The organism is Mycobacterium sp. NGS48 (assembly GCF_059812585.1).
The window spans coordinates 1-54,598 of sequence record NZ_JCALCY010000012.1 but is presented as its reverse complement, the minus strand read 5'-3'; the positions used below and the strand labels follow the sequence as shown (position 1 = coordinate 54,598).

Genomic DNA, 54,598 nt, shown 5'->3' with positions numbered 1-54,598 from the left:
AAACGTCTCGATGACGTGGATCGGGCCCATCAGGTTGATCGCGACCATCTTGCTCCACTGCTCGTGGCTGAGCTGGTCGACGGTCCCCCACGCGGAGACTCCGGCGATGTTCATCAAGATGTCCATGCTCGAGTGGTTGGCGTGGATGTCTGCGGCAAAAGCGGCCACGTCGTCGTAGCTGGCGATATCCAGCACCCGGTGCTCAGGGACCTGCGCACCTAATGCGCGAGCGTCGGCAACCGTCTCCGCCAGTCCCTCGGCGTTGCGGTCGGTCAGGTAAAGCTCGGCACCCTGGGCGGCGAGCCGCAACGCGGTCGCGCGGCCGATGCCGCTGGCCGCACCGGTGAGAAAGCACCTCTTACCCGCGTAGGTCGTCTGAGCCATGGCGGTAGACAATACCGGCGCGCTAGCTCCGGCCACCCCACAACGCGGCCAGCCACAACTGCTCGAGCACCCGGATCCCACGCTGGACGTCGCGGTCGGCGCCCAGGTAGGTGGTGTCTCCGGAGAGCATCTGCGCGGTGGTGACCGCGAGCGTGCGAACGAGCGCCGGGATGTCGTCGCTGATCGGATGCGCGGTGCCGGCCGTCAACTCGTCCTCGACGATCCCGATGATCTGAGTGATCACGCCGTCGACCTGCTGGTCAAGGATCTCGCGGATCTCGGCGTCGGTGTTGCGGGCGACATTGCAGGCCGACATCACTGGATCGTTGTGCGCGTAGACAATCGCGGCGCTGCCGACCATCCGCTTGGCGAACGCCGCCGGCGTCTCGTCGGGCCCGCGCGGCGCGAAGTACTGGGTGAGCTCCTCGAGCTCCTGGGTCGCCTCGGCCAGGATCTGGGCCAGCACCGAGTATTTCGAGTCGAAGTAGAAGTAGAAACCCGACCGGGCCACGCCTGCACGGTCGCTGATCGTGCTGACCGACAGCTCGGCGAACGGCTTCTCCTCCAGCAGCTCACGCACCGCCTGCACAATCGCCTGCCGCTGCCTGTCGCCCCGCCTTGTCGGGGCCGACGCAGCTGCAGACTGATCGGCGGTCCGCCGGGCTTCCTGCTGAGTGCTCACACTTCGACCTTGCACTACACCAGGAAAAAACGAAACTTGACAGTCGTCAAGTCGGTCCAGAGGATGGATTTAAGTGACGGCGGCCACAATCGGTGAGGAGCGTCAATGGCGACCATCAGCACCCCGCACTACCTGCTCGACCAGGCCAAACGCCGGTTCACCCCGTCGTTCAACAATTTTCCCGGGATGGGCGCCGTCGAGCGGAAACTGCTGAACACCGAGTTCCCGCCGAAAAAGCTCGCCGATCCGCCGCCGGGCAGTGGCCTCAAGCCGGTCATGGGCGACGCCGGGCTGCCGATCCTTGGCCACATCATTGAGATGTTGCGGGGCGGACCCGACTATCTGATGTTCATCTACCACACCAGAGGCCCGGTCATGTTCGGCGATTCGCCGGTGCTCCCGGGGGTCGCGGCGCTGGGCCCCGACGCCGCCCAAGTCATCTACTCCAACCGCAACAAGGATTACTCGCAGCAGGGTTGGGTTCCGGTGATCGGGCCGTTCTTCCATCGCGGTCTGATGTTGCTCGACTTCGAGGAGCACATGTTCCACCGGCGGATCATGCAGGAAGCCTTCGTCCGTTCCCGCCTGGTCGGCTATGTCGAGCAGATGGACAAGGTCGTGTCCCAAGTGGTCGCCAACGATTGGGTGGTCAACGACGCGCGGTTCCTGCTCTACCCGGCGATGAAGGAGCTCACGCTCGACATCGCCTCGATGGTGTTCATGGGCCACGAACCGGGCACCGACCATGAGCTGGTCACCAAGGTGAACAAAGCCTTCACGATCACCACCCGCGCCGGCAACGCGATCATCCGCTCCAGCGTCCCCCCGTTCACGTGGTGGCGTGGCCTCAAAGCACGGCAGCTGCTGGAGAACTACTTCGCCGCCCGGGTCAAGGAGCGGCGCGGCAAGGAAGGGAACGACCTGCTGACGGTGCTGTGTGAGACCGAGGACGAGGACGGCAACAGCTTCTCCGACGAGGACATCGTCAACCACATGATCTTTTTGATGATGGCCGCCCACGACACCTCCACGTCGACGGCCACCACAATGGCCTACCACCTGGCCGCCCATCCCGAATGGCAGGACCGTTGCCGCGACGAGTCGGACCGGCTGGGCGACGGCCCGCTGGACATCGATGCGCTGGAGAAGCTCGAGACACTGGACCTGGTGATGAACGAGTCGATTCGGCTGGTGACACCGGTGCAGTGGGCGATGCGCCAGACCGTGCGCGACACCGACCTGCTGGGCTATTACCTACCGAAGGGCACCAACGTCATCGCCTATCCCGGCATGAACCACCGGCTGCCCGAGCTCTGGACGGATCCGCTCACGTTCGACCCGGACCGGTTCACCGAACCACGCAATGAGCACAAGCGGCACCACTATGCATTCACGCCATTCGGCGGCGGCGCGCACAAGTGCATCGGGATGGCGTTCGGCCGACTGGAGATCAAGACGATCCTGCACCGGCTGCTGCGGCGGTACCGGCTGGAGCTGGCTCACCCGGGATATCAGGGCAGGTGGGACTACGCCGGGATGCCCGTGCCGGTGGACGGCATGCCGATCGTGCTGCGTCCGCTGTAGCTTTCGAGCGCCGAGTGTGCGGTTTCGTACGCGACGCGCCGACGCGGGCGGATGAATTCGCACAGTCGGCCTGAACCCAGACAAACTTGACAGGTGTCAAGTTTGCCCGTCAAGATGGGGTTCAGTGACGGCTGCCACAACCGGTAAGGAGCCTCGATGGCGACCATCAGCACCCCGCGCTACCTGCTCGACCAGGCCAAGCGCCGGCTGGTTCCGACGGTGAACACCATCCCGGGGATGGGGGTGATCGAGAAGCGGCTGCTGACCGTCGACTGGAAGCAGCACAAGTTGGCCGAGCCGCCGCCCGTCAGTGGGCTGAAGCCGGTGATGGGAGATTCCGGTCTGCCGCTGCTGGGCCACATCATCGAGATGTTCCGGGAAGGCCCCGACTTCCCGCTGCACCTGTATCAGACGCGCGGCCCGGTCTTCTTCGCCGATTCACCGATCTTGCCGTCGATCGTCGCCGTCGGCCCCGACGCCACCCAGGCCATCTTCTCCAACCGCAACAAGGACTTCTCCCAAGAGGGTTGGCATCCCGTCATCGGCCCGTTCTTCAACCGGGGTCTGATGATGCTCGACTTCGACGAACACATGTACCACCGGCGCATCATGCAGGAGGCGTTCACCCGCACCCGGCTGACCGGCTACGTCGAGCACATCGACCGGGTCGCGACGGCGATCGTGCACGACTGGCCGACCAACGACGCACGCTTCCTGTTCCATCCGGCGATGAAGGAACTCACCCTCGACATCGCCTCGGTGGTCTTCATGGGCCACGAGCCGGGTACCGACCATGACCTCGTCACCAAGGTGAATCAGGCCTTCACCACCACCACCCGCGCCGGCGGGGCCATCGTCCGCACGCCCGTCCCACCCTTCAAGTGGTGGCAGGGGCTGCGCGCGCGCAAGGTGCTCGAGGACTACTTCACCGAGCGGGTCGCCGAGCGCCGCAACGCCGAGGGCACCGACATGCTGACCGTGTTGTGTCACACCGCTGACGACGACGGCAACAGCTTCAGCGACGAGGACATCGTCAACCACATGATCTTTTTGATGATGGCCGCCCACGACACCTCCACCTCGACGACCACGACGATGGCCTACAACCTGGCGGCCAACCCGGAGTGGCAGGAACGCTGCCGCGACGAGTCGGCTCGGCTGGGCGACGGCCCGCTGGACATCGAGTCGCTGGAGAAGCTGGAGACACTGGACCTGGTGATGGACGAGTCGCTGCGGCTGGTGACCCCGCTGCCGTTCAACATGCGCCGCACCGTGCGCGACACCGACCTGCTGGGCTACTACGTGCCGGCGGGCACCAATGTGGTCACCTGGCCGGGGATGAACCACTGGCTGCCCGAGCTGTGGACCGAACCGAGGAAGTTCGACCCCGAGCGGTTCGCCGAGCCGCGGGTCGAGCACAAGAAGCACCGTTACGCGTTCGCGCCGTTCGGCGGCGGGGCGCACAAGTGCATCGGGATGGTGTTCGGCCGGTTGGAGGTCAAAACCGTCATCCACCGGCTGTTGCGCCGCTACCGCCTCGAGTTGGCCCGGCCAGGCTACCAGCCGCGCTGGGACTACGGCGGCATGCCGATCCCGATGGACGGCATGCCGATCGTGCTGCGCCCGCTGTAGTCCTCGTCAGGCGGCCAGCAGTCGGTTCGCGCAGGCGATGACCGCACGTAACGCGGAGTCCGTCGCGTCGTCCGACCAGCCCATCGCCCACTCCGCATGGGCGCCGTCGCTACCCTGGATAAACGTCGCGATGGCATCGTCTGAGCGCAGTTGGTGAAAGTGCAGCGTCTCGACCGCGATGCCGCACGTGTAGAGCATCTCGGTCAGTGCGGCGACCGGGCCCGTCGCGGTGGCGGTCAGGGTCTCAATGCGGTCACCGATGCCGAGGGTGGCTTGAAAGGTGCGGGCCTGGGGCCCCAGCCGGGTCGCGGGGCGGCCGGTGTCGGCGCATTCCCAGTTGCCCAGCCGCAGCGGCCCAACGCTGGGCGCATATTCGGCGGTGAATGTGCTCCACGACATGGTGTCGGCGTCCTCCCGGAGCTCACGCGGCAGCGGAACGCCACCGAAGCGGGCCCGTGGCGGTGCGGGTGGGGCGGGCGCGGTATCTGCGCTGAGATGGATTGTCATGAGCCGGTCTTCTCTGATCTGCAGGAATGACCGACGGGTAGTAGCTTCCGACCCACAGCGGGGGTCGGTCTGGATCAGACCCCGCTGCGGGTGCTGGCTACTACGGCAAGATGTTGCACGATCGCCGAGGCTAGTCCCCCGCGGCGGGCCGGTGCAAGTTTGTTAGGCCGGGCCAGCGGCGAGGTCTTCGAGCGCCTCTTGCAGCAGACCCGTCACCGCATTGGCGATGTCGTCCAGTCCGGACTCCTTGGTCACCTCGACCATCAGCCGCGGGTCCATCGCATCGACGATCACGCTGTCGGGCGCGTCCGGGTCTCGGCGCACCACGACATTGCAGGGCAGCAGGACCCCGATCTGCCGGTAGACGTTGACCGCCTGGTGGGCGAACTGCGGGTTGCACGCGCCCAGGATCAGGTACTCCTCCATGTCCTCGCCAAGTTTGGCTTTCAGCGTCGCCTTCATGTCGATCTCGGTCAGCACGCCAAAGCCCTTCGCGGCGAGCGCTTCCCGAGTCCGGGCAACCGCGTCGTCGAATGAGGCCTGCAGGGTGGTCGATAACGAAATGGCCATAGTCGGCTCCTCTCTCGTCTTCCATTGTGCGTCGGCCGGCGATAGCCAGAACGACGGGTTGCGTCCACTCGGCCACCTTGACGGGCTGCGAGGTGTAAAACGGTGCCCATGGGCCTCCCGTGCCGTCAGCTCGCCGCGGCGGTGGCCGCCCATGCATGAGCTGTCGCTGTGCCAGGCGATCGCCGGCGCGGTCAAGCCGTATGCCGATGGCCGCCACGTCGACGTCGTCCGTGTCCGGATCGGCGCGCTTCGCCAGGTGGTTCCCGAATCGCTGTCGTTCTGCTGGACGCTTGTCCGAGATTACGAGGACATGCCCGACGCCGAATTGGAGCTCGAGTTGGTCAGCGCGGAGGTGCGTTGCCGTTCCTGCGGCCAACCCTCGACGATCACCTCGCAGTGGTGCCTGCTGTGCCCCCAGTGTGAGAGCGCTGACGTCGAGGTGCTGCGTGGCGAAGAGTTTCTGGTGACCTCGCTGGACGTTTCGTAAGGGGCTGACGATGGGCAGGTTTCATCGACACGACGACGGCACCGTGCACACGCACGACCACGACCACGACCACGACCACGACCACGGAGATCACAGCGGTTACGACACCGGCTCGCAGCGGATCGACGTCTTGGAGGCGATTTTCGCGGAGAACGACGTCCGTGCCGATTACAACCGAAACGCGTTCGGAGCCAACGGTGTTCGCGCATTGAATCTGATGAGCTCACCCGGTTCGGGGAAGACGACGGTGCTGGCCGCCACCCTCGACGAACTCGCCGGCGAGTTCGCTGTCGGAGTCATCGAAGGCGACATCGCCACCGACCTCGACGCCGCCAAGCTCGGCGGCCGAGGCGCGCAGATCTCTCTGCTCAACACCGGCAACGGGTTCGGCGGCGAATGCCACCTCGACGCCCCGATGGTCAACCGCGCCCTGCAGGGTCTCGAGCTCAGCGCGCTGGATCTGGTCATCATCGAAAACGTCGGAAACCTGGTCTGTCCGGCCGAGTTCGACGTGGGCGAGCACGCCAAAGCGATGGTCTATTCGGTCACCGAAGGCGACGACAAGCCGCAGAAGTATCCGGTGATGTTCCGCGCCGTGGACGTTGTTCTGCTCAACAAGATCGACCTGGTGCCCTATTTGGACGTCGACGTCGACTCCTATATCGCCCATGTCCGCGAGGTCAATCCGACCGCGACGGTTTTGCCGGTCAGCGCCCGCACCGGCGACGGTATGTCGGCCTGGTTCGGCTGGCTGCGACGGTTCGCGGCAGACGGCCCGACCTGACAACTCCGGGCAACTCCCGCTACATCGCGATGCGAATCGCTTGCATGACAACACACGCAAGTGATTCGCAGGAACGTCAGTCCTTGTTTCGCGCCAAGCGCCAACAGATCGATGGCACGCTTTAAGGCCGTTGAGAATCCGGAAAGTTGGACGGGTTTCCCAAATTTGCTGACAGACCGTTGACAACGCAACTAAGCGGGAGTAGATCGGAAACTAGCGCCGCGTAGGCGGGCCGACGGTCGACTCCGGCGGTGTCAGGGACCTTAGCCCGGGCCCCGGAAAGCTGCGGGATGCCAACGGAAGCAGCAGTCAAAGCGGAAGAAACATTGATCCATGTGTTGTGGATCAACGCGGGCCTCAGTTGCGACGGCGATTCGGTGGCGTTGACTGCCGCCACCCAGCCCAGCATCGAGGAGATCGCACTCGGCGCCCTGCCTGGCCTCCCCAAGATCGCCGTGCACTGGCCGCTGATCGATTTCGAATGCGGACCTAACGGCGGAGCCGACGATTTCCTCGAGTGGTTCTTCAAAGCCGACCGCGGCGAACTCGAACCGTTCGTGCTCGTCGTCGAAGGGTCGATTCCCAACGAGCAGCTCAAAGAAGAAGGATATTGGTGCGGATTCGGCAATAACCCGGCGACCGGCCAGCCGATGACCACCAGCGAGTGGCTGGACCGACTCGCGCCCAAAGCGACCGCGATTGTTGCGGCCGGCACCTGCGCCACCTACGGCGGCATCCACGCGATGGCCGGCAACCCGACCGGCGCAATGGGGGTACCCGACTACCTGGGCTGGGACTGGAAGAGCAAAGCTGGCATCCCGATTGTCTGCGTTCCAGGCTGCCCGATCCAGCCGGACAACCTATCCGAGACGCTGACGTATCTGCTTTACATGGCCACCGAGCAAGCGCCGATGATCCCGCTCGACGACGCGCTGCGGCCGGCATGGCTGTTCGGCGCGACCGTCCACGAGGGGTGCGACCGGGCCGGCTATTACGAGCAGGGCGACTTCGCCACCGAGTACGGATCACCGAAATGCATTGTGAAACTTGGCTGTTGGGGACCCGTCGTCAAGTGCAACGTGCCCAAACGCGGGTGGTTGAACGGGGTCGGCGGCTGCCCCAACGTGGGTGGGATCTGCATCGGATGCACCATGCCCGGTTTCCCGGACAAGTTCATGCCGTTCATGGACGAACCGCCGGGCGGCACGCTCTCGTCGGGCGCGTCGGGGCTGTATGGGTCTCTTATCCGCCCCCTACGGCGCATCACCGGTCGCACCCTCGATAAGGAGCCGCGCTGGCGGCATACGGGCAAAGAACTCACAACGGGCGCGCGCCGCACCTGGTAGCGCCCACCTCTAGAGAGAGTGAATTTCGATGACAACGATCATCCCCGAGCCTTCCGAAATGAAGAAAGAACCGGGCCAGCTTGTCGAAATGGCGTGGGATCCGATCACCCGGATCGTGGGCAGCCTCGGCATCTACACCAAGATCGACTTCGACAACAAAGAAGTGGTCGAATGCCACAGCACGTCGTCGATCTTTCGTGGTTACTCCATTTTCATGAAAGGCAAGGATCCGCGCGACGCGCACTTCATCACGAGCCGCATCTGCGGGATCTGCGGTGACAACCACGCCACGTGTTCCTGCTACACGCAGAACATGGCGTATGGCGTCAGACCACCGCACCTCGGTGAGTGGATCGTCAACCTCGGCGAGGCCGCAGAATACATGTTCGACCACAACATCTTTCAAGAGAATCTGGTCGGCGTGGACTTCTGCGAGAAGATGGTCTCCGAGACCAATCCCGGAGTGCTGAGCAAGGCCGAGAACACCGCTGCCCCGCACGCCGACATGCACGGATACAAAACCATCGCCGACATTATGCGCTCGCTCAACCCGTTCAGCGGGGAGTTCTACCGTGAGGCGCTGCTAGTCAGCCGGACCACGCGGGAGATGTTCTGTCTGATGGAGGGCAGGCACGTGCACCCGTCCACGCTGTACCCCGGCGGGGTGGGCACAGTTGCGACCGTTCAGCTGATGACCGACTACATGAGCCGGCTGATGCGCTACGTCGAGTTCATGAAGAAGGTCGTACCGATGCACGACGATCTGTTCGACTTCTTCTACGAGGCGATGCCCGGTTACGAGAAGGTGGGTCTGCGCCGCACCCTGCTGGGCTGCTGGGGCTCGTTCCAGGATCCCGAGTACTGCAACTTCGAATACAAGGACATGGAGCAGTGGGGCCGCAAGATGTTCGTCACGCCCGGTGTGGTCGTCGACGGCAAGCTGGTCACCACCTCGCTGGTGGACATCAACCTGGGCATCCGGATCCTTTTGGGCAGTTCGTATTACGACGACTGGACCGACCAGGAGATGTTCGTCAAGAATGACCCGTTGGGCAATCCTGTCGACCGGCGTCATCCGTGGAACCAGCACACCAACCCCCGCCCGCAGAAGCGGGAAATGGACGGCGGCAACTACAGCTGGGTGATGTCGCCCCGCTGGTTCGACGGCAAGGACCACCTTGCGCTGGACACTGGCGGCGGTCCGCTGGCTCGGTTGTGGGCGACCGCGCTGGCCGGCTTGGTCGACATCGGCTACGTCAAGTCGACGGGCCACAGTGTGCAGATCAATCTGCCCAAGACCGCGCTCAAGGGCCCGGTCGAACTGGAATGGAAGATTCCGCAATACGGGTCCAACACCATCGAGCGGGACCGGGCGCGGACCTACTTCCAGGCCTACGCAGCGGCGTCTGCGCTGCACTTCGCCGAAAAGGCGTTGGTCGAGATCCGAGCCGGCCGCACCAAGACCTGGGAAAAGTTCGACGTTCCCAAGGAGGGCATCGGCTGTGGTTTCACCGAGGCGGTACGCGGAGTCTTGAGCCACCACATGGTGATTCGAGACGGCAAGATCGCTAACTATCACCCGTATCCGCCCACCCCGTGGAACGCCAACCCGCGCGACAGCTACGGCACGCCCGGCCCCTACGAGGACGCGGTGCAGGGCCAGCCGATCTTCGAGGAGAACGATCGGGAGCACTTCAAAGGCATCGACATCATGCGCACCGTGCGCAGCTTCGACCCGTGCCTGCCCTGCGGTGTGCACATGTACCTCGGCAAGGGCAAGACACTGGAACGGCTGCACTCGCCGACCCAATCGGCTAGCGGGGAGTGATGCATGGCTGATCGCCCGGAGGAATTTGGAGGGGACGCGCAATGGCGCACGGCGGGCGATCGGATCCAGACGCTGCTGGACTCGACCTCGGCGGGCGGGGTCGCGGCACGGGAGCGCGCCGAGCAACTGGTCGGTGAGGTCGTCGAACTCTACGGCGCGGGCCTGTCGAGAATCGTGGCCATGCTCGACGATTCCGCGGCCCTGGCCCGGCTGGCCGCCGACGACCTGGTGGCCAGCCTGCTGCTGGTGCACGGCCTGCACCCGCACGACGTCCACCGGCGGGTCTCCGACGCACTGGAGCGGGTCCGTCCCTATCTGGGCTCACATGGCGGCGACGTGCACCTGGTCGACATCGTCGGCGACACAGTCCAGCTGCAATTCGCCGGCAGCTGCAAGGGTTGCCCCTCGTCGGCGGTGACCCTGGAGCTGGCCGTCGAGGACGCGATCCACTCTGCGGCACCGGAGATTTCGTCGATCGAAGTCGTGAGTGCCAAAGCCGAGGCAGCGGCTTCAGCGGTAATACCAGCCGAATCGCTACTGGCCAAGGTCCATTCGAACGGCGCCACGACCTGGCATCCGGTAGCCGATCTGGCCGACCTGTCTCCCGGTGAGGTCGGTGGCTTCGCCGTCGGCGGTAGTTCGGTGCTGGCATGTCGGATCGGCGATCAGCTATACGCCTACCGCGACCAATGCCCCGCATGCGACGGAACATTGGCCGGCGCGGAATTGCACGCGGCACTGCTGTGCTGTCCGGGCTGCCACGCGTTTTTCGACGTCGTGCACGCGGGTAGCGGATTGGACGCCGGCGCGCATCTTCAGCCGATGCCGCTACTGGTGCGCGACGGGGTGCTGTCCATCGCGGTGCCTGCCGAGCCGATGGGCGCACCGGTATGACGCGCCGGCGACGATGCAGAGCGCAGCGATGAGGAGGAGCGGCGCAAGTGACTAGCCCGTACGACGTGCTCTCCCGCGTCACCGGCAACCGGCGTGCCCCGCAGCCCGCCGGGCAACGCTGCGAAATGTGCTCCGAAGCCATCGCCGACACCCACCAGCATGTGGTGAATATGGCAGGGCGCCAACTGATGTGCGTTTGCCGGGGTTGTTATCTGCTGTTCACCGACAGCAATGCGGAGCTGCGCTACCGTGCGGTGCCGGATCGATATCTGGCCTTCCCCGAATTCGCGTTGGATCGCCGCACCTGGGAGACATTGCAGATCCCGGTCGGGCTGGCGTTCTTCTTCCGTAACTCGGCGCTGGAACGCACCGTCGCCTTCTACCCGGGACCCGCCGGCGCCTGTGAATCCGAATTGGACCTGCAGGCCTGGGGCGCCATCAGCGCCGCCGAACCCAGGGTCGGCCTGCTCGCCGACGACGTCGAGGCGCTGCTGGTGCGTGTCCCCGAAACCGGTCAACCCGCGTGCTATCTGGTGCCGATCGACGCCTGCTACGAATTCGTCGGCGGCTTACGCACGTTGTGGCGCGGCTTCGACGGTGGGCAGGAGGCCCGCGCGTTCATCGACGACTTCTTCGTGACCTTGGCCGCCCGCAGTGACGAGCGGCGATTATGACCGGGCTGTCGTTCACCGTCGTCGACATCGCCCCGGAACCGTACGCGCTGACCCCGGTGCTGACGGCCCACGTCGCGGTTTCGGCCACCGGAGACGAACCGGTGCACGCGATCGCGCTGCGCTGCCAGATCCGGATTGACCCGCTGCGGCGCGGCTACACCGACGAGGAGGCCGCCGGACTGGTCGATTTGTTCGGGCCGCGGGAACGCTGGGCGACCACCCAGCACACGTTTCTGTGGCAGCACTGCGCGGCGATGGTAGCGGGGTTCGCCGGCGCCGCCACGGTAGCGCTCCCGCTGGAGTGTACGTATGACTTCGAGGTGGTCGCCGCCAAATACCTGCACGCATTACGTGATGGTGTGCTGCCGCTGCAATTCCTGTTCAGCGGAACAGTGTTCATGGCGGGCCAGCGCGGATTCTCGGTGCAGCAGGTGCCGTGGGATTGCGAAGACCGCTACGCGATGCCGGTCTCGGTGTGGCGCGATCTGATGCGCCAGCACTACCCCACCAGTGGATGGGTACGTCTTGACCACGACACGGTGGCAGCGCTGGCCGAGTACAAGTCCGGGCGCGGGCTGCTGAGCCTCGACGAGGCAGTCACTGCTCTGCTGGACGCGACGCGCGAGGAAGTCCGATGAGCGCGAACTGGGGCCGCGCCCGCACCGTCGCCGATGCGGTGCTCTACGAAGGTTACCTGCTCTACCCGTACCGCGCGTCGTCGAGCAAGAACCAATCACGTTGGCAGTGGGGCGTTCTCGGCCCCCCCGGGGCAGCCGACGCCGGCATTGGCGAGGACGACAGCCTCTCGGCACAGTTCCTCCTCGATGGCGTCGACAGTCTCACACTGGTGGTGCGTTTCCTGCAACTGCAGCACCGCGGCGCCGAGCGTGACATCGGCAACCGGCACTACCAGTCGGTCGACGAGCTGACCACGTCTTCGGCGACATGGCTGTCCTGGGACGAGGCCGTCGAAGTCGAGTTGCCGTTCGGCCCTTTCGACATCGGCGACCGCGCTTCTTTCGGGCAGTGGACGCGGCCGGTGGAGGCGCCGTCGGGCACCGATGTCCAACCCGTCGACGGCGGCAGGCTGGTGCGCACCCGCCAGCCGGTGTGCGCGTCGTTGACCGTCAGCGTCGAGCGCGACGGCAACGTCCACCGCGTCACACTCACACTGAGCAACACCGGCGCGGCGGCGACCGACAAAACCGATGCCATCGCCCGGTCACTGATCGGTACTCACGTCATCGCTGAAGCCGTTGGCGGCGCGTTTGTTTCATTGCTGGAACCGCCCGAGCCCGCAGCGGCCGCAGCGGCTAGCTGCCGACAGCACCGCTGCTTCCCGGTGCTGGCCGGACCGCCCGGCGAATCCGATCTGCTGCTGGTGTCGCCGATCATTCTCTACGACCATCCCGAGGTCGCCGAGCAGAGTGAGGGTGCACTCTACGATTCCACCGAGATCGACGAGATCCTGACCCTGCGGGTGATGACCATGACCGCCGAGGAGAAAGCACAGGCCCGGGCCACCGATCCGCGGGCGGCCCAGCTCATCGACCGATGCGATGCAATGTCTCCCGAGGCGATGCAGCGGTTGCACGGCGTGCTGCGCGACCCGCAGCTCGGTGATCCGGACCTGATCCCGGAGATACCCGACGGCGTCCAATGGTGGGATCCCCTGGCCGACACTGCCGTTCGCCCCGACATCGACGCAGTCCTGGTCGACGGTGTCCGGGTGGCGCGCGGAAGTCGGGTCCGGCTGCACCCGTCGCGTCGCGCCGACGCACAGGATTTGTTCTTCTCCGGCAAGACCGCTCGGGTCACTTCCGTGCATGAGGACGTCGACGGCAACCAGCATGTGGGCGTGGTGGTCGAGGACGACCCGGCAGCCGACCTGCACGACTGGTACGGCCGCTATTTGTACTTCGCGCCCGACGAAGTCGAGCCGCTCGCAGCTCAACACACCAGCACAGAAAGGGATTCGACATGGAAATCGTAGGATGGGTGTTCATCGGCATCCTGGCGCTGATCGCCCTCATAGCACTGGGATTGGGGCTTCGGTCGGTCCCAGACGCTCGGCGCTACCTCAAGATTCGGCACATGTAACGTGAGTAGCTAGGTTTATGGCGTCCCGCATCCTGATCGCCGGCATCGGCAACATCTTTCTCGGCGACGACGGCTTCGGTCCCGAGGTGTTGCGTCATACGTGCGAGCGGTTTACCGGATCGGATGGGTTGCGCGCCACCGATTACGGCATCGGCGGGATGCACCTGGCCTATGACCTGCTGGAGGATTGGGACGCCCTAGTGCTCGTCGACGCGGTGCCCGACCGGGGAGCCCCCGGGACGGTGCACTTCTTCGAAGCCGAGCACGAATCGCGGGATACCCCAGTAGGTCTCGACGCGCACAGCATGGATCCGGCGACGGTGTTCGCCAGTCTGCGGGCCCTGGGCGGAGTTCCGCCACGGACTGTCGTCGTCGGATGCGAAGTCGCCGACGTCGGTGAGGGGATCGGCCTGTCCGACCCGGTTCTGGCGGCTGTCCCCGACGCGGTGAGAGCGGTCGAATCAGCGGTGGCGATGTTGCGCGCCGAGGCGGAGCTACGGGAGGTTTGACTGATGTGTCTGGGGATTCCGGGTCAAGTCGTGCAGATGCTCGACGGCTACAGTGGCCAACTTGCGCTGGTCGACGTCGCCGGTGAGAACCGCCGGGTCAATGTCGGCATGCTGCCCGAGGAGACGTTCACCCCGGGCGACTGGGTCATCATCCACATGGGCTTTGTGGTGGAGAAGACCGACAAGGCCGGCGCCGACGCGGCGATGGCCGGTCTGGAATTGATGGGCCGCGGCCGCATCGAGCCCGACAGCCTCAGTTGACCATCCCCGGCGACGGCGTCAGCCGAAAGTACGCCTGGATAGTGGTGCCCGCCTCGGCGGCGTGGGTGCGGACGAGATCCGCGATGGTGTTCACCAGAAACAATCCACGGCCGGTGATGGCGTTGCCGGGTGGCAGGCGACGCCCGGCCAGCGGGTCGTCAAGCCGCCCACGATCGCGTGCCTGACAAACGAGATGGCCGTTGTGCTGCCAGAACGCCAGTCGGCAATGGCTTTTGGCGTGTTGCAGACTGTTGGTTGCCAGCTCGGTAACCGTCAACTGCAGGTTGGTAACGCTGTCTATCGACAGCCCCAGCCACTCCGCATAGCGGCTGGCGAAGGTACGCGCGCCGATGAGATCCGCCAGGTTTCGCACCGTATAAACGGCTGCGCCGGCATCCGTCGGTAGCGGCTGGTTGTAGCGGGCAAACGCGTCGTCCGGCCGGTATTCGGCGCTGCGATCCGTTGTTCCGTTTTCCCATAACAGCGGATGGGTTGTGCGGGCGTCGGCCAGCACATCCTCGTCTAGACGGCTGGCGTCGTACGGGCATAGCCCTGTCATGTCGTGTCCGGCAAACGCGGTATTGACCAACGCCTCATGCTGGACACAGCCGGGGTACTCGTCGTCAGTGCGGGTGGGCCACACCACTTCGCCGACCATTCGCACCGGGCGACCGGGATGCTTCTCGAGGAAGGCACCTTCCAACCCGAGGATCTGCGCCGGGTTGCGTCCGACCTCGGCTATGTCTGCCAGGGCCACCTCCGTCGACGCCTCACCCAAGGCGTCGTGCAACAACGCCAGATTATTGACGGGCACCGCGACTAATACCGGTTCTTCCATCCGTAGCCCCTCGAGTACGAAGGGCACCACTGCGTCGAGGTACTCCTGCTCGGATCGGTAGAACAGCGCCGAGTGCACCAAGCCAGTCGGCTCGGCGCGTCTCTCACGCATAATCGCCCCTTGATCGCGACGCCAGCAGCCCAACCCGACCTGATACTACGCGGCCAGCTGCGGGTTACCCGACAGCCATCGCCGTGCCCGCGCAACTCAGCAGGTCAATAACATGCACCCGGCGATCGGACCACCGCCCGCGGCGACCACCGCGACTTCCGGCCGCCGCGGCACCTGCCGGTCGCCGGCCTGACCGCGCAGTTGCAAACACGCTTCATGCAGCACCCAGTAGCCGTGCATGCGGCCCGCCGAGAGTTGGCCGCCGTAGGTGTTCAGCGGCAGCATGCCGTCGCGTGCGATCCGCTCGGCACCCTCGACGAACGGACCGGCCTCGCCGTCACCGCAGATGCCCAACGCCTCCAGCCACGCCAGCGTGAGAAAGGTGAAGCCGTCGTACAACTCGGCGAGGTCGAGATCCGACGGCGTCAGGTCGGTGCGCGACCACATCTGCGCCGCCGCGTCGCTGGATGCCATCTTCGGGTAGTCCGGGCGGTGAAACCAGCCACCGGCACCGTCGGACCCGCCGACGGCCTCCACCGCCACTGCTGGATTCGGGCAGTCGCGAGCGTAATCGGCAGCCGAGACGAGCACCGCGATCGACCCGTCGACCGGGACGTCGCAGTCCAACAACCCGAACGGTGCCGAAACCGGGCGCGCTGCAAGGTAGTCGGCCATGGTCAGCGGGTCGCGGTACACCGCAAGGGGATTCAACGCCGCGTAGCGTCGGCTGTTGATCGCCAACCAGCCCAGCTGCTCCTTGGTGGTTCCGTAGAGTTGCATGTGCCGCCGGCAATTCAATGCCAGCCAGTTCGCAGCCGAGTAAGCATGGGCGGCAATGAGTTCGACGATATCGTCCATCCCGCCGATACTGGGTTGTTCGTTCGGCGACTGCTGTGCCGACGGCGAAGAGTCCGACGTCGGCGCCGCCGGCACCGAGCCACCGATCATTTGGACTGTGCGATAGACCAGCACGTGCCTGCTCTGCTTCTCGGCAACCGCACGACACGCCGACGTGACCGGGGTCAGCAGCCCGGCAGCGCCGAAACCGGAACTATAGTCAACGGGTTCGACACCCAGCGCCGTGGCGACGTCGGGCACCGGCGTATCACCGAGGGTGGCGATGCCGTCAATGTCGGTGGCGCTCAGCCCCGCGTCAGCGATAGCCGCATGCACCGCCTCGAGGGTGAGCTCGAGCGAAGGGATGCCGGTACGGCGCCCGATTCGCGAAATCCCGACACCGGAAAAGATCGCATCCTTCTCGAAGTGTCGCATCAGAACCGTCCGTCCGCGCCGCAAGTCCAACAGAGCGTACTGTATTGCCGGTGACCGCAGAACCGAAGTCGCAGTTGCTCATCGAGCATTGCGACACATGTGTCCGTTGGGTTCATCCGCCGGCCAAGTCCTGCCCGGGCTGTGACAGCCCGCTGGTGGCCCGTCCGGTGTCGGGACGCGGCACGGTGTTCACCTTCACCGTCAACTTCCATCCGTATAACCCCGACATCCCGACTCCTTATGTGATCGCGATCGTCGAACTGGCCGAACAGCAGGGACTTCGGCTGGCCGCCAATATCGTTGACTGCGAGCCTGATTCAGTTGTATGCGGCATACCGGTCGAAGCCCGGTTCGAGGGAGCGACGCCGGTGTTCGCCCCGGTTGCCACGCATTGACCGCGAGCGTAACGCCACTGCGAGATTTCGCTGATTCCTTCGCACTGGCGTTACGCTCGCGGGCCCAGGTCTACTTGATCAGCGGATCGCGGGGCATGCCGAGAATCCGCTCGGCGATCTGATTGCGGGTGACTTCGGACGTGCCGCCGGCGATGGCCATGCCGCGGGCACCCATCACCAGCCGGCTGACCAGCGCGCCTGGCCCATCACCTAGGGCGATTTCGGGCCCCAGCAGAGCTGCGGCGATGGCGCCGCCCTCGCCCATGTGCTCGGCCAGCGTGAGTTTGGTGATGTTGCCTTCGGGGCCGGGGCCTGCGCCTTCGATACTGCGGGCGGCGCGGCGCAGGTTCAGCAGCCGCAGTGCGTGTTCTTCGGCCAGGAAGGCGCCGACGCGAACGCTGGCCCCGGCCAAGCGATCTGCGTACTGCCCCGCCAGCTGCACCAACTGTCCGGCAAGGCCCGCATAGTACGAACCGCCGCCGCCGATGCTGACCCGCTCATTGCCCAACGTCGCGCGGGCTACGGTCCAGCCGGTGTTCGGCTCGCCGACGACGTCCTCGTCGGCGACAAACACGTCGTTGAAGAACACCTCGTTGAAATCCGAGCCGCCGGTGATCTGACGCAGCGGGCGGACCTCAACCCCGGGAGCCTTCATGTCGATGATCACCGTGGTGATGCCGGCGTGCTTGGACGCGTCGGGATCGGTGCGCACGGTGGCCAGGCCGCGACGGCAGTAGTGCGCGCCGCTGGTCCACACCTTCTGCCCGTTGATCTTCCAGCCGCCGTCGACGCGGGTGGCGCGGGTCTTGACCGCAGCCGCGTCCGACCCGGCATCGGGCTCGGAGAACAACTGACACCACACCTCGTCCTGGCGCAACGCCTTCTCGACGAATCTTTCGATCTGCGAAGGAGTTCCGTGCTGGATCAAGGTCAGGATGACCCAGCCGGTGATCGAGTAGTCCGGCCGCTTGATAGCCGCTGCGGTGAACTCCTCCTCGATCACCAGTTGCGCCACCGCATCCGCGGCGCGACCCCAAGGTTTGGGCCAATGCGGCATCACGTAGCCGGTGGCGATCAGCTTGTCGCGCTGCGCATCTGCGGCCAACGCAGCGATCTCGGCGGCGTCGGCACGGATCTGACCGCGCAGCTCTTCGGCTTCATCCGGCAGGTCCAGGCTGTTGGCCCGGGTAACACCGGCCGCGGTGCGATCGAAGACATCCTGCGCGGGTACGTCGCCGCCGAAAAGCGCGCGGGACGTCATCGCCCGGCGCAGATGCAGGTGCGCGTCATGCTCCCAGGTGAAACCGATTCCGCCGTGCACCTGAATGTTCAGTTCGGCGTTGCGCGCATAGGCCGGGAACGCCAGCGCCGCCGCGACCGCGGCGATCAACCGGAACTGCTCTTCGTCTTCGCCGGCCGCGCGGGAGGCATCCCACACCGCCGCCGTCGCCGACTCGGAACCCACCAGCATGTTCGCGCAGTGGTGCTTGACCGCTTGGAAAGTGGCGATGGTGCGGCCGAACTGCTGGCGCACCTTGGCGTAGTCGACCGCGGCGTCCAGGCAATCCGACGCCCCGCCGGCCGCCTCCGCCGCCAGCAGCGTCCGGGCCCGCGCCAGCAGCGATTCCCTTCCCGTCGACAGGATGTCGTCGTCGGTAACGCTGACGTTCTGCAGCTTGACCCGTCCCGAGCGCCGGGTGGGATCGAGGTTGTCGGGCACCTGGACCGATATGCCGTCGCGGCCGCGGTCCAGCACCAGCACGTCGTCGCCGACCGCGATCACCAACAGCTCGGCCAGCCCGGCGCCCAGCACGATTCCGGCGTCGCCGGTGGCGACTCCCCCGTCGACGGCGACCTCACCACCCAGTCCGATACCGGCGGTGACCGTGCCGTCGATCAGCCCCGGCAACAGCCGGCCCTTCTGCTCCGTGCTGCCTTCGTTGGCGATGACCGCTGAGGCGATGACGGTCGGCACGAACGGCCCGGGCGCCACTGCCCGGCCGAGTTCCTCGATCACCACCACCAATTCGGGCAATCCGTATCCCGAGCCGCCGTGCTCCTCGTCGATATGCAGGCCCAGCCAACCGAGTTCGACGAGGTCTTGCCAGAACGGCGGACGGGCCTCCTCGGGCGCATCGAGCAGCGACCGCGCCGCCCAACGGGCCTTCTGTGAGGTCAAAAACGCGCGGGCCACCTCGGCGAGTTCGCGATGGTCGTCGGTCAGTGCGATACCCATTCGAGGGCCCTCCTCGTCGTTGCAGGCGGTGCAAGAAGCGTACTCACAGGCGGTTTGACCGCGAAACAGAAGCCAGGGCTGTAGTCGAGGTCGCAATCACGACCGTGGCTTCTGTTTCGCGGGTTAATGGTTACGGCATCACTTCGGGGCGAAGCGCTGCCCGGCGTCCAGCCGCAGGCACTGGCCGTTGAGCATCGGGTTGTCGACGATGGCCGCGACCAGCTTGGCGTACTCATCGGGCCGGCCTAAGCGCTTCGGGAACGCCGCGTCTTTGGTCAGCGCGGTGGCGTACTCGTCCGGAATGCCCTTGGTCAGCCCGGTCGCGAACAGGCTCGGCGCGATCGCCAGCACCCGGATGCCCAGCGATCCGAGATCGCGCGCCATGGTCAGGCACATGCCCGCGATGCCCGCCTTGGCTGCGGTGTAGGCCACCTGCCCGATCTGGCCCTCGAACGCCGCGATCGACGCGGTGTTGACGATGACGCCGCGCTCTTCGTCCTCGGGTTCGTTTTTGCTCATGTGGCTCGCCGCCAACCGGCTGATGTTGAAGGTGGCGATGAGGTTGAGATCGATCACCGACTGAAAGGATTCGAGATCGTGCGGGCCGGACTTGGACATCGTCCGCTTGGCGATACCGCCGCCGGCCGTCGTCACGATCACGTGCAGACCGCCCAGCGCATCGACGGCGGTCTGCAACGTCTCTTCGGTGCCGGCAAAGTCGGTCACGTCCACCGGGTAGAACGTGCCGTTGATGGCGGTCGCGACGTCCTTGCCGTCCGAGCCTTCGCGGTCGAATACCGCGACGCTGGCCCCACGCTCGGCCAGCAGTTCGGCGGTGGCCCGTCCCATGCCCGAGGCGCCGCCGATGACGACCACCTTCTTGCCGTTGATCTCCATGCAAACCTCCGTGTTTGACAGCTCTTGTGTCCAGCACGTTATCGCGGCCGTGCGTGACGTTGTCGGCCAGGCGTGTAAAGCTGGGCTGTGCTGCTGATCGACGTGGCGGCCGCCTGGGTCGACGTGGGCGGCGCTTCTGCGCGGCGGGCCAAGATCACGCGGATCGCCGACCTGCTCATCCAGACAAAATCCGACCCGCAACCCGTCGCGATCGTGGTGTCCTGGCTTTCCGGCGAATTACCGCAGCGCCAGATCGGGGTGGGCTGGGCCAGCCTGCGTTCGCTGCCACCGGCCGCGACACACCCGAGTTTGACCGTGCGCGACGTCGACGCGGCGTTCTCGGCGATCGGCGCATTGTCCGGCACCGGCTCGCAGACCCGACGCGCAAAACACGTCGCCGCACTGTTCTCCGCCGCTACCGACACCGAGCAGTCGTTTCTGCGCCGACTGCTGACCGGTGAGCTGCGCCAAGGTGCACTGGCCGGAATCATGGTCGACGCGGTGGCGGCGGCGGGGCAGATCCCGGCGGCGGTGGTGCGCCGAGCCGCGATGCTGGGCGGGGATCTGCCCGCGGTAGCGGCGGCGGGCCTGGCCGGTGGCGCGGCCGCACTGGACGCGTTCACCCTGCAAGTGGGGCGGCCGGTCGGGCCGATGCTGGCCCAAACCGCGACCGGCGTCGGCCAAGCACTCGAAAAACTCGGTGGCACAGCTATTTTCGAGGCAAAGCTGGACGGCGCGCGAGTGCAGATCCACCGCGCCGGCGATCAGGTCACGGTCTACACCCGCAGTCTCGACGACATCACCGCCAGGCTCCCCGAGGTGGTCGAGGCGACGCTGGCGCTACCGGTCACCGACCTTATCGTCGACGGCGAGGCGATCGCACTGCGGCCGGACAACCGGCCGCAGCCCTTTCAGGTCACCGGGTCGCGCTTCGGCCGATCCGGCGATGTCGCGGCGGCCCGCGCCGCTGTGCCGCTGTCGGTGTTCTTCTTCGACGTGTTGCACTGCGACGGCGTCGACCTGCTCGACGCGCCGACCACCGACCGGTTGGCCGTCCTCGACGAGATCGCGCCTGCCCAAAACCAAGTCGATCGGCTGGTCACCGCCGCGCCGGCGGCCGCCGCCGACTTCCTGGCGGCGACGCTGGCCGCCGGCCACGAAGGGGTGATGGCCAAATCGTTGACGGCACCCTATGCGGCCGGCCGCCGCGGCGCAGGCTGGCTGAAGGTCAAGCCGGTGCACACCCTCGACCTGGTGGTGCTGGCCGTCGAATGGGGGTCGGGACGCCGCCGCGGCAAGCTGTCCAACATCCATCTCGGCGCGCGGGATCCGGCCGGCGGCTACGTGATGCTAGGCAAGACGTTCAAAGGCATGACCGACGCCATGCTGGACTGGCAGACCGCGCGGTTTACCGAACTGGCCGTCGGCGGCACAGACGGCTACCTGGTGCAATTGCACCCCGAGCAGGTGGTCGAGATCGCTTTCGACGGGCTGCAGCGCTCGTCGCGCTATCCCGGCGGCCTGGCGCTGCGGTTCGCCCGGGTGTTGCGCTACCGCCACGACAAGGGGCCGACCGACGCCGACACCATCGACACCGTGCGCGCCCTCTATGAGCAGCAGCACTAAGGCCGAACACTCGGCCGGAGGCACCGGGAAACAGCGCGTTTAGAGCAATCGACGCGCCGGTGACCAGATCCCCAGCAGAATGCGACTATGTAGGACGGCGAAACACCGGAAGGATTGCCCCCGGTGTCAGTAACGACCCCCGATTGAAAGGTCCAGGTGCTCACAGGCGAGAGGCAACCGGCCGCCGCGCGCGGTGCTGCCGTCACACCGCGCGAGCGGCGGCTCACCTTCATCCGACGCGCTGCAATCGCGGTATGGGCCGCCGTTGTGGTGTACCGGACGGTGACGGAGGGGCTCGCGTTCAACCGCGAACTGCTGCTGCTCTACATCGCCACCGGGCTGATCGCGGCAAGTATCGGTCGTCCCCGTCGGGCTTTTGCCGTCGTGCGCGACTGGCTGCCGTTCGCGCTTTTTCTGCTGCTGTATGACCTCAGCCGCCATGCGGCCACGTTCGTTGGGACGCCCACTCTTTGGCAGCCCCAAGTAGACGTGGACCGATGGATGTTCTTCGGGGTGGTGCCGACAGTGTGGCTGCAGGAACAGCTCAAGCTGGCCCAACCGCCGTGGTGGGAGGTGGTCATCAGCGCCGTCTACATGTCGTTTTTCATCCTGCCGTACGTGATCGCCGGGCTGTTGTGGCTGCGCAACCGAGACGACTGGGCAGCGTTCGCCCGCCGATTCATCGGGCTGTCGTTTGCCGCTCTGATCGTCTACGTGCTGGTGCCGTCGGCGCCGCCGTGGGCGGCCGCGCGCTGCACCGCCGACCAGATCGCCGACGGCCCATCCAACCCACGGTGCATGTTCCGAAGCCCCGCGGGGGTGCCCGACGGCGGGTTGCTGGGCCCCATGCGCACCAGCCACCACGGTGCCCACCCGTTTGTGGAACGGATCTCCAGCCGGGGCTGGGGCACGCTGCATTTGCACTCAGCGCGGGCCTTGCTCGACTCCGGGCAGGCCAGCGTGAACCTGGTGGCGGCCATCCCGTCGCTGCATGCCGCACTGTCGGCGATGATCGCGGTGTTTCTGTGGCGCCGCGTCCGGTCGTGGTGGCGTCCGCTGCTGGTGGCATACGTGCTGACGATGGCGTTCACGCTGGTGTATTCGGCCGAGCACTATGTGATCGACATCCTGCTGGGCTGGGCACTGGCCGCGATCGTATTGTGGGCGATCGGTCGTCTCGAGGCGCGCTGGCGGCGCCGACGCTCAGCTCGTGACGTCGTCGAGCCAGCCGGCGATCTTGGCGGCCGCCTCGCCGAAGAAGGTCTGATAGACCCGGTCGGCGACATAGCCGATATGGGGGGTGGCGACGACGGTGTCCAGCGAGCGCAGGGGGTGCCGGACCGGCAGCGGCTCGGCGTCGAAGACGTCGAGTCCGGCCCCGGCGAGCCGGTGGGAGCGCAACGCGTCGATCAGCGCCGTCTCGTCGACGATGGGTCCGCGCGAGGTGTTGACTAGCAGCGCGGTCGGTTTCATCAACGCCAGTTCGCCGGCGCCCACCAGACCGCGGCTGCGCTCGCTGAGCACCAGGTGGATGGTCAGCACGTCGGCGCGACGGAACAACTCCTCTTTGCCGACGTAGGTCGCCCCGGCGTGTTCGGCGGCGTCCGGCGTCAGGTTGGTGCTCCAGGCGATGACGTCCATACCGAATGCCGCGCCGACCCGCGCAACCCGGCTGCCGATCCGGCCCAGGCCCAGCACGCCCAACACAGTTCCGCCCAGTTGGCGACCGACTGAGGTCTGCCACCCGCCGCCGCGTACCGACACGGACTCGTCCACGATGCGGCGCGCGGCGGCAAGAATGAGCGCCCAGGTCAGCTCGACGGTGGATTCCAGGTATCCGCCGGTCGTGCTGACGTGGATGCCGCGCTCCGTGGCGGCCGCGACGTCGATGGCGGCGTTGAACGGACCGGTCGAGGCGATCATCTTCAGGTTCGGCAGCCGTTCGATGATGCTGCGCGGCAACGCGGTGCGCTCGCGCATCACGAACACCACGTCGAACGGGGCAAGCCGCTCAACCACGGCGTCGTGATCGGCCTGGTGATCGGTGAACACGGTGATGTCGGCGCGGGCGGCCACCTGCGACCAGTCGGCCATGCTCAGCGCGACGTTCTGGTAATCGTCGAGGATCGCGACCTTCATCGTGCCAATGTCGCATACCGCATCGCCGTTCCTTTAAGCGGAAAGTACAAATTGCCCCAACGCGGTCCGACGCTGACACACTGGCGGCGACACCGCGCACGGATGGGAGCCCCTTATGCCTGAGTACGACTACGAACGAATGAAGAAGGATGCCGAGCCCTTCATCAAGTTCGAGAAGGACGTCAAGAACCGGATCGCCTACATCACCTTCGACCGTCCCGATGCGCAGAACTCCACCACGCTTGGCATGCGGCAGAACTATGCCGACCTGATCCACAAATGCAATGTCGACGACGACGTCAAGGTTGTCGTGATCCGCGGCGAGGGAGAGGATTTCGGCAGCGGCGGCGACCTGCCCGAGCAGCGGGACATGCTGGAAAACCCCGGTATGCCACTGCTTCACGAGCTCGCGATCAACGACGACAACGTCAAGTACCCGCCGGGGGGCTCTTACCGCTATCTGTCCACCGTCACCGACTTCTACGCCAAGGCGCCGGCCGGCAACCGCCCGCTGCAGGAACTCCGCAAGATCAGCATCATCGAGGCCAAGGGCTACTGCTATGGCTGGCACTTCTATCAGGCCGGCGACGCCGACCTGGTCGTCTCCTCCGATGACGCCCTGTTCGGCCATCCGGCTTTTCGCTATGTGGGCTGGGGGCCGCGGCTGTGGTGGTGGGCGGAAACCATGGGTCTGCGGAAGTTTTCCGAAATGCTCTTCACCGGACGGCCTTTCAGTGCGAAGGAAATGTATGAGTGCGGGTTCATCAACAGCGTCGTGCCCCGCGAGAAGCTCGAAGAGGAAACGCTGAAGTATGCGATGGCCTGCTCGCGCTCTCGCCCCACGGACACGGTCGCGGTGCAGAAGACGTTCCTGGAGCTCTACAAGCAGCACAAAGGCGAGTACTTCGGCAGCCTGTTGACCGGCATGGTGGAAGGCATGCTGCCGCTGATTCAAAACGACCAGGACAACGAGGTCGACCTCACTGAGGGCACCTTCAACAAGGGCCTGAACAACGTCGTAAAGGACAACGACATGAATTTCCCGCCGGAGTGGCGGCTGAGTCGCTCGGGACGCAGCAAACCTTGATGGCGGGCGCGTGCATGTCGAGCTTTAGGGCGCGGTCCAGTGTTGGCCCGAGGCACCGCCTTCCGCGGGCTCGTTGACTCCGAATACGAAGGGCGCGAACACCACCTCGCGGCCGTCGGGATCACGGTAGGTGACCGCTCCGGTTGCCGCCCAGTACGGGTGCGACTCCACCGGCTGCATCCCCGCCGTCCGCAGGCGTTCCGTCGCTTCGCGTTGCGTCGCCGCGTCGGGAAAGTACAGGCACAGTTGCTCATGGTCGTCGACCGCGACAGGTTCGGTCGCTTCGACGATCTCGAAGGTGAGCGCCGACCCGGGTAGTCCGAATACCGCCCCGGTGCTGCCGTAGCTGTCGGCGAAGGTTGCCGATAACGGCAGCCCGACGAGGTCGCGGTAAAACTGGACGGTCGGTTCGAAATTGGCTGAGCGGCGCGCGATACGGATCGCGCCGATCGAGGCCAACTGGTGGGGCCAGGCCGAAGGTGGTTGTGGCTTCACGACGTTGACGCTATGACCTCAACTGCACTTCAGGTCAACTGCAGCGAGCCGAATTCCTCTACCGCGGCGAGCCTGCGATGACGGCATCGAGACTGCGGTGGCGGTCACGCCAAGTCGAAAAAGCACGCGCTGACCGCAGGCTCGATAGAGCCTGCCTCCTTTCACAGCTGTCCGCAGACGAACGCGGGTCCGCCTTTATGGTCTGGCCCACGCGTTTAGCGCAACCCTTGGATGCGGACCATGTTGCCGGCGGGATCACGGAGCGCGCAGTCGCGAACACCGTAGGGCTGCTCCGTCGGCTCCTGAACCACCTCGGCTTGGCCGTTTTTCAAGCCGGCCTGCAGCCGCTCGAAGGTGCCGTCGAGATCCTTGGTTGCCAAAAGCAGTGTGCCGTAGCTGCCCTTGGCCATCATCTCGGCGATGGTGCGACGCTCGTCGTCGGTGAGGCCGGGGGTGGCGGCCGGCGGGTACAGCACGATGGATGTGTCCTGCCCCGGTGGGCCAACCGTGATCCAGCGCATCGTGCCGCCTCCAACGTCAAGGCGAACCTCGAAGCCCAGAATGTCGCGGTAAAACGCCAGGGATTCTTCCGGGTCTTCGTGCGGGAGAAAGCTCGAGTGAATGGTGATGTCCATGGCGCTCACGCTAAGTGCAGGTTGGTGCTGGGCGCTTCTCGATTCCTGATCGGTTTGGTCACCTGCTTCTCCACGCATGACGGTAGCCCTGCCGTCGCACCGGCAGTCCGCTCCTGGTACGCACTGGGCGGCATCCCGACCAACTCGGTGAAGCGAGTACTGAAGGTGCCCAGCGAGGCGCAACCCACGGCGAAACAGACGTCGGTGACGCTCATGTCGCCACGGCGCAGCAGCGCCATGGCGCGCTCGATGCGCCGCGTCATCAGGTAGGAGTAGGGCGACTCGCCGTAGGCGATCTTGAATTGACGGGACAGGTGCCCGACCGACATGTTCACCCCACGGGCGAGCGCCTCGACGTCCAGCGCCTGCGCGTAGTCCCGGTCCATCCTGTCGCGGACGCGACGCAGCAGTTTGAAGTCGCGCAAGCGCTGCGGCGCCGGTCGGCTGGACACCTGCGAAATCGTGCCACGCCGCACGGGAGTTGCCCAGCATCGCCGGCGTGTCTGCTCGTCCCACGTGGTCAACTTGGGCGGCGGGACGGACGATCTGCGATAGCGCGCCGACTTGTCGCCGCCGGGACATCACGTTGTCGTCTTCGACACCCGCAGTGCCGCGATCGACTCCGTCGTGGCTGAGGGCGCCGACCTGCTGCGCAGTCCATTGGGGGGATACGCACCGCATCTCGGTACGCCGCTCCCGGGAAAGCGAGGTGGCGATCTATGAAGGCTAAAGAGTTCGACAAGCGGTTCGACGCCGGCGAGGACATGGCCGCCGCTTTGGATACCGCACGGGCGCGGCGGCCCGACGAGGAACACCGGCGCGTAAACGTCGACTTCCCAGCACGGATGGTCGCCGAACTCGACGCGAAGCCACCCGGCTCGGAGTCACTAACCAGTCACTCATCAAGGTCTGGATCGCCGAAAAACTCGACCACGGCGACCACAGCGCAGCCCGACCGAACCTGCGCTATCCGGCGTCTCGATTGTCTCGATAGTGATTGTTGGTGAGACACCCAGGGCCGCTTGACCATTCGCACCGAGAGATCGCTGGACGCGAGACAGGTCCGGATCACTCTTGCTTCTCAGCGCTGGCCGGCGCGGACAAACACCGCCGCCAGCGAATCGAGGGCGGCAGGCACTAACCGGTAGTACGCCCATTTGCCGCGCTGTGCTCGTTCCAGCAGACCGGCTTCCACCAGGACCTTGAGATGGTGTGACACCGTCGGCTGGGACAGTCCAACCGGGGCGGTCAAGTCGCACACACACGCCTCGGCGCCCTCATGGCCGGCGATCAGCGACACCAGTCGCAGCCGTGTCGGTTCGGCCAGCGCTTTGAGTACGGCGGCCAGCCGCTCTGCCGCCGCCGCGTCGAGCACCGCGCCGGTAATCGGGCTGCAACATGCGTTGAGATCGCTCACGAGCAGCGAGCCACCGCGCTCGGCTGAGGACGCCGTCGTCGCGGGCATGACCACAGTATGACAGACACATTGACAGACGTCGATGGATGGGGCACTCTTAGTCGCATAGACATCTGTCGATGGAAGGAGCATCAGAATGGCCGATACCGCGGACGGCGAGCTGCGCGACGAGGTCCGCGAACGCTACGGCGCTGCGGCCACCGCAATTACCAGCGGCGCCACCAACAGCGATGTGCTCACCGCAGCGAGCTGCTGCGGGTCGAGCGATTCGGTCGACGTCGGCACCATCTTCGGCGCGGGTCTCTACGACGCCGACGAGCACTCCCAGTTACCGGCCGAGGCCGTTGCGGCGAGCTTGGGTTGCGGTAACCCGACCGCGGTCGCCGAGTTGCACCCTGGCGAACGCGTACTCGACCTGGGCTCCGGCGGCGGGATCGACGTGCTGCTTTCGGCGCGCCGGGTGGGGCCGGAGGGGTTCGCTTATGGCGTCGATATGACCGACGAGATGCTCGCACTGGCCGAGGCGAACAAGACCAAGGCCGGCGCCACCAATGTCGAGTTCCACAAGGGCACCATCGAAGACATCCCGCTGCCCGATGGCGCTGTCGACGTGGTGATCTCCAACTGTGTGATCAACCTGTCGGCCGACAAGTCGGCGGTGCTCACCGAGATGTTCCGCGTGCTAGTTCCCGGTGGGCGGATTGGGATCTCCGATGTCGTCGCCGAAGACCACCTCAGCGCCGCTCAACGGGCCGAGCGCGGCTCCTACGTCGGTTGCATTGCCGGAGCGCTGTCCCAGCAGGAGTACCTCGACGGGCTGGCCGCAGCCGGATTCACCGATGCATCAGTCACATTCACCCACGAAGTCGCCGAAGGGATGCATGGCGCGATCATCCGTGCGACTAAGCCAGCCACATAGAGCTAAATCGCGCCACCACGCCGGAACCATACTTTACGTTGACCCTTCCCGCGCGAAGCGCCGAACTCGACCGCGAAGCCACCCGGCTCGGAATCACCCCAGTCACTCATCAAGGTCTGGATCGCCGAAAAACTCGACCACGGCGACCACACCGCAGCCTGACCGAATCCCAACGTGATCGGCGTGGCGCCGCACAGGGGATCAGTCCGGCCGTCGTGGCGAGGCCCGTTCCCACCAGTTGATGGTTTCACCGTCGGCGGTCATCCGATCGAGGACGTGCGCGATCATCTCGATGTGTGCGCCACCACCAGCAGACCAACAGGCCTGGTTGGCGAGTTCGCGCCACGCGTCTTCGGCCACACGAAACGGACCGAGTCGACGCGGCGGGGGCGGCTGCCACGTGTCGGGCGCCGCGCGCCGGTTGTCGTCCGAAATCGACCCCGCGAACAAAACCAGCTAATGCGATAAAAACCCGCCCTATGCAGGTAGAAGCTGGTTTTCACATTGTGGAGCTAAGGGGACTCGAACCCCTGACCCCCACACTGCCAGTGTGGTGCGCTACCAGCTGCGCCATAGCCCCATGGTGTGCCCATCGAAGCTACACCACCGCCAACTCGGCTTCAAAGTCGCTGATCACGCCGGTCAGGCCGGACAGTCACTGCTATGCAGTCCGTATGGCACGGCCTCGACCAGCGTGACCGACACCATGGCACCGCTGGGCACCCGATAGCTGCGCTGCTCGCCGCGGCGGGCGCCGGTGATCGCGGTCCCCAGCGGTGACTGGGCGGAGTAGATCTCCATATCGCCGTGCTCGGCGCCGCGAGCCCCGAGCAGGAATGTCTCGGTCTCGCCGGTGTCGTCGTAGCGGACGGTCAGCACCATGCCCGGCTCGGCAACCCCGTCGTCGGGCGGATCTTCGCCGACGACGGCATATTGCAGCAGATCGTGGATCTGCCGGACGCGCGCCCGGCGCGCGCGCCGTTCGTCCAGATCGAGCGTGTCGTCGACATGCGGCCCCAATAATGCGGCCAGCTCGGCCTCGAGCCGATCGCGGGTTTCCGGTGTCATCCACACACCTTCTGAACTGGACATGTAATGCCTCCTAGAAATCGGATAGTTAACGCGTGGGGTGGAACTGAAGGAATTGGATTCTTAACGCGTGGGATCGAACTCACGCAGGGCGACGGACTGCTTGCCGGTGGTGATCTGCTCGGTCAGCAACCGGCCGGTCACCGGGCCGTGGGTCATGCCCCACATGCCGTGCCCGCCGGCAACGTAGATCCCGTGGGTTACCTGCCCCACCAGCGGACGACCGTCGGGGCTCAGCGGACGTGGACCGACCCACACCTCACTGCGCTGCTCCCAGCAGACGCCGTCGAGGTAGGGGCGCGCCGCGTCGACGATGGCGTCGGCCCGCGCCTCGGACGCCGGCGCGTCGGGATCGCGCAGCTCCATCGTCCCGGTGACCCGCAGCTTCCCGTTCAACGGTGTACACGCCACCCGCGCATCGGGCAGGTGCACCGGGCAGGGAACCGGGCGTTCCACCGGCACCGTGAACGAATAACCGCGCCCGGCATACACCGGAACCCGCACCCAACGGCTCACCAACGGCGACAACCAAGCGCCGGCCGCGATCACCGCCACGTCGGCGCTGAGTACCGGACCGCTGCGGGTATGCACGACGACGCCGTCCCTGGCGGTCTCCACATCGGCGACCTCGGCGGTGTGCAGCGTCGCTCCTCGTTCGACGACCGAGCGGCCCAGCGCCTGTACGAACCGGCCGGGGTCGACGAAACGCTGGCCGTTGACGCGCACACCGGCGCCGGCCGCATCGGATGCCAGCGGCACCTGCTCGCGCAACGCCGCACCGGTCAGTTCCGTGGTGGAAACAGGCTGGCCGGCCTCTTGAAAGCGGCGCAATTCCGCCAACAGGTGTTCGGCGTCATGAGACGTCCGAAACAGCGCGGTCACCGGCGCATCGGTGATCGGCGCATCGACACCGTTGGAAACCAGTACGTCGTAGGCCTCGATGCACTCCTCGCTCAGCGCCAGGTTGGCCCGCACCGCCCGAGTCCATGACGCGCTGCGGCAGTTGGCCGCAAACCGCATCAAAAAACGCCACAGCGCCGGATCGGTGGACGGTGGAATGCGCACGGGGGCAGATGGCTTCAGCAGCGAACGCAAGGCGTATCGCAACGTGTGCGGCTCGTTGAGCGGCATGGTCAGTGCCGGTGCGATATATCCGGCGTTGCCCCACGAGGCGCCTGCGGCCACACCGAAACGATCGACGACCGTGACGTCCACACCGCGCTCTTGCAGAAACCAGGCCGTGGACAACCCGACGACGCCAGCGCCCACCACGACCGCCGACCGCGGACCTCCATCACCTATCACGTTATCCATGGTGGCGCGGATACCCGCTACCTGGTTTGCCGGAATCCGACAACGGCGTAGTCAGTGTTTGTCGGCTTCCGACACAACGGCCGGTTCATCGTCGCTGGAGGCCAGCTCGATCGTCATCGCCAGCCGCTTACCGGGGTCGTCCAGGCCGAGGTTGGTGACTTCCGCCATCCGGCGCAGCCGGTAACGCACGGTGTTTTCGTGCACGCCCAACCGCTCGCCGGCTTGCGCCAGGTCACCCTGCGCCGCCAGCCACGCCCGCAGCGTGGCCACGTACTGCGTTGCGTGTTCACGGTCGTGGCGGCGCAGTTCCGCCACCGGCCCACGTGCCGGTGCCCGTCCCGCGCCCGCCGCCGTGCGCAGCCGTTGCAGCAGGATCTCGTCCCAGGATTCGTCGTAGGCCGGTGGCGCGCCGTCCGGGCGTACCTCGTGCAGCGCCAGGCATTCGTCGGCCTCTTGGCGCGCGGCGGCCAGTTCGTCAGCCGACGCGACGGCGCTGATCCCGGCGACCACACTGGCCTGCGGCGGCAGCACCGCCTTTAAGTCGCTCACCCAGCGGCGCGCGTCGGCCGCCGATTCGCCCGGCAGCAGCGTGTACACCGTGCTGGCGGCCAGCGCGCTGCGACCGGGCCGCGACCAGCCGAAGCCAGTGGTGGCGCGTTCGAAGGCCTGCAACAGGGCGGCATGCGACTCGGACGGCAGATGCGCGTGCACCGCGATCACCCGCAGCGGCGCCTGCGGCAAGCCCAGCCGACTGGCTACTGTCACCGCGTCGGCGGTGCCCTCCAGCAACCCCGTCACCGACTGCGACTCCACCTGACGTTCCAGATCGGCGCTCGCGCGGGAGCGCAGCACATGCAGCGCGACGGTCCGCGCACCGTCGGTCAGCGCGGTCAGCCGGGCCGCGACAAGCGGCTCGGGGCAGGCCACCCAAACCGCACCGAGCAACTCCCGACCGACCCGTACCGCCACCACCATCCGGCCGGTCAATCCGTGCTCGTCGTCTGCGGCGACGAACAGCGGCTCGTCGGACGCCGCCAAATGCGCGTACACGCCGCGTCGTTCGAGCAGGGCGGCTAACCGATCCGGCATCTGGCGGGTCAGAATCGTTTCGGCGCGTGCCTGATCGGCGTGCTGCTGTTGCCGCGAATAGGCCAGCACCCGGGCCAGCCCGTCTTGGATGGTGACCGCGCCGCCGACCGCGTCAGCCAGGTTGTCGGCCAGCGCGAACAAATCGGTTGGGCCACGGCCTGATTCGGTCTCGCGACCTTCGAGCACCAAGCCGTAGACCACCGCGGCCAGTTCGCTCCAGGGCAATGCCTCGTCGATCACCATCACCGCGACCGCCTCCCCCTCGCCGACGAACGCGGTTTTGTCGTCGCCGCCACGGACCAGTACGGCCACGGCATGCGCCGACATCGCCCATCGCACAGCTTCTTTCACCGAGCCGGCACCGATGGCCAACAGCACGTCGCCGACGACGGCGCGACCGGCAACCGTCTCGTGCATCACCACGCTGCTCAATTCCGTCGATCGCGGCACCGAACAAAAGCGCAGCTGAACGCCATACGTGCCCAGCACGTTCAACAAACGGTCCAAAGTGACCATGACCGCAGCGTAACCGGGGGTCAGCCGGACGGGTGTGCGCTCACGCCGCGTCCGGTGCGCCCTCCAACCCCAGCACCGCCGGCGCCACCACCGGCCGGGTCTCCGGCGCCACCACCCAGCCGACCGCGGCGGCCAGCAAGATCACCCCGCTGACCACAAAACCCCACCCGAAACTTACCCGCTCGGCGATCTGACCGACCGCCACCGAACCCACAATCGCGCCCAGGTCGGCCATCATCTGAAACGTCGCCACCGCGGTGCCCGCCCGCGCCGTGCCGCCCAGAATGTCGGCGACTGCAGCCTGCTGCGGCGAGGTGAACATGCCCGAGGCCGCACCCGCCAGATACGCCGCGACCAAAAACAGCGACACCGACGTCGAGGCTCCGACCCACATGGTCGTCACCCCCGACACCGCAAGTCCGGCGATCAACAGGCCGCGCCGGCCGATCCGGTCGGACAGATAGCCGCTGGGCAGCACGGCGACAACATTGCCGATCGCAAACGTCGCCAGCGCCAAACCGGTCATCCGCGGACCGCGGCCCAATACCTCCGAGACGAACAACGGCACCAACGCGATCCGCAGCCCGAACACCGACCAGCCCGTCGCGAAATTCGACACCAGCGCAGAGCGGTAGGCGCGATGCCGCAACGCGGTCCGCAGCGTCACCGTTGGTTCGGTCTCATCGGCACGAGCGGCCAGCGTGGAACGGCGCAGGCTGGCGAACACCACTACCGCAGCCGCCAGCAGGGCCGCCCCGTAGATGAGGAACGGCGCGCTCAGCCCAAAGCCCGCAGTGAGACCACCCACCACCGGGCCGCCGACCGAGCCGGCCAGAAAGCCGGTGGAGAACAGGCCGGCGATCCGCCCCCGCGCGTCATCGGGACTGATCCGAATCATCAGTCCCAGTGCGGAGATGAAGAACATCGTCGACCCGATCCCGCCGAGCGCGCGGAACACCAGCAACTGCCAGTAGGACTGGGCAAAGGCGCACGCGCCGGTCGACACTGCGACGACCAGCAGGCCGGCGACGTAGATTCGCCGCTCCCCCAGCCGCTGCACCATCAGGCCGGTGACCGGCGCAAAAAACAGCCGGGTCAGCGAGACGACGGTGATGACGAAGGTCGCCGCGCTGATGCTGACTCCGAAGGTGCGGGCGTAGGCGGGCAGCACCGGAGACACCACGCCGTAGCCGACGGCGATCATCACGTTCGCCGAAATCAGTGCCCACGCTTCCCGTGGCAGCGGCGTTTGAGCGCGCCGGGCAACGAGGGTCACCCGATGATTTTACCGACCACGTCCTGAGCCACCCGCTGAACCTCGGCTAAATGCTCCGCGCCCCGGAAGGATTCGGCGTAGATCTTATACACATCCTCGGTGCCCGACGGACGTGCAGCAAACCACGCGTTTTCGGTTGTCACCTTCAGGCCACCCAATGGAGCGTTGTTGCCAGGAGCGGCGGTTAACTTTGCTGTGATCTCTTCGCCGGCCAGTTCGGTGGCGCTTACCTCGTCTGCCGATAGTTTAGCTAACCTTGCTTTCTGCTGGCGGTCGGCGGGCGCGTCGACCCGCGCATAGGTCGGCGCACCGTATTTGCCGGCCAACTCCCGGTAGCGCTGCGACGGTGTCTCCTCGGTGACGGCCAGGATCTCGGCGGCCAGCAACGCAAGGATGATGCCGTCCTTGTCGGTGGTCCACACCGATCCGTCGCGGCGCAGAAACGACGCGCCCGCTGATTCTTCGCCGCCGAAACCGATCGTGGCCTCCAGTAGGCCGTCGACGAACCATTTGAAGCCCACCGGCACCTCGACCAGCCGCCGGCCGATGCCGTCCACCACCCGGTCGATGATCGACGAGCTGACCGCGGTCTTACCGACGGCGATGCTGGCCGCCCAGGCAGGTCGATGCGTGTAGAGGTAGTCGATGGCCACCGCCAGGTAGTGGTTGGGATTCAGCAACCCTTCGTCGGGAGTGACGATGCCGTGCCGGTCGGCGTCGGCGTCGTTGCCGGTGGCCAGGGCATAGTCGTCGCGGTTGGCGATCAGCCCAGCCATCGCATCCGGCGAGCTGCAATCCATCCGGATCTTGCCGTCGGTGTCGAGTGTCATGAACCGCCACGTCGCATCGACCAGCGGATTGACCACGGTCAGATCGAGGTTGTGCCGTTCGGCGATCACGCCCCAGTAGTCCACGCTGGCCCCGCCAAGCGGATCGGCCCCAATCCGCACCCCCGCCTTTCGGATGGCGTCGATGTTCACCACGCTGGGCAGATCGTCGACGTAGGCATCGAGGTAGTCGTGGCGCCAGGTGCTGCGCAGCGCGCGGGCCAACGGTGTCCGCTTCACCGCGGCACCGCCCTCGCGCAGAATCTCGTTGGCGCGCTTGGCGATTGCGTTGGTGACGTCGCTGTCGGCGGGGCCGCCGTGCGGCGGGTTGTACTTGAAGCCGCCGTCGCGGGGCGGGTTGTGCGACGGGGTGACAACGATCCCGTCGGCCAGCCCGTCGGCGCGGCCACGGTTGTAGTTGAGGATGGCGTGGCTGATGGCCGGGGTCGGCGTGTATCGATCGGCCGAGTCGATCATCGCAGTTACGTCGTTGGCGGCCAGCACCTCCAACGCCGACACCCAGGCCGGCTCGGAAAGAGCGTGGGTGTCGCGGCCGATGAACAGCGGGCCCGTCGTGCCCGCGGCGGCGCGGTACTCGACGATGGCCTGGGTGATGGCCAGGATGTGAGGTTCGTTGAACGCGCCGTCCAGTGCAGAGCCGCGGTGGCCCGACGTGCCGAAGCTCACCTGCTGCCCCACGTCATCCGGGTCGGGTTGCCGCGTGTAATACGCGGTGACCAGGTGAGGGAGATCGACAAGGTCTTCGGGCTCGGCCGGCTGACCGGCGCGTGGATTGGCCGCCATGACACCAATTCTGCCGATGCCCCGCATACGCTGCTGGGATGCCAGGTCGCGACTACCGGGAGTTGGCCGCTGTCTTCGTCGGAGGTGCGGTGGGCGCGGCGGCACGGGCGGGCCTGAACAGCCTGGCCGCGCCGGATCCGACGCGCTGGCCGTGGCAGACGTTCGTCGCCAACATCGTCGGCGCCTTTTTGGTCGGCTATTTCACCACCCGGCTGCTGGAGCGGCTGCCGCTGTCGAGCTACCGCCGTCCGCTGCTGGGCACCGGGCTGTGCGGCGGGCTGACCACCTTCTCCACCATGCAGGTCGAGACGCTGGGGATGATCGAACACCAGCAATACGGCTTGGCGGTCGGCTACACCGTCGCCAGCATCACCCTCGGCTTGCTGGCGGTGTACCTCGCGACCGCCGCGGTACGACGGGTGCGAGTGCGCTGATGCTCATCTGGGTTGGCGTGCTCGCCGCCGGGGGTGCCGGCTCGGTGCTGCGATTTGTGGTCGACGGCGCGGTGGCCCGCCGGGCGGCCCGGGCGTTTCCGTTGGGGACGCTGACCGTCAACATCAGCGGCGCCGCACTGCTGGGCTTCCTCGGCGGCCTCGCGTTGAGCAGACACGCCACGCTGCTCGTCGACACCGCGTTCATCGGTTCCTACACCACGTTTTCCACCTGGATGCTGGAAACCCAACGGCTCGGCGAAGAGCGCCAGATCTGGCCCGCCGCAGGCAATATCGTCGTCAGCATGGTGCTGGGCCTGGCCGCAGCGCTACTCGGCCAATGGATCGCGGGCCGGCTATGAACGACTCCTACCTGAAGCTGACGACTTACTTCGGCGAACGCCAGCGTGCCGCCAACGATGCGGCACAGCACGGATTCCTGGCCGATGCGATGCTCAACCTCTTCGGCGAACACGAAGTCGCGACCAGCGTGATGCTGCGCGGCATCGCCAGCTTCGGCCCGCGGCACGTGCTGCGCACCGACGCATCGCTGAGCCTGTCGGAGGACCCACCGGTGACGGTCGCCGCGGTCGATCTCGAGTCGAAGATCAGCGAACTGGTCGACGACGTGATCGCGATGACCGGCCGCGGCCTGATGACCCTGGAACGCGCCCAGTTGGTGCGCGCAGACGCGGCCTCCGACCCACACGACACCAGCAAGCTCACCGTCTATGTCGGACGCCAGGAGCGCATCGGCGGGCTGCCGGCCTACCGCACCGTGTGCGATCTGCTGCATCGGCATGGTTTCGCTGGTGCCGCAGTATTTCTCGGTGTCGACGGCACCGCGCACGGCGAGCGCTACCGCGCCCGGTTTTTCAGCCGCAACGTCAATGTTCCGCTGATGATCATCTCCATCGGAAGCGCAGCGCAGGTGTCGGCGGCGGCCGCCGAGCTCAGCGCCGTCATGCCCCATCCGCTGTTGACCGTCGAACGGGTGCGGTTGTGCAAACGCGACGGCCAGGCGTTGGCCCGGCCGCATCGTCTGCCGACGACCGACGAGCACGGGCGGGCGGTCTGGCAGAAGCTGATGGTGCACACCAGCGAGGCCACCGGACACGGCGGTCTGCCCATTCACCGCGCGCTGGTCCGCCGGCTGCTCGACTCGGGGATGGCCCGCGGTGCGACCGTGCTTCGTGGCATCTGGGGCTTCCACGGCGACCATGAACCCCACGGAGACAAGCTGTTTCAGCTGGTGCGACGGGTACCGGTGGTCACGATTATCGTGGACACCCCGGAGTGGATCGCGCGCAGCTTCGACATCGTCGACGAGCTGACCGTCGAGCACGGCATGGTCACCAGCGAGATGGTGCCGGCGGTGCTGTCGATCGACGAATCGGGTCGGCGCGGGGATACCCAGCTGGCGCGATTCGATTACTAGAGCAGCTTGGCCAGGACCGCGGCCTGGCTGCCGTCCAGCTCACGGGTGGCGGTCACCAGCGTGACCGTCCCGCGTTTGGTCAGCTTGCGCAGCTCGTCCAGCGCCTCGCTGCCGTGAAGCTCTTTTTTGTAGCGTTTGGCGAACTCGTCGAAACGCTCGGGCTTGTGGTCGTACCACTCACGTAGCTCTTTCGACGGCGCGACGTCCTTGTGCCAGGTGCCCACCCGCGGATCTTCCTTGCGGAATCCTCGCGGCCACACCCGATCTACCAGGATGCGTTGGCCATCATCGTCGCCGGGGTCGTCATAGACCCGAGCCACCTTGACTCGGCTTTTGGCCATAAGGCCAGGGTAGTCCTCGTCGCCGATCCGTTCAGCCGCACGGCGTTTAACCGCCGTCGCACCGGGGTATGCGCGGCGCTGAGCGGCTCACAGCCACCTAGCCGCATCCGGAATCTGCCTGACCTCTGGAGGTATCTGGCATGCCCGAGATGATTATTCAATCGCCCGATGACGTCGTCGGGTTCCTCAAAGCACAACACAACCTCATCGAGGACCTGTTCGACCAGGTGCTGTACGCATCGGACCCGCAGGCGCGCGAGAAGCCATTTCTGCAATTGCGCCAACTGCTGGCCGTCCACGAGACAGCCGAGGAAATGGTGGTGCATCCGCGGGTGCGCCGCGAGCTGGATACCGGCGACGTCATCGTCGATGCTCGACTCCAGGAAGAGCACGAGGCGAAGGAGCTGCTGTCAAAGATCGAGGGCATCGACATCACCTCGCAGCCCTTCATCGACGAGCTCACCAAGCTGCGCGACGCGGTGCTGGAGCACGCGGAGCTCGAGGAGAACCAGGAGTTCACGAAGCTTCAGCGCGAACTGGACGCCGACGAACTCAAGCGGCTGGGCACGGCGGTACGAGCAGCGGAGGCCATTGCGCCTACCCGTCCGCATGCCGGGGTGGAATCCGCGAAGTTGAACTTCGCCGTCGGTCCCTTCGCCTCGTTACTCGACCGCGCCCGCGACATCATCGAACACGGGATCGGCTAGGGAGGACTGATGAGCACTGCCGAACCGCCGAACGACGAAAAGGGTGCCCCGACACCCGAGGACCAAGCCGACGACGACAGCGTGGTGAAGCCGCCGTCCTATCCCGCCTATTCCACTCCTCCCCCGGAGGGATTACACACCGGCGAAGACGGTTAACCGGCTCCCGCTTGACTGTGGCTGGTCGCCGGGGCGATGCGCGCCATCCCGCGGAGGATCCACGGTGTGCGCTTGGCCATCATCGCCACGGCTCGGTCCGACCGGCGCATCCCCGATCGCGGGCCCGGTGTCGACGCGGAGACCAGCTTTGCCTCAGGCGATCCCGGCTGCGCGCCGTAGCGGTCGACCGCCAGCAGTTGCCAGGTGCCGGGCACGCCGCGCAACTCGACGTTGCCGCGGTCCTCGAAGCCGGTACCCGAGCCGACGACCAGGTCGCTGACGGTCCGAGAGACGAGGATTTCGCCGGCGCCGGCGCGGCCCAGGATGCGCGCCGCGATGTGGACCGCGATCCCCCCGATGTCGCTGTCCAGTAGTTCGCACTCACCAGTATGGATTCCTACGCGGATCTCGATGCCCAGTCTCTCGGCATCGTCGCGCACGGCCTCCGCACAACGGATGGCCTGCGTCGGGCCGTCGAAGGTGGCGAGGTGTCCGTCGCCGGTGCTCTTGACCACCGTGCCACCAAATCGTTCCGTCAGGTCAGACGTGATCTCGTCAAAGCGCTGAAGTACCGCACGCCACCGCTCGTCACCCGTCTCCGCGGCGCGCTGCGTCGACGCGACCATGTCGGTGAACAGCACGGTGCGCAGTGCGCGATGTGTCTGAGGCGGCGCTGCATGGCTTCCGGTAAGTAATTTCTCGATCTCGGCGGTGATCTTGTCCGGCTCGGTGAACCAGGGTGCGTGGTCCGTGCCTTCGACCTCGAGCATCCGTGCGCCGGGAATGTGGTCGGCGAGATATCGACCCAACTGCACTGGAACACAGGGGTCCTCGCTGGCATGGACGACGAGGGTCGGCACGGTGATCGTGGGCAGGATCGGCCGCACATCGATTCGGAATGACGATTCGAGCGTCGCTCGGGCCATTCCCGGACTCGCGCTCATGCGCTCCAACATTCCGAGTTGGCGTACCGAGCGGACGCCATGGATGACTGCCTTGAGTGCAGCACCGCTGCCCCATGCCGAGAGGACGGCCCGGCCGAATTCCTGTCCGCGGGCGATTTGCTGCGTCGATGGCGTGTATTCCTCACCCAGCTCAGGTAGGACACTCGCCCGCAATTCGGCCGGGTCACGCTCCACTTGGTCCCACCCGCCGACGGGGCCGACGTACGAGGACGTGCCAGTGAGAATCAGTGCCCGCGTTCGCTCCGGCCGTGTTGCCGCGAAGACGACGGTGGCCGGGCCGCCCTCGCTGACGCCGAGAAGCGCGGCTTTTTCGAAGTCTGCGGCGTCCATGACGGCTTCGATTTCTGCCGCTCGATCATCCAGCGTGCGAACCTTCGGAACCGGGTCCGACAGTCCGACCCCGGCCTTGTCGAACAACAGCACCCGACAAAATGTAGAGAGCCGCTCCATGAACGCTTCGAATTCGGGCATGGTCCAGAACAACTCGACATGGCTGACAAACGACCCCGCGAAGACCAAATCGACCGGTCCATCGCCGAATACCTGATACGCAAGGCTCAGATCGCCGCAGCTTGCATACGACGTTTCGGGCACGGCCTGAGCGTACCGATGCACGGTGCACCGGATTATGGCTTTAGCCAGCTTCAGTTGGCAGCGCCTCGCCGGTCCTGCCCGGGGTAGGGCGCAAAGCGCCCCAGAGCCCGACGGCGATGCCGATGACGGCACCGCCCAGACCGATGATCTGCTGGGAGCGCTTCATCTCGTGATGCACGCTCATCCCGCCGAGCAGGTCGGCGGCGTCGGCACCACCGGACGCCAGAAACCAGCCGCGAGTGTTCTTGCCGCGCAATGCTGCCGCCGCGAGCAGCCCGCCGATCAGCGCGTCGCGGTAGCCCATCGACCGCAGCAGCAGCCGCGCCGTCGGTGACGACTCTTCCGCCTCGGCGCCCCAGAGCCGGTTCGCACGAACCGGATCGACGAGAAACGACACGCCCGAAGCTAACCGGATGCTGCCTGCTGCCAGCGCAGCACGATCGATCGACATGTGCTCAGCGCGCTCCGCGTACCAGCCGGCCGGGACGTGCCCCGGTGTCGACGCCGTCGCGGCGGGTCACGGCGCCGTTGACGATCGTGGCGCTGTAGCCCGAGGCTCCCTGAACGAGCCGGTTGCCGCCGGCCGGCAGGTCGTAGGCCATCCGTGCGGGATGCAATGTCAGCGCATCCATGTCGATCACGTTGACGTCGGCCTTCTTTCCGACATCGATGACCCCGCGATCCGAAAGCCCGAAAAGCTGCGCGGTGTCGTGGGACTGCTTGCGGATGACGTACTCCAGTGGCAGCTTCTCGCCTCGGTGACGATCGCGTGCCCAATGCGTCAGCAAGAAGGTGGGATACGACGCGTCACAGATCATGCTGCAGTGCGCACCGCCGTCGGAAAGACCCGACACACCCGCGGGATGCAGCAGCATCTCACGGATCGCGTCATGGTTGCCGTAGAAGTAGTTGTAGAACGGCAGCATCAGCATCGCCGTTGCATCGGACTCGAGCATCAGGTCGTAGAGCGTGGCCAATGGGTCCTCGCCGCGCTCGGCCGCGATTTTCTCCACGGTGCGTTCGGCGGTCGGCTCGTAGTCGGGCGGGTTGCCCAGCGCATAGAGCCGACCAAGCGAGTATTGAGCGAGGGCAAACATGTTGTCGAACAACCGGTTTGGGTCGGGCGGCAGATCGTCCTCGGACAAGATGGCTGCCTTGACGGCCGGATCGGCGAGGCGCTGCGCCAGTTCCTCGCGGCTGCATTCGGCCTTCAGCCGGCGGAAGGTCGGACGGTGGGTGAACGCGTGATGTCCGGGAAAGCCGAACAGCATGCCGAACGGTCGCGCGGCGATCTGGGGGTACAGCCGACTGCCCGCCGCGTGAGCAGCCGCCGAGATGTCCAGCTGTTCGCGCCAGAGATCTGGGGCGGCGTCAACTTGGATCATGCCGAAGGAGATCGGCCGGTCGATCTCAGCGCCCAGCCGCTGCATCCACTCCAGCTCCTTCTTGGGCGCGATGATGTCCTCGCCCGCTACGCCCTGAGGAGCCAGCTCGAAGACAGCCTGCCCGCCGGCCGCCATGGCCCGGCCGAGCCCGAACAGCTCGTCCTCGGCGGCATAGGTTCCAGGAACCGGCTCGCCGTCGATGGCCCGGTGGCCGAGGGTGCGCGAGGTCGAGAAGCCCAGCGCGCCGGCCTCGACGGCTTCCTGCACGAGTCGCGCCATCGCCGCAATGTCTTCCGGTGAAGCCGGTTCGTTGCGGGCGCCGCGCTCCCCCATCGCGTAGGCGCGGACCGAGCCGTGGGCTACCTGGCTTCCCACATCGACAGCGAACTCGTGGCTTTCGACGACGTCGAGGTATTCGGGGTAGCTTTCCCAGCCCCACGTGATGCCCTCGGTGAGAGCGGCACCGGGAATGTCCTCCACACCCTCCATGAGGCCAATCAGCCAATCTTCTTGGCCCGGCCGCACCGGCGCGAAGCCGACACCGCAGTTGCCCATCACCACCGTGGTGACACCGTGGGTGCTGGACGGCTCCAGCAAGGCATCCCAGCTGACCTGACCGTCGTAGTGGGTGTGGATGTCGACGAATCCCGGCGCGACGATCTTTCCGGTTGCGTCGATCGTCTCGGCCGCCTCGCCGTCCAGCGGCTGATCGTTGGGTCCGCGGCGACGAACCTCCACGATTTTGCCGTCTTTGACGGCGATATCGGCGTTGAATCGGTCCGCACCGGTACCGTCAACGACGGTGCCGCCAAGAATCTTGAGGTCGAACACGATTACTCCTTATCTGCCCCCGCCAGCCGCTACAGTGAGCCAATGTAACACCGTTACAGAGGCGAGGGGAGCCTTTCGATGACGACCGAAACTGCGCGTCAAGTCCGTCAGGAAGACGCGATCGGCACGCCGCCGCAACGCCCCACCCTGGTTCCGGCGGAGCGCTACTACTCCCCGGCGTTCGCCCAGCTCGAGGTGGAACGGATGTGGCCGAAGGTGTGGCAGCTCGCCTGCACGGTCGACCATGTCGCCGAGCCCGGCGATTACTTCGAATACCGTTGCGGGCCCTACTCGATACTGATCGTTCGCGGCGACGACGGAGCCCTGCGTGCGTTCCAGAACGTGTGCCGGCACCGAGGCAACTCGCTATGCGCGGGCTCCGGTTCGGACCTGCGTGAACTGCGATGCGGTTACCACGGTTGGACCTGGGACCTTTGCGGCGTTCTCAAGCGGGTCCCCAACCGCAAGGGGTTCGGCGCGTTAGCTATGGCGGAGTTGCCCTTGCTTGCAGCCCGCGTCGAGGTGTGGGAGCGACTGGTCTTCGTCAACCTCGACCGCGACGCGATGCCGTTGGCCGACTTCCTAGAGGCGGTGCCGGACGACATCGCCTGGTGCGGACTCGGCGACTTCCGCTGCTACGCGACGACGGCCATCGAAGTCGCGGCAAACTGGAAGACGATCGCCGACGGCTTCAGCGAGACCTATCACATCCAGACGTTGCATCCCGAGTTGCACCGGTGCGTGGACGACGTCCATGCGCCGCAGGTGATCTGGGGACACACCGGTAAGTCCGAGCAGCTCTACGGAGTGCCGAGCCCGCACATCAAACAAGCGCCCAGCGACGACGAAATTTGGGACGCCTATGTCGATACCCAGGGAGCATTGATGGGTGTTGGCGAGGGCACCCCTTTCCCGCACGGTGATCGCCAATCCGGGCAGTCGGTTGCAGACGTGATCGCCGATCGCACAAGAGCTTTCGCCGCTGAGCGGGGTGTCGATCTCAGCTGGGCCAGCACCGATCAGATGATGCGGCTGCACCAGTACAACATCTTCCCGAACATGTCCCTGCTGACCAACGCCGATCATCTGACCGTCCTGGCCGCACGGCCGGGGCCTGACCCCGACCATGGCGAGTTGGTGATGGTGTTGTTCACCCGGATGCCGCCCGGTGCGCCGCGCTGCAAGCCCGCCGACGTGCGGATGCCGGCCGAGGAGGCGCATCCCGGGCTGGTGATGTCCCAAGACCTCACGGTGTTACCCGGACTGCAGCGTGGTCTGCACCAACCCGGATACACCCATCTGGTGTTGTCCAATGAGGAACGGCGGGTGATCAACATGCATCGCAACCTCGAACGTTATCTGGAGCTCCCCGAATCGGATTGCGTAAGCGGAGGTGAAACAGCTTGACCGCCAAGGGCGAACAGGCCGTGAGCGCCGAGGTGATCCTGGACGCTGCGGCCCGACTGATCGAACTCCACGGGGTGGAGGCATTCACGATGCGCGGCCTCGCCGAGCAACTCGGGGTGGCCGTCACCTCGATATACTGGCACATCGGGGGTCGCGACAAACTCTTCGACAACCTGGTCGACCGATTGCTTCGCCAGATGGCCAATCTGCCCACCGAGGGTGATACGGCGGTCGATCGCATTGCCTCACTTGCCCGCTCGCAACGTAGGGCGCTGATCGACCAACAGCATCTGCTGGCCATCGCGCATGAACGCGACCAGACGCCGCGGTTGTTCCTGCCGATTCAGCAGACGTTGGCGGCGCAACTCGCGGAATTGGGTGTCACCGGCACCGAGGCTGCGCTGGTCTTGCGGGCGGTGCAGGTTCACGTCATATCGTCGGCGGTGATGCAGTTCTCGGCCGTTCGGGGCGCCAAGCACGACGAGGAGGACCCGTCACTGTGGGACGACGACTGGGCGGACCGGGCGCTTGTCGAAGCGCTGCAGTCCCCCACCGACTATGACGCCGTTTTCGAATACGGACTCCAGGCACTGCTGGCGCCATTGCGCGCTTAGATGACCGGTGGGACCGGGGCGTGCAGCACACCGCATACGGTTCGGAGCAACTCAGACTCCTGCACGGTGACCGTCCTGTCGGCCATGACCGTCGTCACGACCGCGGCCACAACGGTGGCCTTGTCGCTGCCTTCCAATCCGTCGATCACCGGCCACACTTGTTCGAGCGCGAAGACCCCGTCGACTGGCAGGAACGGGATGCGGGCTTGCGGATATGCGACGGAGATGCCCGCCTGGAAGGCCGCTGCCGCCGCCCGCGGATCGCTGTTACCGGATTTCGCCAGCAGCGCGATCAGACAAGCGACGGCGTTTTGCGCGCTGGCCAGGTTCTGACGCCTGCTCTTCCACGGTGATCCCGACGTCAAAGCCTCGTGCAAGCCGACGAAAACCAGTGTGCCCAAACAGTATTCGAAGACGTCGAGCTGCCCGTCGGCATTGATCAGCTGCCCCAGAACCGATGTCATCAGTCGCGCGTCCGCCGCTGGCCGCCCGCGCAACGCAGGGAATGCCATGGACGCGACGGGCAGCCGCAGGTTCGGGTCGAGGCGCACCAACTCCGCGCCGCATCGCCATGCCTCGTCGGCCATCTGCTTGCCGTGATTGCGGGCGACGATGTCGTACTGGGCCTGCCGGACGTTGGGTTTGCGGTCGAAGATCAAACCGTAGATCAGCGGGACCGCGGTGGCCGGGTTGTGCGCAAGGTCGGCCAGATTATCTGGGATCGCCTTGCGGATGCGCACACCTTCCTGGTGCGATGCTGCGGTCGGGTTGCCAACGGCCGCTGCATATTCGCGGGCATCGGGGCGGCGGGGGGCAGCTTGCGCCACTGGCGCGTCCGCGAACCCCATCCGGGCGTCCTCTGCCAACCCGTCCGGCGGCTGTTGGGACCAGCGCTGCCGCAATTGGTCGAGGTTGTCCGGCGTGAAGTCGGGCTCGATGGCCTGGATGCGCTTGAGGAGCGGCGGGTGAGTTGCATACAGCGAGGAAAAGTTCATGCCCGGGCCAAACAGCATGTGGCTGACGTTTTCGGTCTTGGGGCTGGCCAGCTTTGAGCCGGCCTGCAGCCCACCAATTTTCTTCAGCGCACCCGCCAGTCCGCTGGGCTGCCGCGTGTATTGGACGGCCGAGGCGTCGGCCAGATACTCCCGCTGACGTGAGACGGCTGCTTTGATCAGCCGCGCGAAAAAGACTCCGATCCAGCCGGCCGCCAGAATGACCAGGCCCACCGCCCACAACGGGAGACCGCCGTCGCGGTCCCGGTTGCGCCCGTTGCCCGAGTACAGCAGCACCCGACCGATCACCGCCAACGCGGTGATCCCGGCCAGCACGCCAATCAGTCTGAGACTCAACCGCATATCGCCGTTGACGACGTGGCTGAACTCGTGAGCGATCACGCCCTGCAGTTCGTCACGGTTGAGCCGGTCGAGTGAGCCCTGGGTGACGCACACGGCGGCGTCTGCCGGGGTGTATCCCGCGGCGAACGCATTGATTCCCTGCTCCTGCGGTAGGTAATAGAGCACCGGCACCGGAGTGCTCGACGCGATGGCGATTTCTTCGACGATGTTGCGGTACCGCTTGAGCTGTGGATCTGTCGGCATGTCCGGTACGCGCACCCCGCCAAGGCTCTCGGCAACCTTGGTCCCGCCACCGTGGCGCAGCATCAGCGTCTTGACAACCGACACCGTGCCAATCATCAGCAGCACCGGGATACTGATGATCACCACCATCGCAATCAACTGTCCGGGCGATATCGGCTCGTCGGCTCCAGACAGCACGAATGCCATGACTGCGGCATCCACCACCGCCGTGATCCCGAATACGGCCAGGATGAACAGGAACACCATTCTTTTCGACGCCGCGCGTACCTGCCGCTGGCGCTCGAAGAAATCCACGAATCAGAACTGGACGCGCGGGACTTCCCGCGTCTCCGGACCCGCCTCCAGCGGTGCCGCCGCGGTGAAGCCGAACATGCCCGCGAAGATGGCAGCCGGGAAGACTTCGCGCTTGTTGTTATAGGTCAGGACCGAGTCGTTGTAGGCCTGACGGGCGAACGCAACACGGTTTTCCGTCGACGTCAGCTCTTCGGAAAGCTGCATCATGTTCTGGTTGGCCTTGAGGTCTGGGTATGACTCGCTCAGCGCAAACAGCCGTCCGAGAGCTCCGGTCAGCGCGCCTTCCGACTCTGCCAACTTGCCCATGGCGTTGGGGTCTCCCGGGTTGGCGGTGGCAGCCGCTTGTGCGCTGATTGCGGAGTTGCGTGCCTGGATGACCGCTTCGAGGGTGCCGCGCTCGTGGGCCAGGTAAGCCTTGGCCGTTTCGACGAGGTTGGGGATCAGGTCGTGACGCCTGGTCAGCTGAACGTCGATCTGCGCGAAAGCGTTCTTGTAGGCGTTGCGCGAACGGACGAGCCCGTTGTAGACGCTCAGCGCAACCACCACGAGGATTGCCAGGATTACGCCGATGACGATCAGGGTGATGACCACTTACTCCACCTTTGCTGTTGACGGAACCGTCTGACACATGCTCCCACAGCCACCACTGGAGGGCCTTGACTTCGATCGCCGGCGTCGGCACCAGGACATATGCTCGCCTGCATGAGCAAGCTCGCCGCGAATGCGCCCGTCCTGGTGCGCGCCGACGGCCCGGTGGCGCGCCTGACCCTCAACCGGCCGGAAAAACGTAACGCCCTCAGCCTCCAGGTGATGGAGGACCTGATCGACACGTTGCGCCGACTCAGCGCGAAACCTGACGTGCAGGTGATCGTCATCGATGCCGTCGGTCCGGCGTTCTCGGCGGGTCACGACTTGAACGAGATGATCGGTCGCGACGTTTCGTTCTACCAGCGGCTGTTCGACGTCTGCACCGAGCTCATGGAAACCATCCACCGCCTCCCCCAACCGGTGATCGCAAAGGTCGAGGGTTTGGCTACCGCGGCGGGCTGTCAGCTCGTCGCGGCCTGCGACCTCGTCGTGGCTGCCCACGGCGCCGGTTTCGCTACTCCCGGAGTCAAGATCGGGTTGTTCTGTTCGACTCCGATGGTGCCGCTCTCACGTGCGATCGGCAGGAAGCGGGCGCTGGAGATGCTGCTTACCGGCCAGCCGATTACCGCGTTGACCGCGCTCGAGTGGGGTTTGGTGAACCGCGTCGTTCCGGCGGAATCGCTCGAAGAGGAGCTCGGTTCCCTCGTCGACGCCATCGTGGCGTCCAGCCCACTGACGGTAGGGCTTGGCAAAGAAGCCTTTTACGCGCAGGTCGAGCTCGACGAACACCGCGCCTACGACTTGACGAAGGCGGTCATGGCGATGAACGCCGGCGCCGACGACGCCCAAGAGGGCATGGGTGCGTTCCTCGAGAAACGTGTACCGGCCTGGCGCCGGCGTTAGCCGGCTTTATCGCGGTGCGTCGGTTCTGGTCTGCGCCAGTAGCAGATCGTTAACGCTTCATGCTCGCTTCGGTCACGAACACCGGGCAGCAATGCAATTGCGGCAAGGCAGTGATTGGATCGGCTCAGTGGTCCACACAGGCGAGGGCCCGGAGGTCACGGTATATGGGTTTGCTCGGACCAATAGCTCTGATTGTCCTATTCGTCGTGGTCGCCGTCGCTGCCGCGACAGGCGGATTCGTCGCGTCGGCTGCAGCGCAGAGGAATAAGCGACGGGCGCGCGGGTTCTTGATTCTGGGTTTCTTCTGCGGGTTCGTGGCAGGCGCGGTGATGCGCCGGCGTCGTGACCTAAACATGTTGCGACTCGTTTCTCGATACGCTGACTTCCGTCCACTGGCAGCGGTGACGACCACTGGCATTAACCGCCTGGCGTCTCCTGCTGGCCGCCGGGTGCGCCGAATCGGGCGTGCACTGAGCGAAACTCGGCTTAGTCTGAGTAGGGAAACCGCCTGATAAGGACAAGTCCCCATGGACATCGATGACGAGTCCCTTACCACGCTGGAGGACCTCAGGGGCGATCTGGCGCTTCGATACAAGTGGGCACCGAGTAGCGGCGCCTCGGTCGACACCGCGGTCGTCGAAGCAGACTTGGCGGCCCTCGACCGTGACGGCTTCGTCATCTGGGAAAACCTGCTAAGTGCCGAGGAGTGCCGGCAGATTCGCGACGTGGTACGGCCGTGGCTGGGGCACACCGGGCGCAACTCCTTCGAGGGCCGACACACCCAGCGCATCTACAGCCTGCTGACCAGGACGCGGTTATCCGATCGGATTGCCGACCATCCGCGGGTACTGGCGGTGTTGGACCGGTTGCTGATGCCCAACTACCTGCTTTCGACGTTGCAGGCCATCAACATTCAGCCCGGAGAGTCCGCGCAGTTGGCTCACCACGACGACGGCTTCTACCCCGTTCCGCGCCCCCGAGAACCGTTGGCAGCCGCGACGATCTGGGCGATCGACGACTTCACCGCCGACAACGGCGCCACCGTCGTCTTCCCCGGCAGCCACCGCTGGGGCAAACGGCGACCGGGCGCCGACGATCGCTCGGAAACAGTGGTGATGCCGGCCGGCTCATGCGTCTTCTTCGTCGGCACCCTGTGGCATGGCGGCGGAGCCAACACCTCCACCGGTGATCGTCTTGCCGTCACCGCCCAGTACTGCCAACCGTGGTTGCGACCGATGGAGGCCTTCACCCTGTCGGTGTCGCGCGAGCTCGCCCGGACGGTCTCCGACGACATTCGGCGGATGCTCGGCTACAGCATTCACCCGCCGTTCATCGGCGCGGTCGACGGTTTGCACCCGCAGCGGCTGTTAGACCAGCCGTCGAACTCAGTCAGCCCCCCTAAGTCCTGATATGAACCGCTGCACGCTCTGTGCTAGCGATCGCGGGACATGGTCAGGATCCATCAGCTCGGTCTCCGCCAGCGGGCTCGCTTCATCGGCGACCGTCTGCTCGGTAACCGGCCGCAACGTCCTGCCCTGTCCTCGAAGTGACTCGATGGCCTTGAGGAACGATCCGTACTGACGCAGCGCGCTTTCGAACTCGTCGACGGACGCGCCGAGGTGTTCCGAGACCAATTCATTTCGCACGGACGTGACCTGGCGGCGGACGTCATCGTGTTCGGAGCTGCGTGGATCGGCTTCGATGGCTACATCGCACTCGCTGTCAAACCCCATCGAGCGGTTGTTGAGATTCGATGATCCGATGCGCAGCAGACGATCGTCGATCGCCATGACCTTCGAGTGGACGTAGATCGGGGTGCCGTTGTCGGTCACCGGATAGTAGACACCCAACCGATGATGATCGTCGGCAGCCCAAAGCACTTGAATGAGCCGTTGGCGTGCGCCGTCCATCGTTTCCCGCTCCAGGGGGTTGTTGCCGCTTCGCGGGAGGACGATGACGATCTCCGGACCTTCTTCTTCCGTTAGCCGCGCGCTCAGCGCCTCCGCGATGCGCCGGGCTGCCAGATATTGGTTCTCCAGATAGATGGTGTGGCGCGCTGCCGCAATGGCCGCGAGATTGAGCGCCTCCACCTCCCGCACCTCGCGGCGGCTCTCCAATTCGGGGAGGGTGCGCGCGATTCCAACGTCGACGTTGCGCAGCGTGGGTTCCAGTTTGGTGGGCCAGGCGCTGTGCTTAGCGTCAACCGGCGCCAGCGATTGGTCAGTCGCGGACTGCCACCGCGCCCGCGCTTGCTCACCGAGTGCGCGCGCGGCCGCGCCGTCAACTGCTGCCATGACGTCGTGGCGCGGCCCATAGCTACGTCCCAGCGTCCGACGGCGGCGACTCTCATGTGGATGCGCGCGAGTGTCCCATCGGTCGATCGTGAGGTCGACGCCGCCACAAAACGCCACGGCATCGTCGACCACCACAATCTTTTGGTGATGGACAGAGCCGATTGGGCGGGCGCCGTCGATGGCGAAGCGGATTCGCTTGCTGCTGATCTGGTTGACCACCGCCACGGGGGTGAGCCCGAACCAGATGCCGTCGAACGCCGGGAGCAGGCGCAGATTGGATTTTAGGAGGTAGACCTCGAGAGAGGGTCGTTTCCACAGCATCCAATAGAGAAAGGCGCCTAGCTGGTTGGGACCGGGAAGGGTCTTGTCGCCTCGTTCGAATGTCATCCTGGCGTCCAAATCCCAAGCGATCAGCATGATCCGATGCCGAGCGCGCAACATCGCCGCCTTGACATGCTTGAAGTAATCGGCCGCATCGATGATGCCGGCGAACCGATCGGCCCGCGCAGTGCCCCAGCATGTCTGACCGGGAATCAACAGTCGATCCTCGCGCACGCTCAATCCCTCAACGACGTTGACGGCTCACGGCGGACATAGTGCCGTGTTTACCATGCTCAGATTAAGGCAGTCGGCGTACAGCTCTGTTGGAAAGCGCAGTTACTTGAGGCAGCTGCCAGCATCAATCGGCAGCGTGACACCCGTGATGTAGCGAGATTCGTCGGACGCGAGGAACAGCACGACGTTGCTGATGTCCTCCGCCTCCACCCAGGGGATCGGCAGCGTGTGGAACATTTGACAAAAGGGGGCCAGATCGTCGGGACCGGGATTCTTCAGGTCGGGGCGGACCATTTTGTAGAGGCCCTCGTTCAGCACCATCGGAGTGTTCACGAACGTGGGATGCACCGAGTTGACCCGGATCATGTGCTGACCCAATTCGACCGCGAACGTCCGCATGAGACCCACCACACCGTGTTTGGCGGCCACGTAATGGCCGAGACGCGGAAAGGTATATGCCTTGAACCCGTTGACCGAGCTCGTCAGCACAATCGAGCCACCGCGGCCGCCCGCGACTATGTGGGGCACACCAGCTTTCACGGTCTTCCATACACCGGACAGGTTCACATCGATCATGTCCTGCCAGTCTCTTTCGCTGACTTTGTCGAGTGTGTCGCCGTCGTCGCTGCCGGCGTTGCTGATGCCGGCATTGCCCACAATGATGTCCAGCCGGCCCAGCTGCTCCACCGCGCTGTCGACGGCGGCTTTGAGGGCCTCATAATCACGCACGTCAATTTCGGCGGTGACAATGCGACGGTTGTGGCCCCGCACCAGATCCGCGGTCCTGGCCAGATCTTCCGGGGTGGACGGCGGGTTCAAGAATCCTTCGATCGGCTTGCAGATGTCGATGGCAATGATGTCCGCACCCTCTTGCGCCAATCGCACCGCATGCGCACGACCTTGACCGCGCGCCGCACCGGTGATGAACGCGACCTTGCCATCGACTCGCCCAGCCATAATTGGTCTAATTCTTCCTTCTGGCAGCTAGGTTTCTGCCGCGAACGCCAATATTGCCTTTCCGCGGTCAATGAGATTGCAGCGTCGAGCAGGTTTGAAATCCCTGAGTTTGGATACGCCAAAAGGTGGTCCAGCAATTAGCCACCACTTTTCGAGCACAGGAACATAGCGAAGGAGTCTGACGTGATGTTCTCCAAGGTCGCCATGAAGGCGACGGCAGCTGCGGCCGGCATTGTGACGGCCGGAGTACTAACGGCGACGCCGGCGTTCGCCGACCCGGAAGTCGTACAGTTTGGCCAATCGGCAGAGGTTGCCAGCCCAAGTGGTGTCATCGACTACACCGTGGGCGACTTGCAACCCAGCGGTCACAACGACGGCATCTGGTATTCCGATGTCACGGCCAAAGGTGTTAGCGGATCCCCGACCCCGGTCATCGCCGACTTCAATGCGCGTGCCGTCAACAGCTCGACCTACGCGGTAATGAAGGGCAACGAGGTGGACGGCCTTCCCAACCAGCCGATCGCCCCGGGCTCCCAAAGCACCGGGAAGCTTTACTTCGACGTTCGCGGGGGCACTGCACCGGACAGCGTTGTCTACCGGGACGCGGCCGGCGTCGACAAGGTCGTCTGGAAGAGCTAACTCTTTCAAACTGACTCTGTCGCTGCCGACGGCGAAGCCCTATGGGTTGGCGGCACTGGTGGCCGCCAGCCGTTCTTGGCCAGCCCGATGACGACTGGGTTGTCGGGGTATGCGTTGAAACGCACCGTAAGAACTAGTGAGTTGCTGTCAAGTGCTGCAGCGCTCTCCGCATTGGACCCGGTCCAAGTGTCGCCTTGCCGGTGCAGATCCCAACCGGGGCGACCCGCTCCGCCCACATGCATGCAATCCGGACCACACGGACTGATGGGCCAGGTCGTTGTGCTCCCTTCCTGTCTGTCAGTCGGCCCCGCATCGAGCATGGTTGCGGTGTAGTCTCCGGCCAGCAGTTCTGCCGATGCGGGGCCGGCCCATCCGATCGCAGCGCCTGAAAGCACCGCGACAACTGCCAGTCCCCGAGTAATCGTCCTCATCTTGTTCCCCTTTCGTAGATGCGCCTTGGCGTTGTGCGACCGGCGATTTCGTGGAGTGCTGTGCCGATGCGCCATCAACTTCGTCGGCCTTTCCCCTCCGCGCAAAAGTGGCTAATCGCAGACGCTAAGCCGTTGGTGGGATACCGGATACAGGGATTTCCCTTGTATTCGGTCGGCCTCGTTGCAGCGTTTTCAGGCATGGCCGTTCCCGGTTCTCTGCTTTGCGCCATCATGCTGGCTGATTACAAGCGTCGCATCTGAGAGACAGCCGTCATGGACGCCACTCGGGACATATGCGCCCAGATAGGCGCAATGGGCTTCATTTAAGAAGTCGGGCAGTTTAATGTTTTGTTGTCGTCGTTAACCGACTGCTGGGAGGCGACATGAGCTATCGGACAATTATTGTCGGGACGGACGGCTCGGCGTCGTCGTTCCGCGCAGTCGAACGCGCAGGCATGGTCGCGGCGCAAGATAATGCAAAGCTGATTATCGCGAGCGCCCATCTCTCGACTGCGGAGAAGGGCGGCTGGTCGCGACCACCTGCGCCCGATCGTGTAACTGACCCCCGCGCCTCCGACAGTCTTGGGGACGCAGGATACAAGATGCATGGCAGTGCCCCGGTGTATGCGATCCTTCAGGACGCCCGCGAACGGGCGAAGGCCGCCGGCGCCAAGGACATCGAAGAGCGGGCGATCGTCGGTGCGGCAGTCGACGCGCTCGTGAAATTGGTCGAGGAGGTCAAGGCGGACCTGCTCGTCGTCGGCGACGTGGGACTGGACACGGTCGCCGGGCGGCTACTGGGCTCAGTGCCCGCCACCGTGGCCCGCAGAACCAAAGTTGACATCTTGATCGTCCATACCGCCGGATAGGCATGAGTGGACGTCTTCGGTGGAGCGCGGCCAGTATGGGTCAGCACGGACCGAGATGGGAAGACATGAGCTGATATGAGCTCTGTGCTGACCGCCGTCAGCACGCGAAGTCTGGAGCCTCACCTTCAATCCGATTATTGCGCACCACCGTTTGATGGTTCAGGTTCGTCTAGTCGCGATGAGTTTTGCCCCGCGGTGCAGTCTGATCTTCATGGGCAAACTCATCTATGGCTTCAACGTGTCGGTGGACGGGTACATCGCCGACGCACAAGGCAACATCGACTGGTCCGATCCGAGCGAAGAACTGCACAAGTACTGGAACGATTTCGAGCGGGAGACTGCCCTGTCGTTCTACGGGCGGCGGCTCTACCAACTGATGTCCGCATACTGGCCGACCGCCGACAAGGCCCCGGACGCCACCCCTCTGATCGTTGATTTCGCCCGCATCTGGCGCGACATGCCCAAGGTCGTGTTCTCGCGCACTCTGGAGTCCGTCGACTGGAACTCGCGCCTGGAGCGCAGCGACCCGGTCGAGGTGGTGACGAAGCTAAAAGCCGAAACGGACGGCAGGCTGGAGGTGGCCGGGGCGACGCTGGCCGCACCGATCGTGCAGGCGGGACTGGTGGACGAGTACCGGATCGTGGTCACGCCCACCGCGGTCGGCGGCGGCACCCCGTTCTTTCCAGCGCTGCCGTCATGGATCTCGCTGCGATTGTTGGAGAACCGAACATTCCCGGGCGGCACGGTCTTGCTGCGCTACGCGGCGAAACACGATTGAACGGGCGTACACAAAGTATCGTTCGTGCTGGTCAAACAGTGGAGCTGCCGGGAATCGAACCCGGGTCCTACGGCATTCCCTCAAGGCTTCTCCGTGCGCAGTTCGCTATGTCTCTACTCGGATCTCCCGGTCACGCGAACCAGCCGAGATGACGATCCCAGTCGCTGTGTATGTCCCGATAAGTCCCGCGACCGAACTCATCGGTTGATCCCTCTAGCTGATGCCAGGGTCCGGGCCGAGGGCGTTCCCGGTCTGACAGACTAGCCGTCGCTTAGGCAGCGAGAGCGTAGTCGCGCTGATGTGAATCGGCGCTTAATTGGTTGCAACGACGCTTACGGTGGTCTCTTGCCTGCACCGGCACGCTTCCCTTGATTCGATGCGCGAAGTCGAAACCGTTCAGCCCCTCGCATCCCCGCCGAACTTCGGCAGGACATTTAATGGTACGCGGTTTAAAACAACAGGCCAGTCAATATTCATCCCCGCCGCGTCGGCTCGCGTGAGCAGGCCGTGCCGACTGTGCGGATCGATCCGCCTGCCACGGCGTAGTAAGAGGGCTATGCCGATAGAGATGTGTGTTGATGCAGGCGATAAAGACGTCC

General features: G+C 65.4%; 57 protein-coding genes, 1 tRNA gene, 1 other RNA gene and 2 pseudogenes (1 of these 61 cut by a window edge). 31 read left to right on the top strand and 30 right to left on the bottom strand.

Translation table 11 applies throughout. The annotated features are described in order from the left end of the window. Both AC5Y42_RS18550 and AC5Y42_RS18545 read right to left on the bottom strand, forming a co-directional pair. Positions 1-384: the 5' end (the start) of an SDR family oxidoreductase gene (locus AC5Y42_RS18550; protein WP_499900054.1), read on the bottom strand. The gene continues 477 nt to the left of window position 1, outside the view; 384 of the gene's 861 nt are visible here — the first part of the coding sequence; the start codon lies at positions 382-384; its stop codon lies off the left edge, out of view. 22 nt (positions 385-406) lie between these two features. After that, positions 407-1,066: a TetR/AcrR family transcriptional regulator gene (locus AC5Y42_RS18545; RefSeq protein ID WP_499900053.1), complete on the bottom strand. Its 660-nt coding sequence runs from the start codon at positions 1,064-1,066 to the stop codon at positions 407-409. 105 nt (positions 1,067-1,171) lie between these two features. Here AC5Y42_RS18545 and AC5Y42_RS18540 point away from each other — a divergent pair, with 105 nt between their 5' ends. Together AC5Y42_RS18540 and AC5Y42_RS18535 are read left to right on the top strand one after the other, a co-directional pair. Further along, entirely contained in the window at positions 1,172-2,650 is a 1,479-nt protein-coding gene (locus AC5Y42_RS18540; RefSeq protein ID WP_499900052.1) for a cytochrome P450, read from the top strand. Positions 2,651-2,806: 156 nt separating this feature from the next. Next, positions 2,807-4,282 carry a cytochrome P450 gene (locus AC5Y42_RS18535; RefSeq protein ID WP_499900051.1) on the top strand — a complete coding sequence of 492 codons (1,476 nt, stop codon included), beginning with the start codon at positions 2,807-2,809 and terminating at the stop codon, positions 4,280-4,282. Between the two features lie 6 nt (positions 4,283-4,288). Here AC5Y42_RS18535 and AC5Y42_RS18530 read toward each other — a convergent pair whose 3' ends face one another. Further along, positions 4,289-4,789, bottom strand: a complete 501-nt coding sequence (locus AC5Y42_RS18530; RefSeq protein WP_499900050.1) for a homocitrate synthase — start codon at positions 4,787-4,789, stop codon at positions 4,289-4,291. Positions 4,790-4,951: 162 nt separating this feature from the next. Next, on the bottom strand, positions 4,952-5,359 hold the full coding sequence (locus AC5Y42_RS18525; RefSeq protein WP_499900049.1) for a DUF302 domain-containing protein: 408 nt from the start codon (positions 5,357-5,359) through the stop codon (positions 4,952-4,954). A gap of 151 nt (positions 5,360-5,510) precedes the next feature. Here AC5Y42_RS18525 and AC5Y42_RS18520 point away from each other — a divergent pair, with 151 nt between their 5' ends. The 11 genes from AC5Y42_RS18520 to AC5Y42_RS18470 all read left to right on the top strand — a co-directional run bounded on the left by AC5Y42_RS18520 (position 5,511) and on the right by AC5Y42_RS18470 (position 14,242). Next, entirely contained in the window at positions 5,511-5,846 is a 336-nt protein-coding gene (locus AC5Y42_RS18520; protein WP_499885078.1) for a hydrogenase maturation nickel metallochaperone HypA, read from the top strand. Between the two features lie 10 nt (positions 5,847-5,856). Then, on the top strand, positions 5,857-6,630 hold the full coding sequence (hypB, locus tag AC5Y42_RS18515; protein ID WP_499900048.1) for a hydrogenase nickel incorporation protein HypB: 774 nt from the start codon (positions 5,857-5,859) through the stop codon (positions 6,628-6,630). A gap of 290 nt (positions 6,631-6,920) precedes the next feature. Further along, on the top strand, positions 6,921-7,976 hold the full coding sequence (locus AC5Y42_RS18510; protein ID WP_499900047.1) for an NADH-quinone oxidoreductase subunit B family protein: 1,056 nt from the start codon (positions 6,921-6,923) through the stop codon (positions 7,974-7,976). Positions 7,977-8,004: 28 nt separating this feature from the next. Then, the gene (locus AC5Y42_RS18505; RefSeq protein ID WP_499900046.1) at positions 8,005-9,804 is read left to right on the top strand and encodes a nickel-dependent hydrogenase large subunit; all 1,800 of its coding nucleotides are present in this window, start codon (positions 8,005-8,007) and stop codon (positions 9,802-9,804) included. 3 nt (positions 9,805-9,807) lie between these two features. Beyond that, positions 9,808-10,698, top strand: coding sequence for a NifU family protein (locus tag AC5Y42_RS18500; RefSeq protein ID WP_499900045.1), 891 nt, complete (start codon positions 9,808-9,810; stop codon positions 10,696-10,698). A gap of 47 nt (positions 10,699-10,745) precedes the next feature. Continuing rightward, complete coding sequence (locus AC5Y42_RS18495) at positions 10,746-11,372, top strand: DUF5947 family protein (protein WP_499900044.1); 627 nt, start codon at positions 10,746-10,748, stop codon at positions 11,370-11,372. After that, positions 11,369-12,010 (top strand): DUF6084 family protein, encoded by a 642-nt coding sequence (locus AC5Y42_RS18490; protein ID WP_499900043.1) that lies wholly within the window; start codon positions 11,369-11,371, stop codon positions 12,008-12,010. The genes AC5Y42_RS18495 and AC5Y42_RS18490 overlap by 4 nt, the downstream gene beginning before the upstream one ends. Beyond that, complete coding sequence (locus tag AC5Y42_RS18485) at positions 12,007-13,365, top strand: hypothetical protein (RefSeq protein ID WP_499900042.1); 1,359 nt, start codon at positions 12,007-12,009, stop codon at positions 13,363-13,365. The genes AC5Y42_RS18490 and AC5Y42_RS18485 overlap by 4 nt, the downstream gene beginning before the upstream one ends. Continuing rightward, positions 13,353-13,472 (top strand): DUF6893 family small protein, encoded by a 120-nt coding sequence (locus AC5Y42_RS18480; protein WP_499900041.1) that lies wholly within the window; start codon positions 13,353-13,355, stop codon positions 13,470-13,472. Before AC5Y42_RS18485 ends, AC5Y42_RS18480 begins: the two co-directional genes overlap by 13 nt. A 17-nt stretch (positions 13,473-13,489) precedes the next feature. Beyond that, on the top strand, positions 13,490-13,981 hold the full coding sequence (locus AC5Y42_RS18475) for a hydrogenase maturation protease (RefSeq protein WP_499900040.1): 492 nt from the start codon (positions 13,490-13,492) through the stop codon (positions 13,979-13,981). Positions 13,982-13,984: 3 nt separating this feature from the next. Then, entirely contained in the window at positions 13,985-14,242 is a 258-nt protein-coding gene (locus AC5Y42_RS18470; protein ID WP_499900039.1) for a HypC/HybG/HupF family hydrogenase formation chaperone, read from the top strand. Here the strand turns inward: AC5Y42_RS18470 and AC5Y42_RS18465 are convergent. Next, complete coding sequence (locus tag AC5Y42_RS18465; protein ID WP_499900038.1) at positions 14,235-15,191, bottom strand: anti-sigma factor RsbA family regulatory protein; 957 nt, start codon at positions 15,189-15,191, stop codon at positions 14,235-14,237. The two genes, AC5Y42_RS18470 and AC5Y42_RS18465, sit on opposite strands and share 8 nt — an antisense overlap. Before the next feature lie 96 nt (positions 15,192-15,287). After that, positions 15,288-16,463 (bottom strand): thiolase family protein, encoded by a 1,176-nt coding sequence (locus AC5Y42_RS18460; protein ID WP_499900037.1) that lies wholly within the window; start codon positions 16,461-16,463, stop codon positions 15,288-15,290. Between the two features lie 50 nt (positions 16,464-16,513). Here AC5Y42_RS18460 and AC5Y42_RS18455 point away from each other — a divergent pair, with 50 nt between their 5' ends. Next, positions 16,514-16,858: a Zn-ribbon domain-containing OB-fold protein gene (locus AC5Y42_RS18455; protein ID WP_499900036.1), complete on the top strand. Its 345-nt coding sequence runs from the start codon at positions 16,514-16,516 to the stop codon at positions 16,856-16,858. Positions 16,859-16,928: 70 nt separating this feature from the next. On the opposite strand, the gene AC5Y42_RS18450 is transcribed toward AC5Y42_RS18455, so the two are convergent. Then, positions 16,929-19,094, bottom strand: a complete 2,166-nt coding sequence (locus AC5Y42_RS18450) for an acyl-CoA dehydrogenase family protein (RefSeq protein ID WP_499900035.1) — start codon at positions 19,092-19,094, stop codon at positions 16,929-16,931. Between the two features lie 138 nt (positions 19,095-19,232). Next, positions 19,233-19,991: an SDR family NAD(P)-dependent oxidoreductase gene (locus AC5Y42_RS18445; protein WP_499900034.1), complete on the bottom strand. Its 759-nt coding sequence runs from the start codon at positions 19,989-19,991 to the stop codon at positions 19,233-19,235. Between the two features lie 87 nt (positions 19,992-20,078). On the opposite strand from AC5Y42_RS18445, the gene AC5Y42_RS18440 reads away from it, so the two are divergent. Both AC5Y42_RS18440 and AC5Y42_RS18435 read left to right on the top strand, forming a co-directional pair. Beyond that, entirely contained in the window at positions 20,079-21,617 is a 1,539-nt protein-coding gene (locus tag AC5Y42_RS18440; protein ID WP_499900033.1) for an ATP-dependent DNA ligase, read from the top strand. Positions 21,618-22,118: 501 nt separating this feature from the next. Next, positions 22,119-22,736, top strand: a pseudogene (locus tag AC5Y42_RS18435) (phosphatase PAP2 family protein); the annotation flags it as partial. A gap of 84 nt (positions 22,737-22,820) precedes the next feature. Here AC5Y42_RS18435 and AC5Y42_RS18430 read toward each other — a convergent pair. Continuing rightward, positions 22,821-23,756 carry a D-2-hydroxyacid dehydrogenase family protein gene (locus AC5Y42_RS18430; protein WP_499900032.1) on the bottom strand — a complete coding sequence of 312 codons (936 nt, stop codon included), beginning with the start codon at positions 23,754-23,756 and terminating at the stop codon, positions 22,821-22,823. A 115-nt stretch (positions 23,757-23,871) separates the two neighbouring features. Here AC5Y42_RS18430 and AC5Y42_RS18425 point away from each other — a divergent pair, with 115 nt between their 5' ends. Beyond that, entirely contained in the window at positions 23,872-24,843 is a 972-nt protein-coding gene (locus AC5Y42_RS18425) for an enoyl-CoA hydratase/isomerase family protein (protein WP_499900031.1), read from the top strand. Between the two features lie 24 nt (positions 24,844-24,867). On the opposite strand, the gene AC5Y42_RS18420 is transcribed toward AC5Y42_RS18425, so the two are convergent. The 3 genes from AC5Y42_RS18420 to AC5Y42_RS18410 all read right to left on the bottom strand — a co-directional run bounded on the left by AC5Y42_RS18420 (position 24,868) and on the right by AC5Y42_RS18410 (position 26,425). Beyond that, positions 24,868-25,338 (bottom strand): VOC family protein, encoded by a 471-nt coding sequence (locus AC5Y42_RS18420; protein ID WP_499900030.1) that lies wholly within the window; start codon positions 25,336-25,338, stop codon positions 24,868-24,870. 215 nt (positions 25,339-25,553) lie between these two features. Continuing rightward, entirely contained in the window at positions 25,554-25,973 is a 420-nt protein-coding gene (locus AC5Y42_RS18415) for a VOC family protein (RefSeq protein ID WP_499900029.1), read from the bottom strand. Between the two features lie 5 nt (positions 25,974-25,978). After that, on the bottom strand, positions 25,979-26,425 hold the full coding sequence (locus tag AC5Y42_RS18410) for a helix-turn-helix transcriptional regulator (protein ID WP_499900028.1): 447 nt from the start codon (positions 26,423-26,425) through the stop codon (positions 25,979-25,981). A 267-nt stretch (positions 26,426-26,692) separates the two neighbouring features. Here AC5Y42_RS18410 and brnA point away from each other — a divergent pair, with 267 nt between their 5' ends. Continuing rightward, the gene (gene brnA, locus AC5Y42_RS18405) at positions 26,693-26,980 is read left to right on the top strand and encodes a type II toxin-antitoxin system BrnA family antitoxin (protein ID WP_499900027.1); all 288 of its coding nucleotides are present in this window, start codon (positions 26,693-26,695) and stop codon (positions 26,978-26,980) included. Between the two features lie 74 nt (positions 26,981-27,054). On the opposite strand, the gene AC5Y42_RS18400 is transcribed toward brnA, so the two are convergent. Next, entirely contained in the window at positions 27,055-27,438 is a 384-nt protein-coding gene (locus AC5Y42_RS18400) for an ArsR/SmtB family transcription factor (RefSeq protein ID WP_499900026.1), read from the bottom strand. A gap of 88 nt (positions 27,439-27,526) precedes the next feature. Here AC5Y42_RS18400 and arsM point away from each other — a divergent pair, with 88 nt between their 5' ends. Further along, entirely contained in the window at positions 27,527-28,309 is a 783-nt protein-coding gene (gene arsM / locus AC5Y42_RS18395) for an arsenite methyltransferase (RefSeq protein ID WP_499900025.1), read from the top strand. Between the two features lie 321 nt (positions 28,310-28,630). Here the strand turns inward: arsM and AC5Y42_RS18390 are convergent. The 7 genes and pseudogenes from AC5Y42_RS18390 to pgm form a co-directional block, all read right to left on the bottom strand. Then, positions 28,631-28,729: pseudogene (locus AC5Y42_RS18390) on the bottom strand (antitoxin); the annotation flags it as partial. A gap of 87 nt (positions 28,730-28,816) precedes the next feature. Further along, positions 28,817-28,889: transfer RNA gene (locus AC5Y42_RS18385), tRNA-Ala, on the bottom strand. A 62-nt stretch (positions 28,890-28,951) separates the two neighbouring features. Beyond that, a complete protein-coding gene (locus AC5Y42_RS18380; RefSeq protein ID WP_499900024.1) occupies positions 28,952-29,401 on the bottom strand; it encodes a GreA/GreB family elongation factor in 450 nt (149 codons plus the stop codon). Positions 29,402-29,461: 60 nt separating this feature from the next. After that, a complete protein-coding gene (locus AC5Y42_RS18375) occupies positions 29,462-30,712 on the bottom strand; it encodes an NAD(P)/FAD-dependent oxidoreductase (RefSeq protein WP_499900023.1) in 1,251 nt (416 codons plus the stop codon). A 51-nt stretch (positions 30,713-30,763) separates the two neighbouring features. After that, positions 30,764-32,317: a PucR family transcriptional regulator gene (locus AC5Y42_RS18370; RefSeq protein WP_499900022.1), complete on the bottom strand. Its 1,554-nt coding sequence runs from the start codon at positions 32,315-32,317 to the stop codon at positions 30,764-30,766. Between the two features lie 40 nt (positions 32,318-32,357). Next, positions 32,358-33,593, bottom strand: coding sequence for an MFS transporter (locus AC5Y42_RS18365; RefSeq protein ID WP_499900021.1), 1,236 nt, complete (start codon positions 33,591-33,593; stop codon positions 32,358-32,360). Further along, positions 33,590-35,224 carry a phosphoglucomutase (alpha-D-glucose-1,6-bisphosphate-dependent) gene (gene pgm, locus AC5Y42_RS18360; RefSeq protein WP_499900020.1) on the bottom strand — a complete coding sequence of 545 codons (1,635 nt, stop codon included), beginning with the start codon at positions 35,222-35,224 and terminating at the stop codon, positions 33,590-33,592. The genes AC5Y42_RS18365 and pgm overlap by 4 nt, the downstream gene beginning before the upstream one ends. A 38-nt stretch (positions 35,225-35,262) precedes the next feature. On the opposite strand from pgm, the gene crcB (AC5Y42_RS18355) reads away from it, so the two are divergent. From crcB (AC5Y42_RS18355) to AC5Y42_RS18345, 3 genes are read left to right on the top strand one after another with little or no spacing between them, the layout of a single operon-like run. Then, positions 35,263-35,658, top strand: coding sequence for a fluoride efflux transporter CrcB (gene crcB, locus AC5Y42_RS18355; protein WP_499900019.1), 396 nt, complete (start codon positions 35,263-35,265; stop codon positions 35,656-35,658). Continuing rightward, positions 35,658-36,017: a fluoride efflux transporter CrcB gene (gene crcB / locus AC5Y42_RS18350; RefSeq protein WP_499900018.1), complete on the top strand. Its 360-nt coding sequence runs from the start codon at positions 35,658-35,660 to the stop codon at positions 36,015-36,017. The genes crcB (AC5Y42_RS18355) and crcB (AC5Y42_RS18350) overlap by 1 nt, the downstream gene beginning before the upstream one ends. Next, a complete protein-coding gene (locus AC5Y42_RS18345) occupies positions 36,014-37,093 on the top strand; it encodes a DUF190 domain-containing protein (RefSeq protein WP_499900017.1) in 1,080 nt (359 codons plus the stop codon). Before crcB (AC5Y42_RS18350) ends, AC5Y42_RS18345 begins: the two co-directional genes overlap by 4 nt. On the opposite strand, the gene AC5Y42_RS18340 is transcribed toward AC5Y42_RS18345, so the two are convergent. Beyond that, positions 37,090-37,434: a DUF488 domain-containing protein gene (locus AC5Y42_RS18340; protein WP_499900016.1), complete on the bottom strand. Its 345-nt coding sequence runs from the start codon at positions 37,432-37,434 to the stop codon at positions 37,090-37,092. The genes AC5Y42_RS18345 and AC5Y42_RS18340 overlap by 4 nt on opposite strands. Positions 37,435-37,574: 140 nt before the next feature. Here AC5Y42_RS18340 and AC5Y42_RS18335 point away from each other — a divergent pair, with 140 nt between their 5' ends. Continuing rightward, positions 37,575-38,141: a hemerythrin domain-containing protein gene (locus AC5Y42_RS18335; protein WP_499900015.1), complete on the top strand. Its 567-nt coding sequence runs from the start codon at positions 37,575-37,577 to the stop codon at positions 38,139-38,141. 9 nt (positions 38,142-38,150) lie between these two features. Then, positions 38,151-38,297 carry a hypothetical protein gene (locus tag AC5Y42_RS18330; RefSeq protein ID WP_499900014.1) on the top strand — a complete coding sequence of 49 codons (147 nt, stop codon included), beginning with the start codon at positions 38,151-38,153 and terminating at the stop codon, positions 38,295-38,297. On the opposite strand, the gene AC5Y42_RS18325 is transcribed toward AC5Y42_RS18330, so the two are convergent. From AC5Y42_RS18325 to AC5Y42_RS18315, 3 genes are read right to left on the bottom strand one after another with little or no spacing between them, the layout of a single operon-like run. Further along, positions 38,294-39,856 (bottom strand): adenylate/guanylate cyclase domain-containing protein, encoded by a 1,563-nt coding sequence (locus AC5Y42_RS18325; protein ID WP_499900013.1) that lies wholly within the window; start codon positions 39,854-39,856, stop codon positions 38,294-38,296. The two genes, AC5Y42_RS18330 and AC5Y42_RS18325, sit on opposite strands and share 4 nt — an antisense overlap. A 40-nt stretch (positions 39,857-39,896) precedes the next feature. Then, the gene (locus tag AC5Y42_RS18320; RefSeq protein WP_499900012.1) at positions 39,897-40,307 is read right to left on the bottom strand and encodes a DUF4267 domain-containing protein; all 411 of its coding nucleotides are present in this window, start codon (positions 40,305-40,307) and stop codon (positions 39,897-39,899) included. Between the two features lie 4 nt (positions 40,308-40,311). Beyond that, entirely contained in the window at positions 40,312-42,072 is a 1,761-nt protein-coding gene (locus tag AC5Y42_RS18315; RefSeq protein WP_499900011.1) for an N-acyl-D-amino-acid deacylase family protein, read from the bottom strand. A gap of 78 nt (positions 42,073-42,150) precedes the next feature. Here AC5Y42_RS18315 and AC5Y42_RS18310 point away from each other — a divergent pair, with 78 nt between their 5' ends. Both AC5Y42_RS18310 and AC5Y42_RS18305 read left to right on the top strand, forming a co-directional pair. Then, positions 42,151-43,479 (top strand): aromatic ring-hydroxylating oxygenase subunit alpha, encoded by a 1,329-nt coding sequence (locus AC5Y42_RS18310; protein WP_499900010.1) that lies wholly within the window; start codon positions 42,151-42,153, stop codon positions 43,477-43,479. Beyond that, entirely contained in the window at positions 43,476-44,093 is a 618-nt protein-coding gene (locus tag AC5Y42_RS18305) for a TetR/AcrR family transcriptional regulator (protein ID WP_499900009.1), read from the top strand. Before AC5Y42_RS18310 ends, AC5Y42_RS18305 begins: the two co-directional genes overlap by 4 nt. On the opposite strand, the gene AC5Y42_RS18300 is transcribed toward AC5Y42_RS18305, so the two are convergent. Together AC5Y42_RS18300 and AC5Y42_RS18295 are read right to left on the bottom strand one after the other, a co-directional pair. After that, positions 44,090-45,985 carry a M48 family metallopeptidase gene (locus tag AC5Y42_RS18300; RefSeq protein WP_499900008.1) on the bottom strand — a complete coding sequence of 632 codons (1,896 nt, stop codon included), beginning with the start codon at positions 45,983-45,985 and terminating at the stop codon, positions 44,090-44,092. The genes AC5Y42_RS18305 and AC5Y42_RS18300 overlap by 4 nt on opposite strands. 3 nt (positions 45,986-45,988) lie before the next feature. Next, positions 45,989-46,576, bottom strand: coding sequence for a LemA family protein (locus AC5Y42_RS18295; RefSeq protein WP_499900007.1), 588 nt, complete (start codon positions 46,574-46,576; stop codon positions 45,989-45,991). Between the two features lie 111 nt (positions 46,577-46,687). Here AC5Y42_RS18295 and AC5Y42_RS18290 point away from each other — a divergent pair, with 111 nt between their 5' ends. Continuing rightward, positions 46,688-47,476 carry an enoyl-CoA hydratase gene (locus AC5Y42_RS18290; protein ID WP_499900006.1) on the top strand — a complete coding sequence of 263 codons (789 nt, stop codon included), beginning with the start codon at positions 46,688-46,690 and terminating at the stop codon, positions 47,474-47,476. A gap of 527 nt (positions 47,477-48,003) precedes the next feature. Then, positions 48,004-48,885: a phytanoyl-CoA dioxygenase family protein gene (locus AC5Y42_RS18285; RefSeq protein WP_499900005.1), complete on the top strand. Its 882-nt coding sequence runs from the start codon at positions 48,004-48,006 to the stop codon at positions 48,883-48,885. On the opposite strand, the gene AC5Y42_RS18280 is transcribed toward AC5Y42_RS18285, so the two are convergent. Together AC5Y42_RS18280 and AC5Y42_RS18275 are read right to left on the bottom strand one after the other, a co-directional pair. Further along, on the bottom strand, positions 48,862-50,325 hold the full coding sequence (locus AC5Y42_RS18280) for a phospholipase D-like domain-containing protein (RefSeq protein ID WP_499900004.1): 1,464 nt from the start codon (positions 50,323-50,325) through the stop codon (positions 48,862-48,864). The genes AC5Y42_RS18285 and AC5Y42_RS18280 overlap by 24 nt on opposite strands. A 102-nt stretch (positions 50,326-50,427) precedes the next feature. Continuing rightward, on the bottom strand, positions 50,428-51,282 hold the full coding sequence (locus tag AC5Y42_RS18275) for a mycofactocin-coupled SDR family oxidoreductase (RefSeq protein WP_499900003.1): 855 nt from the start codon (positions 51,280-51,282) through the stop codon (positions 50,428-50,430). A 186-nt stretch (positions 51,283-51,468) separates the two neighbouring features. Here AC5Y42_RS18275 and AC5Y42_RS18270 point away from each other — a divergent pair, with 186 nt between their 5' ends. From AC5Y42_RS18270 to AC5Y42_RS18260, 3 genes are all read left to right on the top strand, one after another. After that, positions 51,469-51,921 carry a DUF1942 domain-containing protein gene (locus tag AC5Y42_RS18270; RefSeq protein WP_499900102.1) on the top strand — a complete coding sequence of 151 codons (453 nt, stop codon included), beginning with the start codon at positions 51,469-51,471 and terminating at the stop codon, positions 51,919-51,921. An 814-nt stretch (positions 51,922-52,735) separates the two neighbouring features. Then, positions 52,736-53,221, top strand: coding sequence for a universal stress protein (locus tag AC5Y42_RS18265; protein ID WP_499900002.1), 486 nt, complete (start codon positions 52,736-52,738; stop codon positions 53,219-53,221). A 211-nt stretch (positions 53,222-53,432) separates the two neighbouring features. Further along, positions 53,433-53,999 (top strand): dihydrofolate reductase family protein, encoded by a 567-nt coding sequence (locus tag AC5Y42_RS18260; RefSeq protein ID WP_499900001.1) that lies wholly within the window; start codon positions 53,433-53,435, stop codon positions 53,997-53,999. 36 nt (positions 54,000-54,035) lie between these two features. On the opposite strand, the gene ssrA is transcribed toward AC5Y42_RS18260, so the two are convergent. Both ssrA and AC5Y42_RS18250 read right to left on the bottom strand, forming a co-directional pair. Then, positions 54,036-54,403: a transfer-messenger RNA gene (gene ssrA, locus AC5Y42_RS18255) on the bottom strand. Continuing rightward, positions 54,396-54,598, bottom strand: a 203-nt coding sequence (locus tag AC5Y42_RS18250) for a hypothetical protein (RefSeq protein ID WP_499900000.1), incomplete at its 5' end; no start/stop codon positions are given. The genes ssrA and AC5Y42_RS18250, both read right to left, overlap by 8 nt.

What these genes read in the sequence shown, in the direction of transcription:
- AC5Y42_RS18540 (WP_499900052.1), top strand. Translation starts at nt 1,172, where the DNA reads ATGGCGACCATCAGCACCCCGCACTACCTGCTCGACCAGGCCAAACGC.
- AC5Y42_RS18535 (WP_499900051.1), top strand. Translation starts at nt 2,807, where the DNA reads ATGGCGACCATCAGCACCCCGCGCTACCTGCTCGACCAGGCCAAGCGC.
- AC5Y42_RS18530 (WP_499900050.1), bottom strand. Translation starts at nt 4,789, where the DNA reads ATGACAATCCATCTCAGCGCAGATACCGCGCCCGCCCCACCCGCACCG.
- AC5Y42_RS18525 (WP_499900049.1), bottom strand. Translation starts at nt 5,359, where the DNA reads ATGGCCATTTCGTTATCGACCACCCTGCAGGCCTCATTCGACGACGCG.
- AC5Y42_RS18520 (WP_499885078.1), top strand. Translation starts at nt 5,511, where the DNA reads ATGCATGAGCTGTCGCTGTGCCAGGCGATCGCCGGCGCGGTCAAGCCG.
- hypB (WP_499900048.1), top strand. Translation starts at nt 5,857, where the DNA reads ATGGGCAGGTTTCATCGACACGACGACGGCACCGTGCACACGCACGAC.
- AC5Y42_RS18510 (WP_499900047.1), top strand. Translation starts at nt 6,921, where the DNA reads ATGCCAACGGAAGCAGCAGTCAAAGCGGAAGAAACATTGATCCATGTG.
- AC5Y42_RS18505 (WP_499900046.1), top strand. Translation starts at nt 8,005, where the DNA reads ATGACAACGATCATCCCCGAGCCTTCCGAAATGAAGAAAGAACCGGGC.
- AC5Y42_RS18500 (WP_499900045.1), top strand. Translation starts at nt 9,808, where the DNA reads ATGGCTGATCGCCCGGAGGAATTTGGAGGGGACGCGCAATGGCGCACG.
- AC5Y42_RS18490 (WP_499900043.1), top strand. Translation starts at nt 11,369, where the DNA reads ATGACCGGGCTGTCGTTCACCGTCGTCGACATCGCCCCGGAACCGTAC.
- AC5Y42_RS18485 (WP_499900042.1), top strand. Translation starts at nt 12,007, where the DNA reads ATGAGCGCGAACTGGGGCCGCGCCCGCACCGTCGCCGATGCGGTGCTC.
- AC5Y42_RS18480 (WP_499900041.1), top strand. Translation starts at nt 13,353, where the DNA reads ATGGAAATCGTAGGATGGGTGTTCATCGGCATCCTGGCGCTGATCGCC.
- AC5Y42_RS18475 (WP_499900040.1), top strand. Translation starts at nt 13,490, where the DNA reads ATGGCGTCCCGCATCCTGATCGCCGGCATCGGCAACATCTTTCTCGGC.
- AC5Y42_RS18470 (WP_499900039.1), top strand. Translation starts at nt 13,985, where the DNA reads ATGTGTCTGGGGATTCCGGGTCAAGTCGTGCAGATGCTCGACGGCTAC.
- AC5Y42_RS18465 (WP_499900038.1), bottom strand. Translation starts at nt 15,191, where the DNA reads ATGCGTGAGAGACGCGCCGAGCCGACTGGCTTGGTGCACTCGGCGCTG.
- AC5Y42_RS18460 (WP_499900037.1), bottom strand. Translation starts at nt 16,463, where the DNA reads ATGCGACACTTCGAGAAGGATGCGATCTTTTCCGGTGTCGGGATTTCG.
- AC5Y42_RS18450 (WP_499900035.1), bottom strand. Translation starts at nt 19,094, where the DNA reads ATGGGTATCGCACTGACCGACGACCATCGCGAACTCGCCGAGGTGGCC.
- AC5Y42_RS18445 (WP_499900034.1), bottom strand. Translation starts at nt 19,991, where the DNA reads ATGGAGATCAACGGCAAGAAGGTGGTCGTCATCGGCGGCGCCTCGGGC.
- AC5Y42_RS18430 (WP_499900032.1), bottom strand. Translation starts at nt 23,756, where the DNA reads ATGAAGGTCGCGATCCTCGACGATTACCAGAACGTCGCGCTGAGCATG.
- AC5Y42_RS18425 (WP_499900031.1), top strand. Translation starts at nt 23,872, where the DNA reads ATGCCTGAGTACGACTACGAACGAATGAAGAAGGATGCCGAGCCCTTC.
- AC5Y42_RS18415 (WP_499900029.1), bottom strand. Translation starts at nt 25,973, where the DNA reads ATGGACATCACCATTCACTCGAGCTTTCTCCCGCACGAAGACCCGGAA.
- brnA (WP_499900027.1), top strand. Translation starts at nt 26,693, where the DNA reads ATGAAGGCTAAAGAGTTCGACAAGCGGTTCGACGCCGGCGAGGACATG.
- AC5Y42_RS18400 (WP_499900026.1), bottom strand. Translation starts at nt 27,438, where the DNA reads ATGCCCGCGACGACGGCGTCCTCAGCCGAGCGCGGTGGCTCGCTGCTC.
- arsM (WP_499900025.1), top strand. Translation starts at nt 27,527, where the DNA reads ATGGCCGATACCGCGGACGGCGAGCTGCGCGACGAGGTCCGCGAACGC.
- AC5Y42_RS18380 (WP_499900024.1), bottom strand. Translation starts at nt 29,401, where the DNA reads ATGTCCAGTTCAGAAGGTGTGTGGATGACACCGGAAACCCGCGATCGG.
- AC5Y42_RS18375 (WP_499900023.1), bottom strand. Translation starts at nt 30,712, where the DNA reads ATGGATAACGTGATAGGTGATGGAGGTCCGCGGTCGGCGGTCGTGGTG.
- AC5Y42_RS18370 (WP_499900022.1), bottom strand. Translation starts at nt 32,317, where the DNA reads ATGGTCACTTTGGACCGTTTGTTGAACGTGCTGGGCACGTATGGCGTT.
- pgm (WP_499900020.1), bottom strand. Translation starts at nt 35,224, where the DNA reads ATGGCGGCCAATCCACGCGCCGGTCAGCCGGCCGAGCCCGAAGACCTT.
- crcB (WP_499900019.1), top strand. Translation starts at nt 35,263, where the DNA reads ATGCCAGGTCGCGACTACCGGGAGTTGGCCGCTGTCTTCGTCGGAGGT.
- crcB (WP_499900018.1), top strand. Translation starts at nt 35,658, where the DNA reads ATGCTCATCTGGGTTGGCGTGCTCGCCGCCGGGGGTGCCGGCTCGGTG.
- AC5Y42_RS18345 (WP_499900017.1), top strand. Translation starts at nt 36,014, where the DNA reads ATGAACGACTCCTACCTGAAGCTGACGACTTACTTCGGCGAACGCCAG.
- AC5Y42_RS18340 (WP_499900016.1), bottom strand. Translation starts at nt 37,434, where the DNA reads ATGGCCAAAAGCCGAGTCAAGGTGGCTCGGGTCTATGACGACCCCGGC.
- AC5Y42_RS18335 (WP_499900015.1), top strand. Translation starts at nt 37,575, where the DNA reads ATGCCCGAGATGATTATTCAATCGCCCGATGACGTCGTCGGGTTCCTC.
- AC5Y42_RS18330 (WP_499900014.1), top strand. Translation starts at nt 38,151, where the DNA reads ATGAGCACTGCCGAACCGCCGAACGACGAAAAGGGTGCCCCGACACCC.
- AC5Y42_RS18320 (WP_499900012.1), bottom strand. Translation starts at nt 40,307, where the DNA reads ATGTCGATCGATCGTGCTGCGCTGGCAGCAGGCAGCATCCGGTTAGCT.
- AC5Y42_RS18310 (WP_499900010.1), top strand. Translation starts at nt 42,151, where the DNA reads ATGACGACCGAAACTGCGCGTCAAGTCCGTCAGGAAGACGCGATCGGC.
- AC5Y42_RS18290 (WP_499900006.1), top strand. Translation starts at nt 46,688, where the DNA reads ATGAGCAAGCTCGCCGCGAATGCGCCCGTCCTGGTGCGCGCCGACGGC.
- AC5Y42_RS18285 (WP_499900005.1), top strand. Translation starts at nt 48,004, where the DNA reads ATGGACATCGATGACGAGTCCCTTACCACGCTGGAGGACCTCAGGGGC.
- AC5Y42_RS18275 (WP_499900003.1), bottom strand. Translation starts at nt 51,282, where the DNA reads ATGGCTGGGCGAGTCGATGGCAAGGTCGCGTTCATCACCGGTGCGGCG.
- AC5Y42_RS18270 (WP_499900102.1), top strand. Translation starts at nt 51,469, where the DNA reads ATGTTCTCCAAGGTCGCCATGAAGGCGACGGCAGCTGCGGCCGGCATT.
- AC5Y42_RS18265 (WP_499900002.1), top strand. Translation starts at nt 52,736, where the DNA reads ATGAGCTATCGGACAATTATTGTCGGGACGGACGGCTCGGCGTCGTCG.
- AC5Y42_RS18260 (WP_499900001.1), top strand. Translation starts at nt 53,433, where the DNA reads ATGGGCAAACTCATCTATGGCTTCAACGTGTCGGTGGACGGGTACATC.